We start from the raw sequence: 56,344 nt of genomic DNA on the forward strand, positions 1-56,344 counted from the left end.
GCCGTCACGGTGCGCGGCTCGATCGTCAGGGAGACATCCTCCACCGCCTTGAACTTGCCGTAGAAGACATTCAGGTCATTGACCTCGATGCGCTTGGACACGTGGGTTTCCTGTTCTGTGGATGACGGCGGCTAGCGGCCGAGCTTGGGGGAGAAGATGCGGGCGATGAGGCGCGCGATGAGGTTGAGCGCCATGACGATGAGGATGAGCGTGAGCGCGCCAGCCCACGCCCGGTCGAGGTAGGCCTGCACGTCGCTGCCGGGGTTGGCGTACTGGGTGTAGACGAAGACGGGGATCGTCATCATCCGGTCGCTGAAGAGGTCGTAGTTCATCGAGGCGGTGAAGCCGGAGATGATGAGAAGGGGCGCGGTCTCGCCGATGACGCGGGCGATGGCGAGCGTGACGCCGGTCGCGATGCCGGCGATCGAGGTGGGGATGACGACCTTGAGAATGGTGAGCCACTTCGGCACGCCGAGCGCGTAGGAGGCCTCCCGCAGCTCGTTCGGGACGATCTTGAGCATCTCCTCGGAAGACCGCACGACGACGGGGATCATGAGCAGGGAGAGGGCGACGGAGCCGCCGAAGCCGAAGCGGATGCCGGGGTCCTGGAGCACGAGGGCGAAGAACGCGAACGCGAAGAGGCCGGCGACGATCGAGGGGATGCCGGTCATGACGTCGACGAAGAACGTGATCGCCCGCGCGAGCGGACCGCGCCCGTACTCGACGAGGTAGATCGCGGTGAGCAGGCCCACGGGCACGGAGATGAGCGTCGCCATCCCGGTGATGAGCAGCGTGCCGGTAATCGCGTGCAGCGCTCCACCGCCCTCCCCGACGACGTTGCGCATCGAGCTCGTGAAGAACTGCAGGTCGAAGCGGTGGAGTCCCTCCGACAGCACGGTGAAGATGAGGGAGATGAGGGGCAGGAGCGCGATGATGAACGCGGTCGCGACGAGCGAGGTTACGAGCCGGTTCTTGGCCTGCCGGGCCCCCTCCACGAGGTAGGCGATCACGAAGATCGCCACATCGAAGAGCACGGTGCCGAGGAAGATCGCGAGCGCGATGTTGAAGTCGCCCCCGCCGCCCGCCGACATGAGGGCGAAGACGGCGCTCATGACCACCCAGCTGCCCGCGAGCAGCGCCCACGGCGCCCATTTGGGGAGGCGCCCGGTGGTGAGCGTGTTGACGATTGCCGGCTGGGTCGCGGTCATCAGTTTGCTCCGGAGAAGGCCTTGCGGCGGTTGATGACGATGCGCGCGATCGAGTTGATCACGAGCGTGATGAGGAACAGGATGAGGCCGGTCGCGATGAGCGCGTTGACGCCGACGCCGTGCGCCTCGGGGAAGTTGAGGGCGATGTTGCCGGCAATGGTCGACGGGTTCTGCGAGCCGGTCAGCACGAACGTGATGAGCGCGGCCGGCGAGAGCACCATCGCGACGACCATCGTCTCGCCGAGCGCACGGCCGAGACCGAGCATGGCTGCGGAGATGATGCCGGGGCGTCCGAACGGGATGACCGCCATCTGGATCATCTCCCAGCGGGTGGCGCCGAGGGCGAGGGCCGCCTCCTGGTGGAGCACGGGCGTCTGGAGGAAGATCTCGCGGCACAGCGCCGTGATGATGGGGATGATCATGACCGCGAGCACGATCGCGACCGTGAGGATCGTGCGGCCCGTGCCCGACACCGGCGGAGTGAAGAGCGGAATCCAGCCGAGGTTCTCGGTGAGCCAGGTGTAGAGCGGCGTGACGGCCGGCGCGAGCACCTTGATGCCCCACAACCCGAACACGACCGACGGGACGGCGGCGAGCAGGTCGATGACGTAGCCGAGGCCCTGGGCGACGCGACGCGGCGCGTAGTGGGAGATGAAGAGCGCGATGCCGAGCGAGACCGGGAGGGCCATGAGGAGCGCGAGGAATGCGGCCCAGACCGTGCCGAAGGCGAGCGGGGCGACGTAGGCCCAGAAGCTGGAGGGGGAGCCCTTGAGCTCGGCCGGGTCGACGAGGAGGGCCGGGATGCTCTGAGCGATGAGGAACACCGCGACGGCGGCGAGGGCGGCGAGGATGAGCGAGCCTGCGACGACGGTCGAGGTGGCGAAGATGCGGTCGGCGGGGCGCTGCTTGGCGCGGACCGACGGGGCTGCTGTCGTCATTCCTGTCTTCCTGCGGCGTGCGGTGGGGGTCGAGGTGGTCTGTCATGTCTGTCGGGCTGCGAACCGGGCGGGGAGCCCGGCCGCAGCCCGACAGATCACAGGGTGCTACTCGGCGACGATCGCCTCGAGCGCGGTGGCGACGCGGGCCGAGAGGTCCGCGGACAGCGGCGCAGCACCGGCAGCGGACGCCGCCTCGGCCTGGCCGGCCTCGCTCGTGATGTAGGAGATGTAGCCCTTGACGAGCGGCGCGACCTCGGCGTCCTGGAACTCGACGCACGTGACGATGTAGCTCACGAGCACGAGCGGGTAGTGCGTCGGGTCGGTCGTGGTGCGGTCGAGCTTGATCGCGAGGTCGGTCTCACCGTTGTTGGTGTCACCGGCGGGCGACTCGTCGACGACGGCCGCGGCCGCCTCCGGCGTGTACTTCACGAACTCGTCGCCGACCTTGATGGCGGCGGTACCGAGGTCTCCGGCCTTCGACGCGTCGGCGTAGCCGATCGTGTTCGTGCCGTTGGTGACCGCGTCAACGACGCCCGAGGTGCCCTGGGCGGCCTCGCCGGTCGCGTAGGGGAACGGGTCGGCCGGCTCGGCGTCCCACACCTCGGGGGCGACCTTGTAGAGGTAGTCCGCGAAGTTCTTCGTGGTGCCCGAGTCGTCCGAGCGGTGCACGGCGGTGATGGGGGCCGACGGGAGGGTCGCGTCGGGGTTGAGCGCGACGATCGCCGCGTCATCCCACGTCGTGATCTCGCCCTTGAAGATCTTGGCGAGGGTCACGGCGTCGAGGTTGAGCTCGTCGACGCCCTCGATGTTGAAGATGACCGCGATCGGGGAGATGTAGGCGGGGACCTGGATGTAGCCGGTGTCGGGAACGCACGCCGCGAAGCCGCCGTCGATCTCCTCCTGCTTGAGGGCGGAGTCGGTGCCGGCGAAGCTCACGCCGCCCGCGATGAAGGCCTCACGACCGGCGCCGGAGCCCGACGGGTCGTAGTTGATGGTCAGGTCGGGGTTCTCGGTCTGGAACGCGGCGATCCACGCCTCCTGAGCCGAACCCTGCGACGACGCGCCCGCGCCGTCGATCGTGCCGGACAGGCCGGCGGCGGGGGTCTCTCCACCCTCGTTGGCAGCGCACGAGGCGAGGAGGATGGTTCCTGCGACAGCAATGGCACCGATGGTGCCAATTCGCTTCAGGTTCACAGTTTTCCCTTCGGGGAGTTAGATACAGGACTGGGCCGGTGCGACCCACTGCCTGAACCTAAGAAGAACGGTTAACCACCGTTGTCCCGAAAGGTGAACGACGAGTAAACGCGGCACGAACAGTGCGCGCGACTCCCCGCAATCGCCTCGATCAGCCGGGGCTGTGCGACTCGACGGCGACGAGCTTGCGCTTCGCGCGAGAGACGTGGAGCACCGAGAAGTCGCCCGTCGAGGGCATCGCCGCCGTGCGCAGGGCGGCACTCGGGGCGGCCCCGGTGAGGTGGGCGATCTCGCTGACGATGTGCGGGATGACCGGGCCGTGGCTGCACAGAACGACCGAGTCCTTGCGCTTCAGCCGCTTCGCCACCACCTCCGGCACGCTCGACTGCCCGAACTCGTAGGCGTCCTGGCTGATCGCCGCGGTCTGCTTGATGGGCATCCCGGTGAGCTCGCTGAGCGGCGTCACGGTGGCGACGCAGCGCGCGGCCGAGCTCGAGATGATCTTCTCGGGGGCGAACGCGGCGATCGACGGGGCGATGGCGGCGGCCTGATCGGTGCCGCGGTGCATGAGGGGCCGCGTCGAGTCGGGCCCGTCCCACGTGCCAGGGGGCACTGCCTTGCCGTGGCGCGCGACGACGATCGCGAACGTCCGCGCCGTGCCGGCCTTGAGTCGCGCTCTCAGCGCCTCGATCATCTCGACGTCGTGCTCGTAGCTGACCTTCTTCACAGCCTTGTCGAGGGGCAGCCACTCCAGGGCGGCGATCTCGTCGTTCGCGCGGAACCTCGCCAGTTCGAGCGCGTGGTCATCCACCTCGGCCGACCAGTAGTACACGACCTTGGGCCGGCCGTTCGGCAGGGTGTAGTGCACCTCTCCGAGCGGTGCGCCGAGCGCGACGCTCAACCCGGTCTCCTCCTGCAGCTCGCGCACCGCGGTCTGCGGCAGGAGCTCGCCGGGGTCGACTTTGCCCTTGGGGAGCGAGACATCCTTGTGCTGGGTGCGGTGCACGAGCAGCACTCGGGCCTGCTTGCCGATGAGGCGCCAGCAGACCACTCCCGCCGCGACGACGGGGTCCGTCACCGCAGAGCAGCCGTCCGCTTGCGTGATGCGATTCGCGTCATGAGGACATTCTGCATGTCCTGCAGCGGTGCGCCCGACTCCGAGCGCGCGTGACGGCTCCATTCGCCGGAATCGTCCAGCCACCACGAGGAGGTCTCGTCGGACATCGCGAGGTCGAAGATCTGCTCCAACTCGGCCAAGTGGTCGGGGTCGGTGATGCGGACGAGCGCCTCGACGCGGCGGTCGAGGTTGCGGTGCATCATGTCCGAGCTGCCGATGTAGACGAGGGGGTCGCCGTCGTTGTGGAACGAGAAGATGCGGGCGTGCTCGAGGTAGCGGCCGAGGATGCTGCGCACCCGGATGTTCTCGCTGAGCCCGGGCTGCCCGGGCTTGATGCCGCAGATCCCGCGCACCACGAGGTCGACCGGCACGCCAGCACCGCTCGCGCGGTAGAGCGCGTCGATGATCGCCTCGTCGACGATCGAGTTGACCTTGATGCGGATGCCCGACGGCCGACCCGCCTTGGCGTTGTCGATCTCGCCCTGGATCGCTTTGAGAAGTCCCTTGCGCAAGTGGAGAGGGGCGACGAGGAGGCGCTTGAACTTCTTCTCGATCGCGTAGCCGGAGAGCTCGTTGAACAGTCGGGTGAGGTCCTTGCCGACGGTGTCACTCGCGGTGAGGAGACCGAGGTCCTCGTAGATGCGGCTCGTCTTCGGGTTGTAGTTGCCCGTGCCGATGTGGCTGTAGTGCCGAAGCACGCCGCCCTCCTGGCGCACGACGAGGGCGAGCTTGCAGTGCGTCTTGAGCCCGACGAGCCCGTAGACGACGTGCACTCCCGCCTTCTCGAGCTTGCGGGCCCACGAGATGTTCGCCGTCTCGTCGAAGCGCGCCTTGATCTCGACGAGCGCGAGCACGGCCTTGCCCGCCTCCGCGGCGTCGATGAGCGCCTCTACGATCGGGCTGTCGCCGCTCGTGCGGTACAGCGTCTGCTTGATGGCGAGCACGTTCGGGTCGGCGGCCGCCTGCTCGAGGAAGGCCTGCACGCTCGTCGAGAACGACTCGTACGGGTGGTGGAGCAGGATGTCCTGCTTCGCGATCGACGCGAAGATGTCGGGAGCCGAGTTGGAGTCCTTCGGCAGCAGGCTCACGGCGGTCGTCGGGATGGCCCGCGGATACTTGAGGGCGGGCCGGTCGATCCGCGTCAGCTGGAACAGGCCGCCGAGGTCGAGGGGAGCGGGGAGGCGGTAGACCTCCTGCTCAGTGATGCCCAGCTCGCGAACCAGCAGGTCGAGGGTGACCGGGTCCATGTCGTCCGTGATCTCGAGGCGGATCGGCGGGCCGAAGCGGCGGTTGAGCAGTTGCTTCTCGAGCGCCTGCAGGAGGTTCTCGTTCGGGTCCTCCTCGACCTCGACGTCTTCGTTGCGGGTCACGCGGAACTCGTGGTGAGCGATGATCTCCATGCCTGGGAAGAGCTCCTCGAGGTGGTTGGAGATGAGGTCCTCGAGCGGGATGTAGCGCATCTGGCCGCTCTCGTCGTCGGGTAGCTCCACGAATCGCGGGAGGTTCGTGGGCACCTTGAGGCGGGCGAACTCCTCCTTGCCCGTCTTCGGGTTGCGCACGCGCACGCTCAGGTTGAGCGAGAGGCCCGAGATGTAGGGGAACGGGTGCGCGGGGTCCACCGCGAGCGGCATGAGCACCGGGAAGATCTGGCTGGAGAAGATCTCGTCGATCCTCGAGCGGTCCGACTCCGCGAGATCCGCCCACGTCTCGATGTGGATGCCCGCCTCGTCGAGTGCGGGCTTGACCTGCTCGCGGTAGGCGCGCGCGTGCCGCTCCTGCAGCTCGTGGGCCTTCGCGCTCACGTCGGCGAGCACGTCAGCGGGGGCGCGCCCCGTGTTCGTCGGCACGGCGATACCCGTCTCGATGCGGCGCTTGAGGCCGGCGACGCGCACCATGAAGAACTCGTCCAGGTTGCTCGAGAAGATCGCGAGGAAGTTGGCCCGCTCGAGGAGCGGCAGCTGGTCGTCCTCGGCGAGCTCGAGCACGCGCTGGTTGAACGCGAGCCAGCTCAGCTCCCGGTCGAGGTAGCGATCGACGGGCAGCGTGCCGTCGTCGACGCTCGACGACTCGTCGAGGTCGTACTCGTCCAACGAGTCGGTCGCGGCGGTCGCGTCGCCGAGGGGGGAGCTGTCCATGCGCCCATCCTGCCACCGCCGCGTGAACTGCGGGTTAAGTGCAACCGGGACGGCTAGGGAGCGGTCTGCGCCGAACCGACGCGCTCGGCATCCTCGTCGTAGACGTTGAAGCGGTAGCCCACGTTGCGCACCGTTCCGATGAGCGACTCGAGGTCGCCGAGCTTGGCGCGCAACCGACGCACGTGCACGTCGACCGTGCGAGTACCGCCGAAGTAGTCGTAGCCCCACACCTCGCTGAGCAGCTGCTCGCGGGTGAACACGCGGGAGGGGTGGGTCGCGAGGAAGCGCAACAGCTCGAACTCCTTGAACGTGAGGTCGAGGGGGCGGCCGTGCACTTTCGCCGAGTAAGACGCCTCGTCGATGACAACCCCGGATGCCTGGATCTTGTTGCTCGACGAGTCCTGGGCCTGCCGTCCGAGCGCCAGGCGGATGCGTGCATCCGCCTCCGCCGGACCGGCCGTCGCGAGGATGACATCGTCGACGCCCCAGTCCGCCGACACGGCGGTGAGGCCGCCCTCGGTGAGGATGAGGATGAGCGGCACCGTCACGCCCGTGGTGTTGAGGATCTTGCACAGCGACTTCGCGCTCGCCAGATCCTGCCGGGCGTCCACGAAGATGAGATCGCACGTCGGCGCGGAGATGAGCGAAGCAGGGGATGCCGGAATCTGCTTCGTCGAGTGGCTGAGGAGCCCCAGTGCCGGGAAGACTTCGCTGTCCACCGCAGAGGTGAGTATCAACAGCTGCGCCAATAGTCCTCCAGAGTGCGTGGGGTTAGTCTACGTCCCCGTACAATCGCACTGTGACGTGGCAATTGCTCAGCGTGCTGCCGGTGTGGGTACTCAGCCTCGCCGCGGCGGTTCTGATCGGCGTCGCATCTGCTCCCGAGCAGCGCATCACCTGGGTGGGGATCGCCTTCGCAGCGTCGATCGTCGCGACCTTCGTCATCCAGCTGGCCATCCAGCGCAAAGAGGGCTTCGTCGTGCGCACCATGGCCGGCATCGGCGGGTCGCTCGTGATCCTGGCGGCAACAACCGCGGTTTTTACCGTCCTCCTGTAGCCGGGTGCTCGGACGGGGGAGAGTAGGCTAGAAGCATGCTTCTCGCTCTTGAGCTGTTCTTCGTCGGCCTCCTCGGCCTGGCAGTGCTCGCGATCGGCTACGTGTCGGTCGTGGTGCTGTACAACCTCTTCCGCGGCCAGCGCTGAGGCGCGGCTCGTGATCGAGCTCGGCGCCGACCTCCCGGCCGAACTGGCACCCCTCTCGTGGCTGATCGGCGTGTGGGAGGGCACGGGCGTCGTGCACTACAACCGTGGTGAGACCACAGACACCCTCGAGTTCGGCCACCGGGTGAGCTTCTCCCACGACGGGCTCCCGTACCTCAACTACACCTCTTCGACGTGGCTGCTCACCGAGGACAGCGCCCCGCACGTCTCCGAGCTCGGCTATTGGCGGTTGAGCCGGCCGCTCGGCCCCGGGGATCCGGGACCCGGGATGCTCGCGGGCGTCGGCGCCCGCCCCTTCACCTCGGCCGCCGCCGTGGAGACGCTGCGCAACGCCGAGGACGGCTTCGACCTCGAGGTCTCGATCCTGCACCCGGACGGCGTGAGCGAACTGTACCTCGGCCAGGTCAAGGGCCCGCGCATCGACCTCGCGACCGACGCCGTCGTGCGCACCGCGGGCGCCAAGGACTATGCGGCGGCCACGCGGCTGTACGGTCTCGTCGACGGGCACCTCCTGTGGGCGTGGGACATCGCCGCCCTCGGACTACCGCTCACGTCTCACGCATCGGGGAGGCTCGCCCGTGTCGACTGAGTTCGAGGCCGCGGGAGCCCACTTCGGCAACCCGCTCGTCGAGCAGCGCTCGCTCGCCGCGGGCGAGGCCGTCGTCGAGCTTCCCGACCGCTCCGTCGTCACCGTCACGGGCCCCGACCGCCTCTCGTGGCTGGACTCGCTGACGTCCCAGTCCATCGCGAGCCTTCAGCCCGGGGAGTCGGCCGAGACCCTGCTGCTCGACCCGACCGGCCGGCTCGAGCACGCGATGCGCGTCGTGGACGACGGGGAGACCACCTGGCTCCTCGTGGACGGGCCCGAGGGCGCGCCGCTCGCCGCCTGGCTCGACCGCATGCGCTTCATGCTCCGAGTCGAGGTCGCCGACCGCTCGGCGGAGTTCCTGACGGTGGGGGCCTTCGAGGGATCCGCCGCCGTTGAGCTCACGGAGCGGTTCGCCTCCGCACCGAACGGAGTGCCCCTCGTCTGGGCCGACCCGTGGCGCGAAGTCGTCGTCGGGGGCCACCAGTACTCGACGGCGACGGAGCATCCGGCCGCCGACTGGACGTACCGCGAGGTCCTCGTCGCCCGCGGCACGGATCTTTCCTCCTTGCCTCACGCCGGCACCCTCGCGCTCGAGGCGCTGCGGGTTGCGGCGTGGCGGCCGCGGCTCTCGACCGAGGTCGACGAGCGGAGCATCCCGCACGAGCTCGACTGGCTCCGCAGCGCCGTGCACCTCAGCAAGGGCTGCTACCGCGGCCAGGAGACGATCGCCAAGGTGCACAACCTCGGGCACCCGCCGCGCCGGCTCGTGCTTCTGCACCTCGACGGCTCCGAGAGCCCGGTGCCGCCGCCCGCGGGGTCGCCCGTGCTGCTCGATGGGGCCGAGGTCGGTCGCGTCACCAGCCCCGCTCTGCACGCCGAGCTCGGCCCGATCGCGCTTGCCGTGGTGAAGCGCTCGGTGGACCCCGCTGCCGCGCTCGTGGTCGGGGGAGAGGTGCCGGTCGCCGCGTCGCAGGAGGTCATCGTCCCGACCGACGCGGGTGCCGAGGCGAACGTGCCCCGCCTGCCCAAGCTCGGCCGAGTGGCCCGACCCGCGAGCTAGGCCGTGGCGGACTCCGCGCCCCTGCGCCGGCTCGCACGCCGCGTTCACGTGCGCGCCCTCGTCTCGACGGGGTGGCGCCGGATGCTGGACTCCCTGCCTGCGGCGCTGCAGATCGTTCTCGCCGCCGTCGCCGCCTACGCCATCGCCCACTGGGGGCTCGGCCATGCCGCCCCCCTCATCGCCGTGACGGTGACGATCACGACGCTCGGCCTCAACCGCGACGCGCGACCGCGCAAAGTTCTCGAGACCTCGATCGGCATCACGGTCGGCATCGCGCTCAGCGAGGTCGTCGTGCTCGTCGTGGGCAAGGGCTGGTGGCAGCTCGCCGTCGTGCTCTTCGCCACCCTCGCCGTGACGCGAGCGCTCTCCGCCAATCCCGCCTTCGCGATCGCCGCGGCGGTGCAGTCGAGCCTCGTGGTGCTCCTGCCCGATCCGGTCGGCGGCCCCTTCACCCGCTCGCTCGACGGCCTCGTGGCCGGGGCGGTCGCCCTCGCCGCGACGGCGCTCATCCCGCGGGATCCGCGCACGGCGGCGGCGCGGGATGCGCGGGTGCTGTTCTCGGTGTTCCGGGAGAGTATCGAGGGCCTGGCCGAGGGGGTGGCGAGAGCCGATCATCCCGCGACGGAGCTCGCCCTCGAGCGGCTGAGGCGCACCCAGTCGATGGTCGACGCGTGGACCTCGGCGCTCGACACCGCGCAGTCGATCGCCCGGATCTCGCCGTGGCTGCAGCGGCAACGGCCGGAGCTCGAGATGCAGGCGCGAGTCCTCCACGCCGCCGACCTCACGTCTCGGCACCTGCGCTCGATCGCCCGCCGCGTCACCGTGCTCGTCGAGGACGGGCACGAGCGCCCCGAGCTCGCCGGGCTCATCTCGGAGCTCGGCACGGGCATCCGGCTCCTCGGTCAGCAGGTGGAGGACCGCGAGCTCACCGGTGCGGCCCGCAGCGTCTTCGAGGATCTCGCGACGCGCCTCGACCCCGCCGTCATCGTTCCCGGCGGGGCGCTGCGCGAGGCGGTCGTCGTCGTGCTGATGCGGCCCCTCGTCGTCGACCTGCTCGTGGCGACCGGAATGGCCGCCGACGACGCGCGAGCGCTGCTGCCCCCGGTGGCGGACTAGGCCGCGACCGGCACCGGCGTCTCGATCCCGGACGTGTCGTCGGCGGGGCGCCGACCGCGGCGGTAGGCGAGGATGCTGCCCACCACCGTCACGACGATCGCGCCGCTCCCGATGATCGCGACAGTCAGGAACCCGGTCTCGTAGCCCTGCTCGGTGGGGATGCCCGCCGCCCCGACCGCGGACCCGGTGACGATGGCGGTCATGATCGCGACGCCGACGGAACTGCCGATCGTGCGGAGGTTCGCGTTCATGCCGCTCGCGACGCCGGTCTCGGTCGCAGGAACCGACTGCACGACGACACTCGTGATCGCGGAGTACACGATGCCGAGGCCGAAGCCGAAGACGGCGGCCTCGATCGCGACGAGCCACACCGTCGAGTGGATGAACGCGAGACCGAGGGTCGAGACGACGATGAGGCCCATCGACCATGAGATCTGGGCGCGGAAGCCGAGCACCCGGCCGATCGGCCCGACGAGGAACCCGGCGATGCCCATGGTTGCGAGCATCGGCAGCATGAGCAGTCCCGACTGCGCGACCGTGAGGCCGAGCCCGTAGCCCGACGCGGCGGGCTCCTGCACGAATCGCGGGTAGTACGCGAACACCGCGAACATGACGGCGCCGATGAGCACGGCGGCGGCGTTCATGGGCCAGATCGCGGGGCTCAGCATGGTGCGCATGTCGACGAGCGGCTCACGGGAGCGCCATTCGACGATCGCCCACGCCACGATCAGCGCCGCCGCGAGGGCGAAGAGCCCGACAACGAGCGGCGACCCCCAGCCCCACGTCGATCCTGAGCTCAACGGGAGCAGGAGCGCGACGAGCCATCCCGACAGCAGCAGGGCGGCGACGACGTTGAGGCGACCCGGCGCGCGGTCGGCCGACTCGGGGACGAGGAAGCGCACGAGGGCGGCGCCGGGGATGCTCAGGAGCAGCGGCACGACGAAGACCGCGCGCCAGCCGAACGCGGTGGAGATGGGACCGGCGAGGACGGCCCCCACTCCGCCGCCCACGGCGATGACGGCGGACATCCCGCCGATCGCCGACGGAACGCGGTCGCGGGGGAACGCCTCCCGAAGCAGCCCGAAGGCGAGCGGGAACATCGCCCCTCCGGCGCCCTGGATGACGCGCGCGACGATGAGCACCCCGAGCGTGGGGGCGAGTGCGGCGAGGATGCTGCCGACGACCACACCCGCGATCGAGAACAGGAATACCCGTCGGCGACCGACCATGTCGCCCACACGGCCGAGGAGCGGGGTCGCGACGGCGGCGGCGATGAGCCACGCGGTGACGGTCCAGGTGACGCCGGATGTGTCAGTGCCGAGATCCTCCTGGATGAGCGGGAGGGCGGGCACGACGAGGTTCTGGAGGGTGGTGAATCCGGCGACGCTCAAGGCGAGGGCCGCGAAGGTGCGACGCGGGGTCGCGGGGGCGGGGGTGACGGTCATGGGGTCCTTACCGAACGGAAGACACCTCGGGTGGAGGGTCGTATGATGGAGCAGACCCTTTCGGAGGGTCCCTCCGCTTAGTACCGTACCGGAGGGAGCCTCCGTTTCGCAACCCGCAGGACGGAGGCACCGCCGTGACGACCATCGATGACGTGGTCCGCCGCCCCCAGCGCGCCGACGCCCGCCGCAACTTCGATGCCCTGCTCGCTGCCGCGCGCGACGTGTTCGCCCAGGACGGTGCCCAGGGGTCCCTCGAGGAGATCGCCCGACGGGCGGGAGTCGGCATCGGGACCCTCTACCGCAACTTCGCCACCCGCGAGGACCTCCTCGAAGCGGTCTACGTCGGCGAGATCCAAGCGCTCGTGCGGGTGGCGGAGTCAGTGGAGTCCGCCGAACCCTGGTCGGCGCTCGAGACCTGGTTGCTGCGCTTCACCGAGTATCTGCGCACCAAGCGCGCCCTCGTCGAAGGACTCAACCGCGACTCCGAGGTGATGGCCGTCTGCCGCGCCACGATGTACTCCGCGGGCCGGCCCATCCTCGACCGGGCACAAGCTGCCGGGGTCGCGCGGGCCGACATCTCCATCGAGGACGCGGTGCGGATGCTCGCCGGGGTCTCGGGCGCGGCGTTCGACAGCCCCGAGCAGCGGGCCCGCGTCCTGAGCATCGCGATCGACGCTCTACGAGCGCGCTAGCCGCGCCTCCCCACGCCTCGGGCGGCTACGCCGGCGCGACCGAGGCCCACGCGACCGTGAGCTCGCCCAGTCGCCAGCGTGAGCGGCCGCCCGTTACGGGCCATCCCGCATCCTTCATCGACTGCGCGACCGCGACCCAGCGCTGCGCGGGGGAGTAGACGCCGAGGCCCGCGTGCGTCGCCCACTGCCGGTCGAGGTCGCGGAGGAAATCGTGGATGCGCTCGCCGGGCACATTCCGGTGGATCAGGGCCTTGGGCAGTCGCTCCGCGACAACGCTCGGCCTCTCGAGCGACGGCAGGTGCAGCGAGATGCTGAAGCTCTGGGGGCCGTCGGCCGTGACATCCACCCAGCTCGCCACCCGGCCGACCTCGTTGCACGTGCCCTCGACGAGCACGCCGCCGGGCTCCAGCCTCTCGACCATGAGCCGCCACGCTCCCGCGACCTCGCTCTCGTCGTACTGCCGCAGCACGTTGAGCGCGCGGATGACGGTGGGTCGGTCGCCCGGGACCTCGAAGCCGCCGAGCCGGAAACTGACACCCGGGCGCTCGAAGGGCTTCGCGATCGCGACGCGCGCGGGGTCGATCTCGATGCCGACGACCCGAACCTCAGGACGGACGCGACTGAGCCGTTGATGAAGTTCGAGCGTGGTCGTCGCGGACGCCCCGTACCCGAGGTCGACGACGAGCGGATGCTCGGCCCGTCGTAGCGCGGGCAGCTGCGCGATCCACCGGTCGATGCGGCGGAGCCGGTTGGTTCCGGTGGTTCCGCGGGTGACCTGGCCGATGGGCATACCACTAGTGTGCCCTGTGGACAATGCCGGGCGCCGTCCGAGCCCACCGCCTAATCTCGCCTGGTGACAGAGTTTCGACGAACCGCGGGGGTGAGGTGGGGCGCCGCCCCGCGGGTCGTCCGCGTCCGGCTGGAGGGCGCTCCCGGTGCCACCGTCTTGACCGTCGACGATCGTCCGGTTGCCGACGACTCGGCCGCAGCAGTGAACCGTCTCGCGGATCGGCGGGTGCGCACGGTCGAGCTCTCCCTCGCCAACGCTGGCTACCACGCCGATCCGGAGTCGCGCAGGCTGCTCCTCGATGCCGAGGTCTGGGACGATCTCGACACGCCGCGATCGCCGCGGACGGCCCTCGGCCTCGTCGTGGAGGCGCTCGCCGTGCGACGCGCACAGGGGCTCGAGCCCTTCGCGATCGTCTCGGGCGACGAAGCGGGCGATCTCACTCGTCGCGTCGTCGTGCAGTTCGCTGCGCTGCGCAGCCCCGAGCTGGGCGAGTGGGTCTCCGCCGCCGTCCCGTTCCCCGAGGTCTTCTGACCCGGCGGGCGGAGGCGCCCGTTCCCCGAGCGGTCGCTACGCTAGAGGCCATGACCTTCACGCTCATCCTCCTCCGTCACGGCAACTCCGACTGGAACCAGAAGAACCTCTTCACCGGCTGGGTGGATGTGCGACTGAGCGACCAGGGTGTCGCGGAGGCGAAGCGCGCCGGCGAGTTGCTCGCCGAGTCCGGTCTGAAGCCCGACGTGCTGTACACGAGCGTGTTGACCCGCGCGATCCAGACGGCGAACCTCGCGCTCGAGGTCGCCGATCGGCTGTGGATCCCGGTCAAGCGCAGCTGGCGGCTCAACGAGCGCCACTACGGTGCGCTTCAGGGTCTCGACAAGGCCGAGACGCTGGAGAAGTACGGTCCCGAGCTCTTCCAGACCTGGCGCCGCAGCTTCGACACCCCGCCGCCGCCGCTCGACGACGACGCCGAGTACTCGCAGGTGCACGACGAGCGGTACCAGGGCATCGACGGCGAGATCCCCCGCACCGAGAGCCTCAAGATCGTGATCGACCGGATGCTTCCCTACTGGTTCTCCGACATCACTGTCGACCTCGCCGCAGGCAAGACGGTGCTCGTCACGGCGCACGGCAATTCCCTCCGCGCCCTCGTCAAGCACCTCGACGGCATCTCGGACGAGGATATCGCCGAGCTCAACATCCCCACGGGCATCCCGCTCGTCTACGAGCTCGACAACAACTTCATTCCCACCGGCCCGGCTCGCTACCTCGACCCCGAGGCGGCGGCTGCGGGGGCCGCGGCCGTGGCGGCGCAGGGCAAGAAGTAGTCGAGTTCCCGCGCCGAGTGGCGAGTTCCGCCCCTTCCTGCCTTCACTGAAGGCTCGCTAAGGGGCGCAACTCGCCACTCGGCGAATCAGGGGTGTCGAGCTACCGCTCCACGTCCCCGTCGAGCTCGTCGTTCTCCAGGACCGTTTCCGCGCCGCCGAGCTCGTCGCCGCCCTGGATGAGGCTGTCGCCGGCGAGGTCGGGGGAGAGGAGGGTGTCCTCGCTGCCCTCGCCCGCCGCATCCCCGATCGCGGTGTCCGGCGGGGTGGGGTCCTCGGGTGGCGAGACGGACTCTCCGCCGCCGCCCACGGGGCTCTCCTCGTCGATCGGAAGACCGGTGTCCGGGTCGATTGGGGTGCTGTTCGTGTCGCTCATAGCCCCAGTCGACGCCGGGCGACGGGCATCCGCAAGGGGGTGGACACGCCCGCCGACCGCGCCTATCGTGGCCTGCCTGCGGAAGGAGCACGGATGACCGCGAAGCTCAACAAGGCAGCCCTCGAGCACGCCCGATCCCTCGTCAAGAAAGGCAAGGTGGTCCGTGACGAGCGCGATGACTGGAGCGAACACGCCCCTAGCGCGGACGACGAGAACAGCTTCATCGACAAGCACGGGTGGGAGGACTTCGCCGAATGGCACCTGGGCGAGGATGCCGACGCCTCCGAGGAGACGAAGGGACGTTTCAGCTTCCCCTTCGGCGACTTCACGAGGGTGCACCGGTGCGCCGTGATCTCCCTCGAGAGCCGCGCGGCCCAGTTCGACCACGACGACATCGCGAAGGCGACGAAGGAGCTCCTCGAGCTCATCGACGAGGGCTGATCAGCACTCGACGACGTTGACGGCGAGACCGCCCTCGCTCGTCTCCTTGTACTTCGTCGACATGTCGAGGCCGGTCTGCCGCATCGTCTCCACGACGGTGTCGAGCGAGACGTAGTGCGACCCGTCGCCGCGCATCGCGAGCCGGGCGGCGGTGACCGCGGTCGAGGCGGCGATCGCGTTGCGCTCGATGCACGGAATCTGCACGAGCCCGCCGACGGGGTCGCACGTGAGGCCCAGGTGGTGCTCCATCGCGATCTCGGCGGCGTTCTCCACTTGCGCGGGGGTTCCGCCCATCACCGCAGTGAGGCCGCCCGCCGCCATCGCGCACGCCGAGCCGACCTCCGCCTGGCAGCCGCCCTCCGCACCGGAGATCGAGGCGTTCGCCTTGAAGAGCGAGCCGAGGGCGGTGGCGGTGAGCAGGAATTCCCGCATCCCGGGAGCGGGGTCATCCGTGGGGCACACGAACTCCGCCCAGTAGCGGGCGACGGCCGGCAGGATGCCCGCCGCCCCATTCGTCGGAGCCGTAACCACTCGACCGCCCGACGCGTTCTCCTCGTTCACGGCGAGGGCGAACGCGGCGAGCCATTCGCCCGGGAGCACCGGTCCGCTGTGCGCGTCCGACTCGAGCTGCTCACGGATCAGCCCCGCCCGCCGCTTCACCCCCAGGATGCCCGGCAGCGTGCCCGAGGCGTGAAGGCCGGCGGTGATGCAGTCGTCCATCGCGCGCCAGATCGAGTCGAGCCCGGCATCCACCTCGGCCGGGGAGCGGCGGGACTCCTCGTTGACGCGCGCGACGGCGGCGATCGTCGTGCCCTCGAGTTCGCAGAGCGCGAGCAGGCCGTCCGCGCTCGAGAACGCCATCGGGTACGACGCCGACGGTGCCTCCGCGGCGCCCTCGCGGCGGATGAATCCACCCCCGATCGAGTAGTAGGTCTCCCGCGCGATCTCCGCGCCTGCCGCGTCGATCGCGCTAAGCGTGAGGGCGTTCGGATGCCCGGGCAGCCTGGTCCGCGGCTCGAAGCGCACATCGGCCCGCTCGAACCGCACCGGGTGCACTCCCGCGAGCATGAGCGCGTTTCCGTCCAGCCAGTCGGACCACGAGGCGCGCACCTGCTCGGGGTGCACCGTCTCCGGGGAGAAGCCCTGCAACCCGGAGACGATCGCGTCGGGCGTGCCGTGACCGAGGCCGGTGGCCCCGAGGGAGCCGAACAGGTCGCACGTGACACGGGCGGGTCGGGCATCCGCGACGCGCAGCGCGAAATCGCGGGCCGCCCGCATGGGGCCGACTGTGTGCGAGCTCGAGGGCCCCACGCCGATGGAGAACAACTCGAACGCGGAGACGTAGGCGCTCATGCATTCGAGAGTACGCGGTGCACTGCGGGAGGGCGAGTGGCCTCCCACAGGCCCGTCCACCGCACCGAGTGCGATGGACGGGCCGGTGCTAGTCGCCCTTCACGTTCACGATCTGGCGCAAGGTGTGCCGGATCGTCACGAGGTCGGCGGCGTCGGACATGATCTGGTCGATCGGCTTGTAGGCCGCCGGGATCTCGTCGATGAACGCCTCGGTGTCCCGGTACTCGATGCCGACCATGGCGGCCCTCAGGTCGTCCGCCGTGAACACCTTCCGCGCGGCCGACCGCGAGTACTCGCGCCCGGCGCCGTGCGGCGACGACATCAGGGACACCGGGTTGCCGAGCCCCTCGACGACGTAGGAGGCGGTACCCATCGAACCCGGGATGAGGCCTGCCTCGCCCACCCGCGCCGAGATGGCGCCCTTCCGGGAAACCCACACGCGCTCGCCGAAGTGCTCCTCGACCTGCGTGAAGTTATGGTGGCAGTTGATCCGCTCCTGCTCGATCACCGGCTCGTGCATCCACTCCGACACCTGCCGGACCACCCGGTCCATCATCTCCTCGCGGTTGAGGAGTGCGAACCGTTGGGCCCACCGGAGCTCGGCAATGTAGCGCTCGAACTCCTTGGTGCCCTCGACGAGGTAGGCGAGGTCGGGGTCGGGCAGCGCGATCCACCACTTCTCCATGAGGCCGCGAGCGACCCTGATGTGAGCCTGGGCGATCTTGTTGCCGACGCCCCTGGACCCCGAGTGCAAGAAGAGCCAGACGTCGTCTGACTCGTCGACCGACACCTCGATGAAGTGGTTGCCGCTGCCGAGCGTGCCGAGTTGCAGGTGCCAGTTGCCCGCGTACTGCTTCGGGTCGAAACCGCTCGCGTCCGCGAGCTCGGCGAGCTCGCGGGTGCGCGGCTCAGCCGTGGCGACGACCTTGCGGTTGTACGCGCCTGCCGAGGTGGGGATGGCCCGCTCGATCTGCTGGCGCAGCTCCGCCAGGCTGCCGGTGAGGTCGGTTCGGGTGAACTGGGTCCGCACCGCGATCATGCCGCAGCCGATGTCGACTCCCACTGCTGCGGGGATGACCGCGCGCAGTGTCGGGATGACCGACCCGACGGTAGCGCCGAGCCCGAGGTGGGCATCCGGCATGAGTGCCAGGTGCGGGTAGATGAACGGCATGGTGGAGGTGGTGCGCGCCTGAGCCTCGGCCTTCTCGTCGAGGATGGACGCCCAGCTCACCAGCCGGTTCGTGATCTTCTTCATGGTCCTTTCGATTCTGTGGGGTGGAGTGGGGTGGGGTACCCGGGCATCCGACCCTGCAGTGTCGAAGAGGATGTCCCGGGAACTCGCCCGGGACGGAGGTCCGTCAGGCGAGGCGAAGGAAGGCGCGATCGAGCCGCGCAGTGATCAGCTGCGCTTCGACGGTGTACTCGTTGCGAGTCACGACAAGCCTCCTGGGGACGTGCGCCACGGTGGCGCGGACTCACGAGCATAGCTCGGCTCGCGGGAGGGTGGGGTCTCGAGTTCATAACAGCACGACCTTGTGCACAGATGACGGTGTTCGGGTCCGTGCCTCGAGGTGGGGCGCGCACGCTGGGGCGATGACGATTCCCCACTACGACACCGTTCGCGACGAGCCCCTCCCTACCGATGACGCAGTGCTGAGCCGCCTCGATGATCTCCTCGAGGAGGGACTCGCGCTTCGCCTGTGGTTCATGTTCCTCGACGACGAGAGCTACCAGCTGCCGCTACTGCTGCCGATGGACCTCGGTGGCGCCCCCGGCAGCGACGACGTCGACGCGATCGCGCGGTTCATCGACGACCTCGCCGCGGCAGTGGATGCGGCGACCGCGATCGTCGTCGTCGAGTGGGGCGACCTCGACCACGCCGAGATCGCGGTCGAGTGGATGCGAGTCGTGGCCGCCGCGTGCTCGCAGTCGGGCGTGGACTACCGGGGTCCGTTCGAGTGCTCGCCGTTCGGGGTCCGGCCGCTCGGCTAGCGTCGCCCGAGGAACTCTCGGACCGCCGCGGCGGACTCCTCGGGGCTGTTCAGCCACGGGGCGTGACCGCCGGGCACCTCCACGAGCTCGGCGGCGGGCATCCGCGACCAGGACGCTCGGCTGCGCTCCGGCGAGCCGAAGACGTCATCGGTGCCGAGCAGCAGGAGAGTGGGCGAGCTGATGCTCGACAGCTCGAGGGGCGTGAGGGCGGCGCGGCGGCGCACGCCGAGCACCGACGCGATCGCGCGGAAGAGTCCGGGCAATGTCTCGGCGAAGACGGCGCGACGCGATGCGTACCAGCCGACCGACACGAGCTCGGGCGGCCACGGGTCGACCGCTCCGGGCCCGAGAGTGAGGGCGCTGTTAGCGCGGTACTGCTCGAGGGAGACCGGCTTCAGCAGCGCCCGCCCGAGCCCCGGGATCGCGGCCAGCCGCATCCCGATCGGAGCGATCAGGTTCTCGAACGCGGCCCCGGGCACGCCGACGAGCACGAGTCGACGGACGCGCTCCGGATGCCCGGCCGCGAAGTAGAGCGCGAACTGCCCGCCGAGCGAGTGCGCGACGATGTCGAACGACTCGATGCCTTCGGTCGCGGCCTCGATGACGTCCGTGGCGAACGAGCGCAGATCGGTGCGCGGTCCGAACCGGTAGCCGCCGGAGAGCCCGTGGCCGGGCCAGTCGACCGCGATCACCGGTGCGCCGTCGAACGCCGGGATGAGCGGGATCGCGGCCGCCGTCACCGACGCGATGCCGTGCAGCAGGAGTACGGGCGTGCGGCGCGTCGAGCCGGGGATCGACACGATGCGCACATCGGTTCCGGCGACGTGGGCGAACCGCTCCGTCGGCGCGACGCCGTACTCGGCGTACAGTCGCGCCTCATCGGCGCGGAGGGCGGAGGCGAGCTCGGACTCTGTCGTCACGAGTCCACGTTAGACGTCGGAGGGCACCCAATCGCCCGTCGCGAGGTACTGCACCTTCTTCGCGATGGACACGGCGTGGTCCGCGAAGCGCTCGTGATAGCGGGAGGCGAGGGTCGCATCGACGGTGTCGACCGCCGCACCCTTCCAGGTCTCGCCGAGCACCTTGTCGAAGACCGCGAGGTGGAGGGCGTCCACCTTGTCGTCCTCGTTGCGGATCTCCTCGGCGACCTTGAGGTCCTCGGTCTTGAGCAGCTCGACGAGCTTCTTCGCGATCTCGACGTCGAGCGCACCCATCTCCGCGAACGTCGGGCGCAGCGACTTGGGAACGACCTTGTCGGGGAACCGGTACCGCGCGAGCTGTGCGATGTGCTCGGACATGTCGCCCATGCGCTCGAGCGACGCGCTGATGCGAAGCGCGGACACGACGATGCGCAGGTCGCGGGCGACCGGCTGCTGCCGGGCGAGGATGTTGATCGCCAGCTCGTCGAGCTCGGCGGCCGCCGCGTCGATCTTGTCGTCGTCCGCGATCACGGACTCGGCGAGGGATACGTTCGACTCGTTGAACGCCCGAGTGGCGTTCTCGATCGACACCGCCACCAGGCCGGAGATCTCGACGAGCCGGTCCTGCACCTCTCGCAGTTCCTGCTGGAATACTTCGCGCACGTTAGTCCCTTCGTCACGGGCATGACGAAGCCCGCACGGTTCAGACCTACAGTGCCGTCGTCAGGTTAACGTTCGGTGCCCTAGGACTGAACATCACCCGAAGTGATCTGGAAGGTGAACAACTTGTAACCGGACCACCCGGATGCTGTAACTAATCTAGTGCCCATGGACTCCGCGTGGCTGGTGCCAGCCGCCCTGGCCTTCGGCATCGCGCTGGGGGCGGGCGTGTTCGCCATCGTCCTCATGGCCGCTCGCCGCGGCCAGCGCGCGGCCGACGTCGTGTCCACCGCCGTGCCCGACGGGGTCGACCAGGTGCTCGACGCCCTCGAGTCCGCGGGGGTGGTGCTCGACCCGTCGAACAATGTCGTGAAGGCGTCGCCGGGGGCCATGGCGTTCGGGCTCGTCTGGCACCAGGCGCTCGTGCATCCGGAGCTCGTTGCGCTCGTCGACCGGGTGCGGCGCACCGGCGAGCCCGTCACCGAGGAGTTGCACTTGAGCCGCGGTCCCTTCGGCGACGCGGCCATCTATCTCTTCGTGCGCGTCGCGCGCCTCGGTGCCCGATACATCCTCCTGCTCGCCGAGGACCGCACCGAGTCCTACCGGCTCGAGGAGGTCCGCCGCGACTTCGTGGCCAACATCAGCCACGAGCTCAAGACGCCGATCGGTGCGGTGGGCCTGCTCGCGGAAGCCCTCGTGAGCGCATCCGACGAGCCCGAGCAGGTCAAGCGGTTCGCGAAGCGGCTGACCAAGGAGTCGGAGCGGCTCGCGCGGATCACCCAGGAGATCATCGAGCTCTCCCGGCTTCAGGCGACGGATGCCCTGACCCGCGCCGACCTCGTCGACATCGACCACGTGGTCGCCGTCGCAATCGATCAGAACCGCGTCGTCGCCGACTCTCACCGCATCAACCTGGTCAGCGGAGGGGATGCCGGTGCCGAGGTCTTCGGCGACGAGACGCTGCTCGTGACCGCGCTCCACAACCTCATCGCCAACGCCATCCAGTACTCCCCGGAGGGATCGCGCATCGGTATCGGCGTCAGCCAGAGGGACGGAATCGTGGAGATCGCCGTGACCGACCAGGGCGTCGGGATTCCCGAGGATGAACTCGACCGGGTCTTCGAGCGCTTCTTCCGCAGCGATCCCGCGCGGAGCCGCAACACCGGCGGCAGCGGCCTCGGCCTGTCGATCGTCAAGCACGTCGTCCAGAACCACGGCGGAGACATCCGCGTCTGGTCTCAGCCCGGCAACGGGTCGACCTTCACCATCCGACTCCCCGAGGCGAACCGCGCCGTGGGGGCTTCACTGGGAGCACACGCATGACCCGCATCCTGATCGTCGAAGACGAGTCGTCGCTGAGCGAGCCCCTCGCATTCCTCCTCGACCGCGAGGGCTATGAGACCGTGATCGCCGCGGACGGGCTGACGGCCCTGGCCGAGTTCGACAAGAACGGCGCCGACCTGGTGCTTCTCGACCTCATGCTGCCGGGGCTGCCGGGTACCGAGGTGTGCCGCGAACTGCGCACCCGGTCGAGCGTGCCCATCATCATGCTGACCGCGAAGGACAGCGAGGTCGACATCGTCGTGGGCCTCGAACTCGGTGCGGACGACTACGTCACCAAGCCGTATTCGACCCGGGAGCTGCTCGCGCGCATCCGGGCTGTGCTGCGCCGCCGCACGGACACCGAGCTCGACGAGGACCAGATCCTCGAGGCCGGCACCGTGCGGATGGATGTCGAGCGCCACGCGGTCACCGTCGACGGCCGGGAGACGCCGATGCCCCTCAAGGAGTTCGAGCTTCTCGAACTGCTGCTGCGCAACGCGGGCCGCGTGCTCACGCGCGGCCAGCTCATCGACCGGGTGTGGGGTTCCGACTACTTCGGAGACACCAAGACGCTCGACGTGCACATCAAGCGCATCCGCTCGAAGATCGAAAAGGTGCCGTCGGAGCCGACGATGCTCGTCACGGTCCGAGGGCTCGGCTACCGCTTCGAGGCCTGAGCCTCCCCGGCAACCGAGCCCTCGCCTCTGCCTAGCAGCCCGTGAGGTCCTCGACGGCGGGGGTCAGCGAGACCGGTCCGCCGAGAAGGGTGACGCGGCTGACGTGAAGCCGCTCGAGCTCTGAGAGAACACCGGCCGGCACGCAGGTGGTAGGGACGACGTACAGCGGCGCGTCGAGCCCCGCCGCCAGTGACGAGCCGGCAAGCGCGTCCGGGAACTTGAGACCGGTCGCGAGGAACGCGTGCGACGCGACATCGAAGGCTGCAGCGTTGATCGAGATGGATGCGGCGTAGCGATCGGCGCCCGACCGGCGTTCCACCGGGTACAGTCCGCTGAGCTGCGACTCGATCTGAGGAGAGACGGATGCGGGGCCACCGGCGATCTGAATGGTCGACGGAGTGAGGCTCGCAATGAGTGCAAGAGTGACCGGGTCGACGCTCGACGCGAGCCCGTCCACGAGGAGCACGGGAGTACCGTTGCCTGCACCGGCCGCGCCCGCGCTCAGTGCGTCGGGAAAGTTGCGTCCCGTGGTGATGTAGATCGAGTCGACGTCGTCGAAACCGTAGTCAACGATGTTCCGTGAAGCCTCGTAGCGGTCGGCGCCGGAGAGCCGCTCGACGTTGCCGTCGCCGACAAGGCCGGTGAGCTGATCGAACACCGCGTCCGAGACGGATGCCGGCCCGCCGACGATGACGGCGTGCGTCGCACCGAGCCGCTGGATTTCTGCCACCACCGCGGGGGGCAGGGCATCGGTGTTCGTGAGCAGGAGCGGGGCGTCGAAGACACCGGCGGTGGGGCCGGCCGAGAGGGCGTCGGGATAGTTGAGGCCGGTGGCGATGAAGACGTTCGCCGACCCCGAGGGGAACGCGGTCTGGGAGATGTTGACGGCGACGTCGAAGCGGTCTGCGCCGGCGATGCGGTCCACCTCGATCCCGAGGTCGGTCACGGTGTCGTCGTACTGGTTGGCGACGTAGAGGTGAGCGCCGTCGGGCGACTGGGCGACGCCGAACGGACTCTCGCCGACGGGGATGGTCCCGATCACCTGTCGCGTGGCGATGGAGATCTGCTCCAGCGAGTCGGTGTCCGACGTGGTGACGTAGGCGAGGCCTCCAGCGAAGAGGATGTCGGTCGGGTACCCGCCGACCGGGATGGTGGCGACCTCGGTGTCCGTCGCGACGCTGACGACCGACACGGTGTCCGCGATGGCGTCGGAGTTGTTGGTGACCCAGATCTCGGTGCCGTCGGGCGACAGTTCCGCTTCGACGGGGAAGTCGCCGACCGGGATGCCCGACCCGATGGGCTCCATCGTCGCCGTGTCGAGCTTCAGGAGCTGGTCGGCGTTCGTGTCGGTGACGTAGAGGGCCGACTCGTCCGCGCTGAGGGCCGCGCCCTCCGGGTACCCGGTGTAGTCGTAGAAGTCGACGACGGCGCGCGTCGCCACGTCGATCTTGGCGACGACCCCGTTGAAGTAGTTGGTGACGTAGGCGATGGCGCCATCGGACGTGAAGTCGATCGCGTGGGGGCCGGAGCCGCCCGAATTGATGGTGGTGACGACCGAGTCGGTTGCCGTGTCGATGATGCTGATCGTCGTCGACCCCCAGTTGCCGACCCACACCTCGGAGCCGTCGGGAGTGGTGGAGATCCCCAGGGGCTGGTCGCCCACGGGGATGGTGCCGACGCCGGTCGCCGCGGCGACGTCGATCACGGTGACGGTGTCTGATTCGCGATTGGTGACGTACGCCGTCGAACTGTCGGAGCTGAAGGCGATGAATCGGGGCGTGTCGCCGACGGGGATCGTGTCGAGGACGCCGACTCCGGAGGCGGTGAGGGGGGATGCGACGAGCATCCCCGCGGCGAGGAGGGGAACAACCGCGACGGCAGCGGCGCGGGACAGGGTGCGAGCGGGCACGAGTACTCCAAGGGTCGGAAGTGGACGTGCCCAGGCTAGGGACGCGGCGCTACCCGGTGAGTAGGTAGTGGCTACTCAATTCCTCAGAGGAACGGGACTAGCGGAGTACGGCGGGCGGGGCGAGCTCGGAGTACTCGCCCGTCGCCTCGAGCACGGGCACGAGCAGGAGCTTGCCCTCGGCGTCGCCCTGCTGGACGTAGACGGGGAGAAGGCCGCCCGCAGCGACGTCGGGGTTGAGGACGACGATCTGCTCCGCATCGGGGGTGCTGCCGAACTCCACCGTCTCGCCCGAGCGGACCGGCTGGGTGATCGTCTGCTTCTCGCCGTCGGAGTCGACCTGGATGGTGACGTTGGTGATGCGCCCGTTGTTGTGGATCGCCGTCACGAGGCTGATGGCGTGGCCGTCCTCGTTGATGATGCCGACCATGTTGAGCACGCGGACGTCGCCGACGGTGGCGCCGACGCCATCGCTCGGGTCGTAGTAGTTGAGCGTCGCGGTGGGGGTGATGAAGACGCACCCGGTGGTGCCGACGGCGATGCTGGCGGCGAGGACGACGGTAGCCGCGGCGCGGGCGGCACGACTGCGGGTGATCACGCGACAAGTCTACCCAGTCGCGCTCGCGGCCGCCGACTTAGGCGAACCTTAGTAAAAGTTGCCTGTGATAAACTAGGCGTCTTCGAAAGGACCCCCTTCATGCTGTTTGAAGTCGGCGAGACTGTCGTTTATCCCCACCACGGTGCCGCCACCATCACCGAGGTGAAGAAGCGCATCATCAAGGGGGAAGAAAAGCTCTACCTCAAGCTCAACGTCACTCAGGGCGATCTCACCATCGAGGTCCCCGCGGAGAACGTGGACCTCGTGGGTGTGCGTGACGTCATCGGCAAGGAGGGCCTCGACAAGGTCTTCGAGGTGCTGCGCGCTCCCTTCACGGAGGAGCCGACCAACTGGAGCCGCCGCTACAAGGCGAACCTCGAGAAGCTCGCCTCCGGCGACGTCATCAAGGTCTCCGAGGTCGTCCGCGACCTGTGGCGTCGCGACCAGGACCGCGGCCTTTCCGCCGGGGAGAAGCGGATGCTCGCCAAGGCCCGCCAGATCCTGATCTCCGAGCTCGCCCTCGCCGAGAAGACCGACGAGGAGAAGGCCTCGAGCGTTCTGGACGAGGTGCTCGCCTCCTAGCATCCCGAGCCCATCTGGGTATCGTGGGAGCATGACCCCGCACGTCGCCGTCCTCATCGTCGCGGCCGGTTCGGGGACTCGGCTCGGCGCGGGGGTGCCCAAGGCATTCGCACGATTCGCCGGCGCGACCGTTCTCGAGCACGCCGTGCGCGGAGCATTCGGTGTGGGTCGGCTCGTCGTCGTCGCGCCGCCGGAGTCGATCGACGAGGCCCGGGCCATCGTCGAGCCGATCGATCCCGAGGCGGTCGTCGTCGGGGGTGGCGCGTCGCGCCAGGCGTCGGTCGCCGCAGGGCTCGCGGTGCTCGAGCCGGGCATCCGGATCGTCCTCGTCCACGACGCGGCTCGTGCACTGACTCCGCGGCAGCAGCTCGAGGCCGTGGCTTCGGCCGTCGCGGAGACCGGAGCGGGGGTCATCCCGGCGCTCCCCGTGAGCGACACCATCAAACTCGTCGACGGGCAGACCGTGCTCGACACCGTCGACCGCAGCAGGCTCGCGGCGGTCCAGACGCCGCAGGGATTCCCCCGTGAGCCGCTCGACCGGGCCTACGCGGGAGCGACCGCCGAGTACACGGACGACGCGGCGCTGTTCGCGGCCGCGGGCGGAATTGTCGTGACGGTGGAGGGGAGCCCGCTGGCGTTCAAGATCACCACCGCCGCGGACCTCGCGCGGGCCGAGCAGGAAGCGGGGGATGCCGTGGGTGCCACGATCAGGACCGGTGTCGGCATGGATGTGCACGCGTACGACGCGGCTGAGCCGCTGTGGCTGGGCGGGCTCTACTGGCCCGACGAGGTCGGCCTGTCGGGCCACTCCGACGGCGACGCGATGAGTCACGCGATTTGCGATGCGCTCCTGTCGGCTGCGGGGCTCGGCGATATCGGCGGCAAGTTCGGCACCGACGATCCGCGCTTCGCCGGGGCTCATGGCGACGTGTTCATCCGTGAGACGGTCGCCCTCGTGCAGGGCGCTGGCTTCGAGGTCGGCAATGTCGCGGTGCAGCTCATCGCCAACGGCCCGCGGCTCGGTGCCCGTCGCGTCGAGCTCGAGGCGCACCTGTCATCCCTCGTCGGGGCACCCGTGAGCGTGTCGGCGACGACGTCCGACGGGCTCGGCTTCACCGGCAAGGGCGAGGGCGTCGCGGTGATCGCGACAGCGCTCGTGACGGCGTAACGCGGCGGGCGCCCCCGGTAAACTCTCGGGATGACCGTTCGCCTGTACGACTCGCGCGCCCACGCGGTGGTCGACTTCGTTCCGCTCACCCCCGGCAAGGTCGGAATGTACGTGTGCGGTCCGACGGTGCAGTCGAGCCCCCACATCGGCCACTTGCGATCGGCGCTCGTGTACGACCTGTGGCGTCGCTGGCTCAACTACCGGGGCTTCGACGTGACCCTCGTGCGCAACGTCACCGACATCGACGACAAGGTGCTCGACAACGCCACCGAGAACGAGCTGTGGTGGGCGCTCGCGTACCGGGTCGAGCTCGAGTTCTCCGCGGGGTACTCGGCGCTCGGCATCCTGCCGCCGACCTACGAGCCGCGCGCGACGGCGAGCATCCCGCAGATGCAGGAGATCATCGGTCGCCTCATCGAGCGCGGTCACGCGTACCCGGCGCCGGATGACTCGGGCGACGTGTACTTCGACGTGCAGAGCTGGCCGGCCTACGGCGAGCTCACCCGGCAGAAGGCCGACGACATGGTCGCCGCCGCCGACGCGGATCCGCGCGCCAAGCGGGACCCGCGCGACTTCGCCCTGTGGAAGGGCTCGAAGCCGGGCGAGCCGGAGAGCGCGAGCTGGGCATCCCCGTGGGGCGCCGGCCGACCCGGTTGGCACATCGAGTGCTCGGCGATGTCGAGCCGGTACCTCGGGCCCGCCTTCGACATCCACGGCGGCGGCCTCGACCTGCGCTTCCCGCACCACGAGAACGAGCTCGCGCAGTCGACCGCCGCGGGCGACGGATTCGCGAGCTACTGGGTGCACAACGGCCTCGTCAACGTCAACGGCCAGAAGATGTCGAAGTCGCTCGGCAACTCGATCTTCGCCGCGGAGTTCCTGGCGATGGCGCCCGCGCTCGTCGTGCGCTACTTCCTCGGCGCGGCGCACTACCGCTCGACGATCGACTACCACGACGGGTCGCTCCTCGAGGCCGAGGCGGCCGTCGAGCGCATCGAGTCGTTCCTGACCCGCGCCGACCGCAGGCTCGAGGGCACCCGCTTCGCGGGCTCGGGCGTCGAGCTCGTGCCCGACGCGTTCGCGGAGGCCATGGACGACGACCTCTCGGTGCCGCAAGCGCTCGCCGTGCTGCACGAGACGGTGCGGGCGGCCAACACCGCCCTCGACGACGGCGACCTCGCGGCCGTCGCCCAGGCCCGTGGAACGGTGCTCGCGATGGTCGAGGTGCTCGGCATCAACCCCCTGTCGCCGTCGTGGCGGTCGGAGACGGATGCCCCCGCGCACCGTGCTCTCTCGAGCCTCGTCGACTCGCTCCTCGCCGACCGCTCCGCGGCGCGCGCGGGCAAGGACTTCGCCACTGCCGACCGGATCCGTGATGAACTGGCAGCAGCGGGCATCGTGATCGAGGATGGCCCGAACGGGTCGCATTGGGAGCTGCAGTGAAGAACTCCGGCAACAAGCCGCGCGCGGGAGCCGTGCGCAAGTCGCGCAAGGGACCCCAGGTGGGCTCGGGCGGCCAGGGTCGTCAGGCGCTCGAGGGCCGCGGGCCGACGCCCAAGGCGGAGGACCGCCCGTACCATCCGGCAGGCAAGCGCAAGGCCGCGAAGGAGCGGTACGAGGCATCCGTCGGCGGCCGGAAGAAGGCGACGGAGGGTGCCCGCGCCCCGCGGCCGAAGTCGAAGACCGACGAGTCGGAGATGGTCACCGGTCGCAACTCGGTGCTCGAGGCGCTCCGCGCGCGCATCCCGGCGACGACGCTCTACATCGCCTCCCGGCTCGAGTTCGACGACCGCGTCAAGGAGATCCTGCACATCGCCACCGGCCGTGGCATCCCGGTGCTCGAGGTCATGCGCCCCGAGCTGGACCGGCTCTCCGGGCCGGATTCCGTGCACCAGGGCGTCGCGCTCAAAGTGCCGCCCTACGAGTACGCCCACCCGCTCGAGCTGCTCGACACGGTCATCGGTCGCGGACAGGTTCCGCTGTTCGTCGCGCTCGACGGCATCACCGATCCGCGCAACCTGGGGGCGATCATCCGCTCGGTCGCGGCGTTCGGCGGGCAGGGCGTGATCGTGCCGTCGCGCCGCTCCGTGGGCATGACGGCGTCGGCGTGGAAGACGTCCGCGGGTGCCGCAGCGCGCACCCCGGTCGCCATGGCCGCCAACCTGACCCAGACGGTCAAGGCCTTCAAGGAGCGCGGGGTGTTCGTGCTCGGACTCGACGGCGGAGGGGATGTCTCGCTGCCCAACCTCGAGCTCGCGACCGAGCCCGTGCTCGTCGTCGTGGGCAGCGAGGGCAAGGGCCTCTCGCGGCTCGTCACGGAGAACTGCGACGCGGTCGTGTCGATCCCGATCAGCGCCGCGACGGAGTCGCTCAACGCGGGAATCGCCGCGAGCGTGACGCTCTACGAGATCTCGAAGCTGCGCGCTTCGCGGTAGTTACAGCGCCAGCAGCAACTCGAGATTCTTCGGGCTCCGCTCGAGCGTTCCCGCCTCGATCTGACGGGCGAGTGCCACGGTGTGCGCGTTGTAAGGTGCTGCCTCGCCACGGCGACCGAGCACGTCCACGACGAGTCCGTTCACCTCGGCGACCTCGCCGCGGCGGCCCTTCATCCAGTCCTGCAGCACGGTCGTGCGCGTGTCGGGCAGGGAGTACTTGTCGAGCACCTCGCCGAGGAGGTCCTGCGCGTACTGGTCGGGGCTGGTCACCTGATCGTCGGTGAGCCCGAAGATGGGCACGAGTCGCGAGCCGTCGGCGACGGCGGCTCGTGCCGCCTCCTTGCCGCACTCGATCATGAACTCGTGGACCCCCGGCATCCGCACCGCTTCGGCGAGGGGCACGTCGAGGATCGCGGACGGCACCAGCTCGCCGGCGTTGGCGACGAGCTTCATCCACTTCGAGGAGCGGATGTCGTCGGAGACCTCGACGGTGCCGGCGTGCTTCAGCACCGACTGCACGAGCTCCGCCCGATCGCGCAGCGCCGGGTCGAGGGCGCCGACGGCGAACCACGACCCCGCCACCTCGGTCTGCCTGTTGACGATGCCGGGCTCGAACATGTTCGAGGCCATCTCGATGACCGCCCCGATGGTGCGCTCCCGGCCGACGATCGATGCGACGTCGTCGATCGACATGCCGTTCTGCAGGCCCACCACAAGCCCGTCGTCGGCCAGGAGCGGCTTGATGAGCTCGACGGCCCAGCGGGAGTCGTAGGCCTTGACGAGCAGGAAGACGATGTCGAAGGGCTCGCGGAGCGTCGCCACCTCGCACAAGTGCAGGGCGCGCACCGGGGTGACTTCGGTGTGACTCGGGAACCGCACTTCGATGCCGCGCTCGCGCATCGCCTCGACGTGGGCGGGCCACTGCTCGATGAACGTGACGTCGAGCCCGGCCCGCGTCAGATCCGCTCCGATTCCCGCGCCCTGAGCGCCCGTGCCGACGAATGCGATCTTCACAGCATCACTCCCTTGTGTTCGCTGATACTGTACACGGCGTTCAGTTGAGGTCAACCTAGCGCGCGCCGCAGCGGGGTGACGAGGGAAGGCGACGGCTCGAGCTCCCCGCTCTCGATGCGGTGGGCGATGGAGACGACGGCCGCGTTCACGGGCGTCGGGATGCCCGTGCGCGCGCCCTCGGCGACGACCGTGCCATTGATGTCGTCGACCTCGCTGTGGCGCGACTTCGACCAGTCCTGCAGGACGGTCGTGGTCGCTCCCGGGAGGACGAAGCCGCGGTAGAGCGTGTCGAGGAGGGTCTCCACGACCTCCTCGGGACGCTCGACGTCTTCCGGGGTCAGCCCGAAGATCGGCAGGATCGGATGCCCGAGCGCCCGACCCACGTCGAGCGCTTCCTGCCCGGCCGCGAGCATGACCTCGCGCAGGCCGTCGAGCTCGATCGCGTCGGCCATCGGCAGGCCGACGATCGCCGTCGGCACGAGCACCGTCGAGTTGCTCACGAGCTTCATCCACTTCGTGGCCTCGATCGATTCGACGATCGAGACGGTCCCGGAGTGGCGCAGCAGCGCGGCGACCTCCTCCTCGCGGCCGACCGGGCCGCCGGGGAGGGCGCCCACGGCGAACCATGAGCGGTCGGGCCCGGAGTGACGGTGGACGACACCCGGATCGGTCATCGTCGACGAGATCTCGATCACGGTGCCCATCGTGCGCTCGACCCCGACGACGTCGGCGATCGTGCGCGTCGACATCCCGTTCTGCACGCCGGCGACGAGTCCGTCAGCAGCGAGGTAGGGCTCGATGAGCTGCGCCGCCCAACGCGAGTCGTAGGCCTTCATGAGCATGAGCACGACGTCGAAGGGCTGCTTGAGCGTCGCGACCTCGCACAGGTGCATCGTCCTCGGCTGCACGTGGAGCTCGCGGTCGGGCATGCGGATGCTGAGCCCGGAGGCGCGCATCGCCTCGACGTGGGCGGGCCACTGCTCGACGAGCGTGACATCCAGCCCCGCAGCCGTCAGATCGGCGCCGATGGACGCGCCGTTCGCGCCGGATCCGAGCACAGCGATTCGCATTCCCACTCCTTTGTCGGTGCACAGTTCTACAGCTCGATTGAACACTTTGTGCCGTAGGACTTGTCATTCTGCCAGTTGAGCGGCAGAGTGTGAATCGTCACTGAACATTCTCAACGAGGAGAACAGATGAACGCACCTGCGCCCGAGGACTTCTCGGCGGGCCGTCCCGTCGTATTCCGCAACGGCATCGTCATCACCGTCGACACCCCCGGAGTACTGCACGACGCAGACGTCCTGGTGGTCGGCGACACCATCCAGGCCGTCGGCCCGAAGCTCGCCGTGCCCGAGGGCACGCTCGAGATCGACGCGAGCGGGGGCATCCTGATGCCCGGCATGGTCGACACCCACCCCCACATGTGGCAGACGGCGCTGCGCGGCTACGGCGGCGACTGGGCCCTCAGCCAGTACTTCGTGTTCTACTACCTGCAGCACGGCGAGGTCTTCCGCCCGGAGGACATCTACGCGGGCAACCTGCTGAGCGCGCTCGAGTCCGTCGACACCGGCGTGACGACGACCCTCGACTGGTCGCACGCGCTGCGGACTCCGGAGTACGCGGATGCCGCCCTCCAGGCCTTCGACGAGATCCCGGGCCGCTTCGTGCTCGGCTACGGCAACTACCTCGGAGCCCCGTGGGAGTGGACCGCCGACCCCGCCTTCCGCTCGTGGATCGCCAACTTCAAGCACAGCGACCACCTGGGACTTCAGATCGCGTTCGACGTGCCCGACTCGGAGGACTTCCCCGAGCTCGCCGCGTTCCAGTACGCGCGGGACAACGGCATCCGGGTCACCACGCACGCCGGCGTATGGGGCGCGACGACCGACAACGGCATCTCGCACATGTACGACGCGGGGGTCATGACCGACCAGATCACCTACGTGCACGCGGCGAGCCTCAGCCCCGACAGCTACCACAAGATCGCTGCAACCGGCGGCACGGTATCCGTCGCGACCGAGAGCGAGCAGAGCGCCGGACAGGGCTACCCGTCGACGTGGGAGATCCGCAAGTACGGCATCCCCGCGTCGCTGTCGATGGACACGAGCGTGTGGTGGAGCGCCGACTACTTCTCGGCGATGCGCGCGACGCTCAGCTCCGACCGCTCCCGCGACCACCTCGAGGCCCACCGCAAGGGCGAGACGGTCAACGTCAACCGCATGCGTGCGGAGGACGCCATCTGGATGGCCACCATGGGCGGCGCGAAGTCGCTCGGCATGGAGAGCTCGATCGGCTCCATCACGCCGGGCAAGAAGGCCGACCTGCTGCTCATCAAGAACGACCAGTCGCCGGCGATGACGCCCATCCTCAACCCCACCGCGCACGTCGTCTACCAGGCCGGCACCGCAGACATCCACACCGTGGTCGTCGGCGGCCGCGTGGTCAAGTACGAGGGCACCCGCATCGGCATGGACCTCGCCCCCGTTCGCGACATCGTCGCGAAGTCGGTCGAGTACGTGCGCGGCAAGCTCGGCGAGCAGGCCTGGGAAGAGGGGATGCACCCGCCCCTGAACCCCGACGAGCCCATCGAGAACCCGTACCAGTACACCGAGGACGACTAAGAGCACATGATCCTGCACCTCGCCACCTTCCGCTGGAAGGACGACGTGACCGCGGCCGATGTGGCCGAGCTGACCGACGCGCTGCGCGACATGGCGGCGGGCATCCCGGAGCTGCGCTCCTATGTCTGCGGAGAGAGCCTGCGCTTGCGCCCCGGCGGAGCCGATTTCGGCGTCGCCGCGATCGTCGCGGACGAGGACGGCCTGAACGCCTACCTCGACTCCGCGGCGCACGCGGCGGTGTACGAGCGGCTGCTCGGCCGCATGATCGCGGAGCGGGCGGCGGTGCAGCTGCCGGTCGAGTCGAGCGCGTGGCTGTGATGCGCGCGGGAGTCCTCCACGCGGCGGGCGACCTCCGCGTGGAGGACAAGCCCGTGCCCGTGCCCGGCCCGGGCGAGGTGCTCGTGCGCGTCGCCGTGTGCGGCGTGTGCGGGTCGGATGCGACCGAGTTCGACCGCGGCCCCGTTCTCACGGAGCTCCCCGTCACGCTCGGTCACGAGTTCGCGGGGGTCGTCGAGGCGGTCGGCGAGGGCGTCACCTCGCTCGCGCCCGGTGCCGTCGTCGTCTGCGGCGCGGGCATCTCGTGCGGCGAGTGCAAGCCGTGTCGGCAGGGGCGCACCAACCTGTGCAGGTCCTACCGGACGGCGGGTCTGCAGGTGGACGGAGGGCTCGCCGGGTTCGCGGTCGTGCCGGCGGGCATCCTGCTGGATGTCACGGCCACGGGTCTGCCTCTCGACACCCTCGGCCTCGCCCAGCCCATGGCCATCGCGGTGCACGCCGTGCGCCGCTCGGGGCTGCGCGCGGGCGACGACGCGGTCATCGTCGGCGTCGGCGGGATCGGCGCGTTCGTCACCTTCGCGGCGGCCGCGACCGGGGCGCGCGTGCTCGTCGTCGACCTGAGCGGTGCACGGCTCGAGCTCGCTCAGCGCCTCGGCGCGACCGCGACGTTCCGATCGGGTGACGGCTCGCTCGCCGAGCAGCTCGAGCGGGCGGGGATGGATGCGGATGTCCTGTTCGAGGTGAGCGGCTCGGCCGCCGGGCTCGCGTCCGTGCTGGATGCCGCGAAGCCCGGCGCGACGATCGTGCCGATCGGCATCCAGAAGGCCGACGTGCCGGTTCCGCTCGGAGCCTGGACGCTCCGCGAGTACACGATCATCGGGACGGTCGCCCACGCGGTCGCCGACGACCTGCCGGAGGCTGTCAGGCTTCTCGCCCTGCGGGACGACTGGTCAGACATCGCGGGCGAGGTCGTGCCGCTCGACGACGTCGTCGAGCACGGGCTCCGCCCCCTGCTAGCAGGCGGCGCGAGCCAGATCAAGACCCTCATCGACCCCTGGACCGAGTCGGCTCGACCGGCCGAGCACGCGAGGCACGCATGAAGACCCTCATCACCGACGCCGCCGTCGTCACCATGGACCCGGAGCTCGGGGACTTCGAGCGCGCGAACATCCTCATCGAGGACGGCCGCATCGTCGCCGTCGCGCCGGGGCTCGAGGCCGACGCCGAGCGCATCGACGGGTCCACCAAGATCGCGATGCCGGGCATGGTCGATACCCACCGGCACACCTGGCAGACGGCGCTGCGCGGGATGCTCGCCGACGGCAACATCCCCGACTACCTCCGGGGCATCCGACTGCAGATGGCGCCGCGCTACCGGGCGGTCGACATGTACGCCGGCAACTACGTCGGCGCGCTCGACGCCCTCAACAGCGGAGTCACGACGCTCGTGGACTACTGCCACAACATCCTCGATCCCGAGTGCGCCGACGGCGCGGTGACGGGGCTGCGGGACGCGGGCATCCGCGCGCTCTACGGCCACGGGCTCACGCCGATCACGACGAACACGTGGAGCGAGAGCAAGGGCGGCCAGGAGGGTGCGGTCGACCCCGCGGACCTCGCCACTCGCGCGGCTCTGGCGCGGCGCATCCGCGACGAGTACTTCCCGACCGACTCGGGGCTGCTGCGCTTCGGCATCGCGCCGCAGGAGCTCGCGATCGCGCCGGCTTCGACCGTGCAGGCGGAGTTCGCCCTCGCCCGGGAGCTCGGTGCGCGCATCACCATGCACGCCAACCAGGTCATGGTCCGGCAGCTCTTCAAGGATGTCGAGGTGCTCGCCGAGCACGGACTCCTCGGCGACGACCTGCTGCTCGTGCACTGCACGTTCAACACGGCCGAGGAGTGGGAGCTGCTGCGCGACACCGGCACGATGGTGTCGGTCTGCGCGGAGACCGAGATGCAGATGGGCATGGGCTACCCGGCGATCGCGGAGGTGACCGAGTACACGCGCGGCCCCAGCCTCGGCATCGACTGCGTGAGCGGCTGCGGGGGAGACATGATCTCGCACAGCCGACTCGTGCTGCAGGCCACGCGGTACCGCGCCGACGAGCCCGGCTACCAGGAGTGGAAGGCTCCCCAGGTCATGTCATGGACGACTCGGGATGCCCTGCGCTGGCTCACCGTCAACGGCGCTGCCGCCGCCGGCATGGGCGACGAGATCGGTTCGCTCACCCCGGGCAAGCGAGCGGATCTCGTGCTCCTCGAGATGGGCGGCGTCAGCCAGGCGGGCTGGAACCGCCGCGACCCCGCCGGGGCGATCGTCGCGCAGGCGCACGCGGGCTGCGTGGACACGGTTCTCGTCGAGGGTCGCGTCGTCAAGCGCGGCGGGGAGCTCGTCCACGTGGATGTCGCCGCGGCCCTCCGCGGACTCGAGGAGTCGCACGAGTACTTGCAGCAGCAGATGGACGAGAACGGCGGGTTCATCCCTCAGCCGCCCATCGACATCCCCCTCTACCGGGAGCGCGCCTAGCGCCCTCTCCGACGAATGTTCATTGAGAGTAAACATTATGGTCACTCTCACTTGACACTCGTGCAGTGCCGCTTCTAGCATGGCGATACACACCCAACGCGTCGTGGCGGTCGGTCGACAACCACGTCGCCCACCACCTGGAGTCAACGACGACTATGAGCACTCGCACCCTGCTCCGCGGCGGGACCGTCATCACTTCGGCCTCGGCCGGCGAGGTCCTCCCGGCAACGGACATCCTCATCGGAACCGACGGCACCATCGAGGCCATCGGCCCCGACCTCTCGGCCGCGGACGCCGAGGTCATCGACGTCTCGGGACGCATCGTCCTCCCGGGCTTCGTCGACACCCACCGCCACACCTGGCAGTCGGTCGTGCGCAACGTCGCCTCCGACTGGTCGCTCACCGAGTACCTCGCGGGGCTGCACACCGGCCTCTCGAAGTACTTCCGCCCCGAGGACACCTACACCGGCAACTACCTCGGTGCCCTCGAGGCGCTCGACTCCGGGATCACGACCCTCGTCGACTGGTCGCACAACCTCGCGACCCCCGCCCACGCGGACGCCGCCATCCAGGCCCTCCAGGACACCGGGATGCGCGCCGTCTTCGCCCACGGCGGCGGCTCGAAGCAGTGGGGCGCACCGCTCCCGTCGCCGAACAACCACCCCGAGGATGCCCGTCGCATCCGCGACCAGTACTTCTCCGACAACACGGGCCTCGTCACCATGGCGCTCGCCCTGCGCGGCCCGCAGTTCACGCTCCCCGAGGTCAACAAGCACGACTTCGAACTCGCGAACGACCTCGACCTGCGCGTCACCGTCCACGTCGGCGACGGCTACTGGGGCAAGTCCGGCCCGATCCGCAAGATGAAGGACGACGGACTGCTCTCCGACCGCATCACCTACGTGCACTGCTGCACGCTCGGCGATGACGAGCTCCAGATGATCGCGGACTCGGGCGGCACGGCATCCGTCGCCCCCGACGTCGAGATGCAGATGGGTCACGGCTTCCCTGCGACCGGCCGACTGCTCAAGCACGGCATCCGCCCGACCTTCTCGATCGATGTGTGCAGCTCCAACGGCGGCGACATGTTCGGCACGATGCGCACCGCGATCGGGATGCAGCGGGCCCTCGACAACGCGCCCGCGGTCGAGACCGGCGAGACCATCGAGCGCATCGGGCTGAGCGTCAACGATGTCATCCAGTTCGCCACGATCGACGGAGCGCACGCCGCCGGGCTGGACTCGGTGACCGGCTCGCTCGTCGTCGGCAAGGCCGCCGACATCGTCGTCCTCGACGACCGCTCGCTCGCCCTCACGCCGCTCAACAACCCCATCGGCGCCGTCGTGTACAACTCCCACCCCGGGCTCGTGCGCGACGTGTTCGTCCAGGGCAAGCGGGTCAAGAAGGACGGCCAGCTCGTCGGCGTCGACTTCGCGAAGCTCAAGTCGCAGGCCGAGGCGTCGCGCGACTACATCGTCGGCGAGATGCCCGAGGCGCACCTCGACGGCTCCTGGCACCCCGACCTCGCGACCCAGTCGGCGTGACGGCGATGAGCGAGCAGACGACGACGTCGACCGCCGCACCGCGCACGGCGCCGGCCGACCGCCGCTCGGCGGTGAGCGAGGTGCTGTCCTGGCCGGGCACCCGCGCGCTCATCGCGGTCCTCGCGCTGTTCGCGGTGAGCCCGCTCATCGCGATCGGCAGCGTCAGCCCGACCGCGATCGTCTCGATGCTGCCGTTCGCGGCACTCATCGCCATCGTCGCCGTCGGCCAGACGCTCGTGATCCAGCAGGGCGGACTCGACCTCTCGATCCCGGGAGCCGTCACGCTCGGCGCGCTCATCGCCGCGAAGTTCGGCACGGAGTGGGACCTCGCGACGGCCATCGTCGTCGCGATCGTGGGGACGTCCGTGTTCGGGCTGCTCAGCGGGATCGTCATCGCCTACTTCGGCCTGCCGCCGCTCGTGGTCACCATCGCGAGCAACGCCCTCATGATCGGTGCGGTGCAGGCGATCTCGGGCGGGTTCAGCGAGCAGAGCGCGAAAGCGCTCAGCGACTTCGCACTGAGCAGGCTGTGGGGCATCCCCGTCCTGGCATTCTTCGCCGTCGGGATCGTGATCATCGTGCACATCGTGCTCAAGCTCACGCGGCTCGGCCGGCGCTTCGAGCTCGTCGGCGAGAACCCCCGCAGCGCGGCCAACATCGGCATCTCCACCCGCGGCTACGTGATCTCGTCGTACTGGCTCGCAACGATGCTCGGTGCGACGACGGGAGTGCTGCTCGCCGGCCTCCTCCGGCTGCCGACGCTCACCGCCGGCAACGACTACCTGCTGCCCTCGATCGCCGCCGTCGTGCTCGGCGGCACCGCCCTCACGGGCGGCAAGGGCAGCGTCATCGGCACGGCCCTCGGTGCGCTCTTCCTCGCGCAGCTCGGCCAGCTCGTCCAGACCTTCACGCAGGCCACGGCCGTGCAGAACATCGTCCAGGCGCTCATCATCGGCGTCGGGATCGTCGCCCAGCTCCAGCTGGGCGGCTCCTCCGCGAGGCTCAAGGGCCTCATGCGGAGATCCGCAGTACCCACCCCCAACACCAGCGACTCAATGAGGAGTGAGAAGTGATCCGAATCATGAAGCACCGCCGACTGGCCGTCGCGGCCACGGCGGTCGCCCTGGGCGCGTTCGCGCTCTCGGGCTGTTCGTCCACCAACGCCGGAGGCGGCGAGACGGGCGGCAACAACCTCGAGGCGGACATCGCCGCGGGCTCGGTCGGCACCGTCGACCAGTTCGCCGACATGGCCGACATCTGCGACACCGACGCCGAGGCCGGCAGCATCACGCTCGGCGTCGTCGACGGCGGCGGCACCAACAGCTGGTCCAAGACGGTCCTCGCCGAGATCGAGAGCGAAGCGGCCAAGTGCCCCGCGCTCTCGAAGGTCGACTACGTCGCGGGCAGCTTCGACCTCGAGACGACGACGTCGGGCATCACGAGCCTCGCGGCCAAGGGCACCGACATCATCCTCGTCATCCCCGACGCCGGCCCGGGTGAGGCGCACCTCCCGGCGATCCGCCAGGCCACCCAGGCCGGGTCGATCGTCATCAACTTCGCGTCCGACCCGCAGGGCGAGGCCGGCGTCGACTACCTCGACTACACCGACCAGTCCCCGAAGTTCGTCGGCAAGACGAAGGCCGAGTGGCTCGTCGAGCAGCTCGGCGAGGAGGGCGGCAACGTCGTCTTCTTCGGCGGCCCGGCCGGCGCGCTCGTCTCCACCCAGGAGTTCGAGGGTGTGAGCGAGGTCTTCGCCGACAACCCGCAGATCAACTTCCTGTCGAGCGAGCCGATCGCCACCAACTGGGACCCCGCGCAGGCGCAGCAGGCGATGGCCGGCCTCCTCTCGCAGGGTGAGAAGATCGACGCCGTGATCGCCGACTACGGCGCATCCGCGTCGGGCGTCATCCGCGCCTACGAGGCGGCGGGCATCTCGGTGCCGCTCATCACCACGACCGACGACAACTCGCTGAGCTGCGGCTTCGCCGACCTCAAGGCCGCGAACCCGGCCTACGAGCTCGCGACCGTCTCGAGCCGCACGTGGATCGGCCGCGTCGCCCTCCGCAAGGCCGTCGCCGCGTACCTCGGCGGATCCGACCAGGAGCCGTCGATCTACAACCTGGCCCTCTTCGAGGACTCGACCGGCTCTACCGCCGGCACGGTCACCCCGGAAGAGGCCTGCCTCCCCGACGCGCCGGCGGACGCCACGCCGTCGACGCTGCTCACCCCTGAAGAGATCACCGCTCTCTTCAGCTGATGAATGGAGACCCGACGATGATGGATGCAGCTCTCACCCTGACCGGGATCACGAAGACCTACCCGGGTGTGCGCGCCCTCGATGACGTGAGCGTCTCGGTGGAGCGTGGGAAGGTCCACGCGGTCCTCGGCGAGAACGGTGCGGGCAAGTCCACCCTCGTCGGGATCGCCGCAGGGTCGGTCGTGCCCGATTCGGGCACGATCGGCCTTGGCGGCGAGCAGTTCGCGCGCATCCAGCCGCGCGCGGCTCGCGAGCGGGGACTCGCGATCGTGTACCAGATCCCCGCCCTCGCCCCCTCGCTCACGGTGCTCGACGCCGTGCTGCTCCTCCTGCCCGAGTCGAAGCGGCCGAAGCGCCGCGGGGCGGGGGAGTGGCTCACCCGCCACTTCGAGAAGCTCGGCCTGCGCATCGACCCGGCGGCCACGATCTCGTCGCTCTCGCTGCGCGAGGCCCACCTCATCGAGATCGCGGCGGCACTCGCATCCGAGCCGTCCGTGCTCGTGCTCGACGAGCCCACCGAGGCGCTCGGCCCGGAGGAGACACGCTGGCTCTTCGACCGCATCGAGGAGCTGCTGGCCCAGGATGTCGCGATCGTGTACATCACGCACCGCATCCCCGAGGTCGTGGAGATCGCCACCGACCTCACCGTGCTCCGCGACGGCAAGGTGGTCGGTCGCGGCGTCGTCGCCGACTACACCGAGGACCAGATCGTCGAGCTCATCGTCGGCCGGTCTCTCGAGACCACGTTCCCTGACAAGGCCGCGAACGCCCCCGAGGACGAGCCGCTGCTCGAAGTGCTCGAGCTGTCCGGCCCCGGCTTCTCGAACATCTCCCTCTCGCTGCTGCCCGGCCAGATCATCGGCCTCGCGGGAGTCGAGGGCAACGGCCAGCGCGAATTCCTCCGCGCTCTCGGCGGGCACGGCTCGACCTCGGGCAGGATGCTCGTGCGCGGCGAGGAGGTCTCGCTCCGCAACCCCAGATCGACTACTCGCGCGGGCGTCGCCTTCCTTCCCGGTGACCGCATCGGCAAGGCCATGTTCGGCAAGATGTCGGTGCGCGAGAACGTCATGGCCCCGTCGATCGACGAGGCCATGCCGACCGGGTTCGCCGACCGGCGCCGCGAGTACCGGATGACCCGCGAAGCGGTCGACGGCCTCGCGGTCAAGACCCCCACCCTCGAGACCCCCGTCATGGCACTGTCCGGCGGCAGCCAGCAGAAGGTGCTGCTCGCCCGCGCCCGCCTCGGGAACCCGCGCGTGCTGCTCGTCGAGGACCCCACCCAGGGCGTCGACGCGGGAGCCCGCGTCGAGATCTACGCCTTCCTGCGCGCGCTCGCCGACTCCGGCGTAGCCGTCGTCGTGCTCTCGACCGACGCCGTCGAGCTCGAGGGGCTGTGCGACCGCGTGATCGTCTTCTCTCGCGGCCAGGTGCAGGCGACCCTCACGGGGACGGATGTCACCGAGCGCGCCATCACGGGCGCCGCCGTGCTCTCCACCACGGGCTCCGTGCGCACCGTCGACGCGGTGCCGTCGCGGAAGCGCCGCATCCCGCCCGCCCTCCGCGGGGAGGTGCAAGCCGGGGTGCTCGTGTTCCTCACGATCGCCCTCGGCATCGCGACGACGTTCGTCTCCAGCGCGTTCGTCAGCCCCCTCAACATCAGCCAGCTGCTCGCGGGCGCCTCGGTGATCATCCTCGTCGGCCTCGCCCAGCTCCTCGTCGTCATGACGGGCGGCATCGACCTGAGCGTCGGGTCGGTGATCGCGCTCTCGACGGTCGTGATCTCGTTCTTCGGCCAGGGCGGCCCGGGCTACTTCGCGCTCGGCGTCGCGCTCACGATCGCCGTCGGACTCGGCGTGGGCCTCGTCAACGGCCTGCTCGTCACGCGGCTCTCACTGCCGCCGGTCATCGCGACGCTCGTCACGTCGATCGCGATCGTGGGCGTCGCCCAGGTGCTGCGCCCGAGCCCGGGCGGGTCCGCGACCGGCGACATCATGACCGCCATCGGCACGACGATCGGCGGCGTGCCCCTCGTGCTGGTCGTCGCTGTCGTCGTGTCGGTGCTCATCTGGTTCATCATCCAGCGCACCGGCCTCGGTCGCGGCTTCCGGGCCGCCGGTTCCGACCCGGTGAAGGCGAATCGGATGGGCGTGAGCGTGCCGCGGATGCGCCTCTACGCCGCTCTCGCGGCGGGAGTGCTCGCGGCCCTCGCCGGCCTCGTGCTCTACACCCGCACCGGCATCGGCGACGCGAACACGGGCCAGGCGCTCACCCTGACGTCGGTGACGGCCATCGTCATCGCCGGCGCGAGCATCTTCGGCGGCTCGGGCTCGGCCATCGCGGTCGCTGCGGCGGGCCTCCTGCTGCAGACCATCACGAACGCCCTGTCCTACCTCGGACTGAGCCTGTCGTGGCAGTACTGGCTGCAGGGCGCGTTCGTGCTCATCGCGGCGGTCATCCCGATGATCGCGCGCTACCGGCGCCGAGCCCGGGAGATCGAGTGAGCGCCGGGCGGCGCCCCGGTCGCTCAGCCGTGCAGCTCGTCCATCGCCCGCAGCACGTCGACCGCGGACGACAGCGGCGCGCCCTTCGCGGAGTCGCCGCCGGGAGCCGTCGGCATAGCCTGGTTCTGCTGGCGGCGGCCCACCACGAACCAGATGCCGCGGGCGACGGTCGTCCCGTTGTTGGAGTACAGGTGCGGCCGCACCGAGTCGAACTGGAGCGAGTCGCCGGGGCCGAGCACGTGAGTGTCGAAGTCCAGCTGGAGGGTCAGCTCGCCCTCGAGGATGTACGCGTACTCGATGCCCGAGTGGCGCATGAGCTTTCCCTCGATGGAGCTGGATGCTCCGGGGTCGTAGCTCACGAGGAGAGCATCCGCCGGCCCGCCCTCGCCGACGGCGAGGCGCTCCCAGTGGACTCCGTTCTCCATCTCGAGCACGGGGTTCTCGCTCCCGCGCTGGACGGCAGGGAGCACAGGCCCGGTGTGACCGAACAGGGGCGCCGACTGGCCCGGCGCGGGGGTGACCCCGAGGAGCTCGTCCATGGAGACGCCGAGGTGGTTGACCATCGCGTAGAGCGTCGAGACGGAGGGCTGCGTCTTGCCGGTCTCCACTTGGGAGATGAGGCTCGCGGAGACGCCGAGGGCTTGCGCCATGCTGCGGAGGCTCAGCCCCCGCTGCATCCGCGCATCCCGCAAGCGTGCGCCGATATCCTCCGCCGTCATTCTGTCTCCCGCCATCGTGGGGTCGTCATTGACCCGACCGTTCACCAAGTATCCAGCACCGGCGCACAGATCCTCGACATTGTCGCGGTAGCCTCGGTGCGACCGTTTATCTCTACTAAACACCATTCTGTCTCACTGAACGATACGCAACGCGTATTCGGGGGAGGTCACTCATGAGGAACACCGGCACGACGGGCACCAACGGCGTCGACTGGGAGGAGCGCGTCGACTTCGAGCGTCTCCGCCGGGAGCGGCTCGCGAGACTGCGCGCCGAGCTCGAGATCTCCGAGCTCGGAGCCGTGCTCGCCTTCGACTTCTCCAACATCCGCTATATGACCGCCACCCACATCGGCACGTGGGCGATGGACAAGCTCATCCGGTTCAGCCTCCTGACCCGCCAGAGCGACCCGATCTCGTGGGACTTCGGCTCCGCAGCGAAGCACCACAAGCTCTACAACCCGTGGCTCGACGTCACGAGCATGGAGATGGACGCGGACCCGAACGCCCCCCACGAGGGCGCCCTTCGGCCCCGGCTCGAGAGCGGCGCCCGCGCCGGCATCTCCACCCTGCGCGGCGCGTTCTCGCCCGACGCCGAGATCGCCGAAGGGGTCGCCCTCAAGATCAAGCGCGAGCTCGAGAAGTTCGGCGTGGCCGACCAGCCGCTGGGCGTCGACGTGATCGAGCTGCCGATCCTGTTCGCGCTGCAGAAGCTCGGCATCCAGGTCGTCGACGGCCAGCAGCTGTTCATGGAGGCCCGGCGCATCAAGACCTACGACGAGATCCGGTTGCTGACGCAGGCGGCGTCGATGGTGGATGCCGCGTACGAGGAGCTCTACCGGTTCCTCCGCCCGGGCGTGCGCGAGAACGAGGCCGTCGGCGTCGTCGCCAAGACGCTCTACGACCTCGGCTCGGAGTACGTCGAGGGCGTCAACGCGATCTCGGGGGAGCGCTGCTCGCCGCACCCCCACGTGTTCTCCGACCGCCTCATCCGGCCCGGCGACCCCGCGTTCTTCGACATCCTGCACAGCTTCAACGGGTACCGCACGTGCTACTACCGCACCTTCGCGGTCGGCTCGGCGAGCTCCGCCCAGCGCGACGCCTACACCCGCGCCCGCGAGTACATGGACCGCGCGATCGCCCTCGTGAAGCCGGGTGCGACCACTGCGGACATCGTCAAGGTGTGGCCGACCGCGCAGGAGTTCGGTTTCGCGGATGAGGAAGCCGCCTTCGCCCTGCAGTACGGTCACGGTGTCGGACTGTCGATCTGGGAGAAGCCGATCTTCTCGAGGCTCGTCTCCCTCGACCACCCCGAGGAGCTCAAGGAGGGCATGGTGTTCGCGCTCGAGACCTATTGGCCGTCCGCGGACGGCTGGGGTGCCGCGCGCATCGAGGAGGAGGTCGTCGTGACCGCCGACGGGTGCGAGGTCATCACCAAGTTCCCCGCCGAGGAGCTCATCGTCGCCGGGCGCCGGTACTACACGATCGACGGTCCCCTCAACCTCGAGCGCGACTCCCAGTCGCACCTCAACACGACGTGGGGGCGCGGGGAGGCGTGAGCGTGATCGGATTCCTCGGACTCGGCTCGATGGGCTCGGCGATGGCCGGGCGCCTTGTCGAGACCGGGCACGACGTGCTCGCGTGGAACCGCAGTGCCGGGCCCGCCGAGGCGATCGCCGGGGCATCCGTCGCCGCGACCGCCGCCGAGGCGCTCGCCCAACCGGTCTCGTTCTCGATGCTCGCCAACGACGAGGCCGCGGATGCCGTGCTCTCCGTCGAGGCGATCGGCGACGCACCGGGGCGCATCCACGTCAACACGGCGTCGATCAGCATGCGGCTCGCGGGAGTGCTCCAGGAGCGCTTCGAGTCGGCGGGAGTGCGCTACGTCGCCGCCCCCGTGCTCGGGCGCCCGCCGGTCGCGGCGGCGGGTCGGCTGAACATCCTCGCCGCCGGCAAGCCCGACGACGTGGATGCCGTGCTCCCGCACCTCGAGGCGCTCAGCGCCCGGGTCTGGAGGCTCGGCGAGAAGCCGCCGATGGCGAACGCCGTCAAGATCGCGGTGAACTACAACATCATCCACGCGCTCGAGGCGATCGGGGAGTCCGTCGCCCTCGTCGAGCGGCAGGGTATCGACGCCGCCGAGTTCACGGACTTGCTGTCGAGCACGCTCTTCGGCGGTGTCGTGTACGAGGGCTACGGGCGCATCATCGCCGAAGAGAAGTACGTGCCGCCGGGCTTCACCGTCACCCTCGGCCTCAAGGACCTCTCGCTCGCCGAGGAGATCGCCGAGGCGGGCGGCGTCACGCTGCCCACGGCCCCCGCGCTGCGCTCGGTGTTCGAGCGGACCCTCGCCGAGCCATCCCTCGCCGACGCCGACTGGGCCGCGATCGCCGAAGTCGCCCGGCGCGACCTGAGCTGAACCAACCACCCACCTGCAAGGAGGCAGCAGTGACTGACCGCACCATCCTCGTCGTCGGCGGCACCTCGGGCATCGGCCTCGAGATCGCCCGCGACACCATCGCCCGCGGCGACTCCGTCGTGCTCACCGGTCGCGACCAGGCCCACGCCGACGAGGTCGCGGCGTCGCTCGGCGACCGCGCCACGGGAGTGGCGCTCGACATCTCCGAGCCGGAGGCGATCGCCGGCCACCTCGCCGGGGTCGGCCGCATCCACGGCTTGGTGCTCGCCGCAATCGAGCGCGACGCGAACAGCGTGCGCGAGTACAGCATCGAGCGCGCACGGCGGCTCGTGACCCTCAAGCTCGTGGGCTACACGGAGGTCATCCACACGATGCTCGACCGCCTCGACCCGACCGTCGACACCGGCATCGTGCTCTTCGGCGGCCGCGCGAAGGACCTGCCCTACCCGGGTTCGACGACGGTCTCCACCATCAACGGCGGAGTCGAGGGCCTCACGATGACGCTCGCGCTCGAACTCGCCCCCATCCGCGTCAACGCCCTGCACCCCGGCATCATCGGCGACAGCCCGTTCTGGGCGAGCAAGCCCGAGGGAGTGCTCGACGGCTACAAGTCACGTACGCCGGGCGGCGAGCTCGCGACGATGGCGGACGTCGTGGATGCCACGCAGTTCCTGCTCCGCAACCGCGGCATCTCCGGCACGAGCATCGCGATCGACCGCGGGTGGCGCATCACCTGATCGCGTTCGCTCGCGAGTTGCGAGTTCCGCACCTTCGTGGGGCCGGGGTCCCGCGCGGAAGCTGCGTAACCCGCAACTCAGTGCACGGCCACAGTCTTCCAGGGTCGAGTTGCGAGTTCCGCACCTTCGTGGCGCCCGGATCCCGGGCGGAAGCTGCGGAACTCGCAACTCGCGGACGCGTCAGGCTTTCCAGACCGACTTCGCGTTGGTGAACTCGCGGATGCCCTCCACCGAGAGCTCGCGACCGAGGCCCGAGTCCTTCGTGCCACCGAAGGGCACCTGCGGGTACGAGATCGACATACCGTTGACGAACACCGCCCCCGCGTCGAGGCCCGCGATCGCGCGGCGCTCCTCGTCGGCATCCTGCGTCCACACCGCCGAGCTCAGCCCGAACGTCGTGTCGTTCGCGATCTCGAGCGCCTCCTCGAGGGATGACGCGCGGAACACCGTCGCCACCGGGCCGAACGCCTCCTCGGCGTAGAGCCGCATCGCCTTCGTCACCCCCGTGACCACCGTCGGCGGGTAGAACCAGCCGGGTCCCTCGGGCACGGTGCCGCCCGTCGTCGCGACGGCGCCCTGAGCGAGCGCGTCGGACACGAGCTCGGCGACCTCGTCGCGGCCCGAGCTCGTCGCGAGCGGGCCGACGTCGGTCGCGTCATCCCGGGGGTCCCCGACGACGAGCGCGGCCATCGCGGCGGTGAAGCGCTCTACGAACGCGTCGTAGACGTCCTCGTGCACGATGAAGCGCTTGGCGTTGATGCACGCCTGGCCGTTGTTGCTCGTGCGGGCCGTCACGGCGGTCGCGACCGCGGCATCCAGGTCCGCGCTGGGGAGGACGAGGAAGGGGTCCGACCCGCCGAGCTCGAGCACGACGTGCTTCACCTCGGAGCCGGCGATGGATGCCACGGACCGCCCCGCAGGCTCGGAGCCGGTGAGCGTCGCCGCCACCACGCGGCGGTCGCGCAGCACGCCCTCGACCTCGCGCGCCCCGATGAGCAGAGTGTTGAACGACCCCGCCGGGAACCCGCCGCGCTCGAAGATCGCGTCGAGGTAGAGCGCGGCCTGCGGCACGTTCGAGGCGTGCTTGAGCAGCACCGTATTGCCCGCCATGAGCGCGGGAGCGGCGAAGCGGATGACCTGCCACAGCGGGTAGTTCCACGGCATGACGGCGAGCACGACGCCGATCGGCTCGTAGACCGTGTACGCGCGAGAGGCGTTCACCGCCGCGGCATCCAGCTCGCGGCCGGTGAGGAACTCTTCGGCGTGCTCGGCGTAGTAGCGCAGGTTGGTGGCCGACTTGCGGACCTCGGCGCGCGATTGCGCGAGGGTCTTGCCCATCTCGAGGGTCAGCATCGCGGCCGTCTCCTCGACCTCGGCGTCCATGAGGTCGGCGGCGGCGCGCATCCACGCGGCGCGCTCCGCGAAGGTCGTCGAGCGCAGGGCGCGGTACGCCTCGTGCGACTGCGCGATGCGCCGCTCGATCTCGTCGGCGTCGTGCGGCTCGAACTCGGCGACGGTCTCGCCCGTGGTCGGGTCGATCGTGGCGATGGGCATGGTGTTCCTTGTCTCGAAGCGGGGCTAGTCGGAGAAGACTTCGGGGTGGCGAGCGAGCTCCAGTCGGGTGCGACGGATGTGGCCGGTCAACACGCGCTCGGCATCCTCGGCGTCGCGGCGGCGCAGCGCCGACACGAGCAGGTGGTGCTCGAAGTGCACGCTGCGGTCGTCGGAGCCGCGCACGCGCATGAACGCGCGGCGGTAGTGCTGGGTGCGGTTCCACAGCTGCAGCACGGTGTCGCCGAGCACGCTCGTCTCCGCGACCGCGTAGCTCGACAGGTGGAACTCGCGGTCGAGTCCGATGAACTCCTCGAGGTCGTCGGTGGCCTCCATCGCGGCGGCGAGCCGGTCGAGCTCGTCGATCTGGCCCTCGCTCAGCAGCGGCACGTTGTAGCGCAGCAGCAGCGGCTCGATCCGCTCGCGGATCTGGTACATCTCCTCGCACTCCGCGAGGCTCAGCCGCGACACCCACGCGCCCGTGTTGGCGACGAGCGTGACGAGGCCCTCGCCCTCGAGCATCCGCAGCGCCTCGCGCACGGGCAGACGACTGGCGCCGTGGCGGTCGGCGAGGTCCTCCTGACGGATGCGCGCTCCCGGCTCGAACTCGCCGGCGAGGATGGACCGGCGCAGGTCGTCGGCGATGCGGGTACCGGCGGCGCCGTGCGGCGCGGGCGTGGCGGTCATGGTCACTATTGTGCGGCCCCGCCCTCGGCCGGGGGCACCGGCTCGGCCGGGTGCGCCGGGTGCCAGAGCTTCACCGGCGCATCGGCCTCGTACGCCTTGCCGCCGGGGAAGCTCACGAGCTCGAACTGCATGCCCCACGGGCTCCGGAAGTACACCCAGCGCTGGCCGAGCGCGGGGCCCGCGCTCGCGGTGGGGGCACCCATGATCTCGACACCGTGCGCGCGGAGGTGCTCGAGTGCGGCATCCATGTCGTCCACGTAGAGCGCGAGGTGGTGCCCGCCGATGTCGCTGTTGCGCGGCTGGGGCGCCTGCCCGTCGGCCGAGTCGTACTTGAAGGTCTCGATGTTGCTGCCGTTGCCGAGGCGGTAGAAGCGGATCTCGCGGATGACCGTGCGCGGGTGGACGCCGAGGTGGATGCTCATCCACTCGTCATCGGACTGCTTCGGGCCGAGCGTGTAGATGTGCTGCGCCCCGAGCACCTCGATGAGGAACGCCTCCGCCTCGTCGAGGTCGGGGACCGTGATGCCGATGTGGTCGATGCCTCGCATTCCGGGGATGGCCATGGCGACTCCTTCGTCTATTGGATACAGTCTCTCCCAAAAGTCGGGCAAAAGCCAGGACACCGCCCCGCCCAAGGATTGTATTGGAAACAATCTGGGGGTATCGTGCTCGACATGGCACGACAACGACGTCTCAGCACCGGTGTGGACTGGATCGAGCTCACCACCACGCCCGCCGACTGGAAGGCCGCCGATCCGGCGCTCCTCGGCACGATGCTCACGCAGCTCCACCTCATCCGTGCCTTCGAGGAGACCGTGCTCGAGCTCGCCGGGGAGGGCCTCGTCCACGGACCCGCCCACTCGAGCATCGGGCAGGAGGGCGGCGCGGTCGGATCGATCGTCGGGTTGCGGTCGACGGATGCCGTCAACGGTTCCCACCGCGGACACCACCAGTTCCTCGCCAAGGCCATCACCCACGTCTCCGGCGGCGCTCTCGACCCTTCCGCGCCGTTCGACGCGCGCGTTCAGGAAGTGCTGCAGCGCAGCCTCGCCGAGATCCTCGGCCTCGCCCAGGGGTACTGCCGGGGTCGCGGCGGCTCGATGCACCTGCAGTGGTTCGAGGCGGGAGCGCTGGGCACCAACGCGATCGTCGGCGGCGGCGCCCCCGCCGCGACCGGCAACGCGTGGGCGCAGAAGCACTCCGGCACGACCGACCTCACCATCAACTACTTCGGCGACGGCGCGAGCCAGATCGGCTCCGTGCTGGAGTCGATGAACCTCGCGGCGACGTGGCAGCTGCCGGTGTGCTTCTTCATCGAGAACAACCTCTACGCCGTGGCCACCAACGCGTCGGAGATCAGCGCGGACGGCCGCTTCTCCGTGCGCGGGCAGGGCTTCAGCATCCCTGCGTGGCGCGTCGACGGCATGAACCCCCTCGCCGTGCACCTCGCCATGGAGCAGGCGGCCGAACGGATGCGCGCCGGCGACGGCCCCACCATCATCGAAGCCGAGGTCTACCGCTTCTTCCACCAGAACGGCCCCTACCCGGGCAGCGCATTCGGCTACCGCACCAAGGAGGAGGAGGCCGCGTGGCGTGCCCGCGACCCCCTCGACCGGCAGGCGAAGGAGATGATCGCCCTCGGACTCATCAGTGAGGAGCAGGTCGCCGATCTCCGCGCCCGCGCCCAGGCGGCGATGACCGCGGCAGCGGGGGAGCTGCTCGAGGCCGACCCCGAGGCCGAGGGGAAGCGCCGCATCCGCCCCGACCTCTGGCCCGACCCGGGATTCGTCAACGTCGGGGTGCGCGGGGATGCGAGCGAGCTCGAGTCCCTCACCGTGGCCGACCCGGTGGAGTACACGGGCGCCTGGCGCGACACGAAGTTCGTCGAGGCCGTCTCGGGCGTCATGGACCGCCGCATGGCCCAGGACGATCGCATCGTCGTGCTCGGTGAGGACGTGCACCGCCTCGGCGGCGGCACGAACGGCGCCACGAAGGGACTCGCCGCGAAGTACGGGCCCGGGCGCATCCTCGGCACTCCGATCAGCGAGAACGCGTTCACCGGGCTCGCGGAGGGACTCGCCCTCGACGGGCGCTACCGTCCCGTCGTCGAGTTCATGTACCCGGACTTCATGTGGGTCGCTGCCGACCAGGTCTTCAACCAGATCGGCAAGGCGCGGCACATGTTCGGCGGCGACAACCCCGTGCCGCTCGTGCTGCGCACCAAGGTCGCGATGGGCTCGGGCTACGGCTCGCAGCACCTCATGGACCCCGCAGGCATCTTCGCCACGAGTCCGGGCTGGCGCATCGTCGCCCCCTCGACGGCCGCCGACTACGTGGGCCTCATGAACGCGGCCCTCGCCCTGCAGGACCCGGTGCTCGTCATCGAGCACGTCGACCTGTACGGCACCGCCGACCGCGTGCCCGAGGGCGACCTCGACTACATCCTGCCGCCGGGCCGCGCGGCCGTGCGGCGGAGCGGGTCGGATGTCACGGTCATCTCCTACCTCTCGATGGTCCGCCACGCGGCAGAGGCCATCGAGCAGACCGGCATCGACGCGGAGCTCATCGACCTGCGGTGGCTCGACCGGGCCTCGATCGACTGGGAGACCATCGGCGAGAGCATCCGCAAGACCAACGCCGTGCTGATCGTCGAGCAGGGCGCGCAGGGCACCTCATACGGGGCGTGGCTCTCCGACGAGATCCAGCGCCGGTTCTTCGACTGGCTTGACCAGCCGATCGAGCGCGTCACGGGAGCGGAGGCGAGCCCGAGCATCTCGAAGGTGCTCGAGCGCGCGGCGATCGCGCGGACCGAGGAGGTCGTCGCCGGGCTCGAGCGCGTGCGCGCCGGGATGGGAGCGCGCTGATGGCCACCGTCATCCGGATGCCCGAGGTGCTCGCCGGGGCCTCGGAGGCCGCGATCCAGTCGTGGCTCGTCGAGCCCGGGCAGGACCTCTCCGTCGGCACGCCGCTCGCCGAGATCGAGACCGAGAAGGCCGTCGTCGAGTACGCCGCCGAGACCGGTGGCACCGTTCTCAAGCTCCTCCTCGAGGAGGGGGTCTCCGCGAAGGTGGGCGACCCGATCGCGGTCGTCGGGGCGCCCGGCGAGTCCGCGGATGACGCGGCGCCTGCAGCCCCCGCCGCGGTGCCCGCCGCCCCGGAGCCCGCCGCGGCACCCGCATCCCCATCTATTTCCGCTTCTCCGGAGCCGGCGGCCGCACCCGCCCCGGCCCCGGAGACCTCTGCCCCGGTCTCGGTTTCTCCCGAGCCCGGCGATCACGCGCGCCGCTTCGCAAGCCCGCTCGTGCGCCGTTTGGCTCGCGAGCGCGGGCTCGACCTCGCGCGCATCACGGGCACCGGCCCGGGCGGGCGGATCGTGCGGCGGGACCTCGACGGAGTGGACGCTGCCGCCGCATCCACCGCTCCGGAGCCCACCCCCGGAGAAACGACCACGCCGGCGGTCGCCTCGGGCGAAACGCAGCTCGTGCCGCACACCGCCATGCGGCGGGCCATCGCGCGGCGGCTCACCGAGAGCAAGTCGACGGTGCCGCACTTCTACCTCGTCGCCGACTGCCGCGTCGACCGTCTCCTCGCGCTGCGAGCAGAGATCAACGAGAGCGCCCCGACGAAGATCTCCGTCAACGACTTCGTGCTCAAGGCGGCGGCCGCGGCGTTCCTCGCGGTTCCCGAGGCGAACGCCACGTGGGGTGAGCAGGCCGTGACCCGCTACTCGACGGTCGACATGTCGGTCGCCGTCGCCATCGAGGGCGGTCTCGTCACCCCGGTGCTGCGCTCGGTCGAGTCGCTCACGCTCGGCGAGATCGCGCGCTCCGTCGCCGACCTGGCTGAGCGGTCGCGCGCCGGCAAGCTGCGGCAGCACGAGCTCGAGGGCGGCAGCTTCGCCGTCTCGAATCTTGGCATGTACGGCATCACCGAGTTCTCGGCGATCATCAACCCGCCGCAGTCGGCGATCCTCGCGGTGGGCCGCGCTCGGCCCGAGGCGGTCGTGGTCGACGGCGCGATCGAGGTCGCGACGGTCATGACGGTCACCCTCTCGGCCGACCACCGCGTGCTCGACGGTGCCCTCGCCGCCCAGTGGTTGGCCGCGTTCGTGAAGAACATCGAGAACCCGCTCGGGATGCTCGTCTGAAGCCCGGCGGGCCCGGCTGGTCCGTTGCCGGGCTCGTCGTCAGACCGGGTCCTGACGCGACTCAGACCTTCGAGCGCCAGTCGTCCTCGTCGTCGAGGACGTCCACCGGCGCCGTGAAGGTGCCCGTCGGCGGGTTGATGATGGTCGCCTCGTCGCGACGGTGGCGCAGCACCGTGTCGATGTAGCTCGTCATCGCCTCCGCAAGGGGGACGTCGCGGCCGGAGTCCTGGGAGAGGTACCACCGGTGCTCGAGAAGCTGGTGGAAGATCTCCGCCGGCTCGAGCTTGCCGCGCAGCTCCTTCGGGATGGCGCGGATGACCGGCTCGAATACCCGAGCGGTCCACTCGTGCGCCACGACCTCCTCGTCGACGTCCTGCTTGTCGAAGGCGAGGCGGTAGGCGTCCAGGTCGTTGAGGAGGCGGCGGGCCTGGTTCTCCTGGGCGTCCAGGCCGGTGAGCCGCAGCAGTCGCCGCGAGTGGTGCCCGGCATCCACCACCTTTGGCTGGATGCGCACCTGGGTGCCGGTCTCGTCGGTGCGGATCGCGAGCTCCTCGATGTCGAAGCCGAGCTCGTTGAGGCGCTCGACCCTCTGGTTGATGCGCCAGCGCTCCGACGAGTCGAAGACCTCGGTTCCCGTGAGCTCCTTCCAGAGGCTGCGGTACTTCTCGACGATCCCGTCGCTGATCGCGACCGGGTCGATGTCCTCGTCGAGGCGACCGCCAGCCTGGAGGTCGAGCAGCTCGCCGGCGATGTTGACGCGAGCGATCTCGAGGTCGTTCTCGCGCTGCCCGTTCGAGAGCCCGTCGTAGAGCTGGCCGGTCTCGGCATCGACGAGGTAGGCGGCGAAGGCGCCGGCGTCGCGGCGGAAGAGGGTGTTGGAGAGCGAGACATCCCCCCAGAAGAAGCCGACCACGTGAAGGCGCACGAGGAGCACGGCGAGGGCGTCGACGAGTCGGGTCGCCGTCTCCGGCCGAAGCGACTGGGAGTAGATCGCCCGATAGGGCAGCGAGAAGCGCAAATGCCGCGTGACGAGCACCGACTCGAGCGGCTCACCCGTCGCGGACGTGCGGTTGGTGATGACGGCGACCGGGTCGACGCAGGGGATGTCGAGCCGTTGGAGCGTGCGGAGCATGTCGTACTCGCGCTTGGCGAGCTCCGCGGATGTCTCCTTGATGGCCACCACGTAGCCGCTGAGGTTCACGAACCGCACCACATGGCGCGAGATGCCCTTGGGGAGGGCGGCGATCGTCTCCTCCGGCCACAGCTCGAGGGGGAGCGCCCACGGCAGGTCCAGCAGCCCCGGGTCGACGGTCGCGGCGGTGATGTTGAGTGATCCGCTCATGGTTCTCCTGACAAAACGATCGGGCCTGCCGAGACTACTCGACAGGCCCGATCAGGCGTTGATGCAGCGACTAGCTGGCGACGACGGCCTTCTTGTTGAGGCGCTCGCCCGACTCGGAGTCGAACGCGTGGATGTGGTTCGGCTCCGGCGTGATGACGACCTTGTCGCCCGCGTTCGGGTGGTTGCGGCCGTCGACGCGCGCGACGATGTCGACGCGGTTGCCGTCGATCTCGGTGTGCCCGTACAGGTAGCCGTCGGCGCCGAGCTCCTCGACGACGTCGACCTCGACCGGGAGGCCCTGGCCGGAGGTCGCGACCTTGACGTCCTCGGGACGCACGCCGATGGTGACCTTCTTGGCGCTCGTCGCGCCGAGGGTGTCGCGGTCGACCTTCGCGGTCGCGGTGCCGAACTTGAGCCCGCCGTCGACGATGTCGGCGTCGAACAGGTTCATGGCGGGGCTGCCGATGAAGCCGGCGACGAAGACGTTCTTCGGGGCCTCGTACAGGTCGCGCGGGGTGCCGACCTGCTGGAGCACGCCGTCCTTGAGGACCGCGATGCGGTCGCCCATGGTGAGCGCCTCGGTCTGGTCGTGCGTGACGTAGACGGTGGTGACGCCGAGGCGGCGCTGGAGCGACGCGATCTGCGTACGGGTCTGGACGCGGAGCTTGGCGTCAAGGTTCGACAGCGGCTCGTCCATGAGGAACACCTGCGGCTGGCGCACGATGGCGCGGCCCATGGCGACGCGCTGGCGCTGACCGCCCGAGAGGGCCTTCGGCTTGCGGCTGAGGTAGGGCTCGAGGTCGAGGAGCTTCGCAGCCTCGAGAACGCGAGCAGCGCGCTCCTCCTTGTTGACACCGGCGATCTTGAGCGCGAAGCCCATGTTCTCGGCGACGGTCATGTGCGGGTACAGCGCGTAGTTCTGGAACACCATCGCGATGTCGCGGTCCTTCGGCGGCACGTCGGTGACGTCGCGGTCGCCGATGAGGATGCGGCCGTCGTTGACCTCTTCGAGGCCGGCGAGCATGCGCAGGGTGGTCGACTTGCCACAACCCGACGGGCCGACGAGGACGAGGAACTCGCCGTCGGCGACCTCCAGGTCGATCTGGTCGACGGCGGCTCGGGTGGAACCCGGGTAGAGACGGGTTGCCTTGTCGAAAGTGACAGATGCCATGGTTGTACTAACTCCTTCACCGGCAGGTACGTGCCGGACGATCCGTAGTGAATGGATGCGGTGACAGAAGCCACCACGCACCAGTATGTCACTTCCCGCGAGCCCGTGGCGGTTGGTCAATTCCCAGCCACCTCTCCTAGAATTTCTCAGGCATGCGCCCCGCCGGCGCCCACGAATCATCAGGCACAGCCGCCACCATCCCGAATGAGGTCCGAGTGAGCTACTCGAACGAGTCCCGGCTCAGCAAGAACGAGAAGCGCGAAGCGGCGCGAGAGAAGGCCCGCCTCCTGCGCGAGGAGCAGAAGAAGAAGGACAAGCGCACCCGCCTGCTTCTCCAGGGCGGGATCATCCTCGCCTCGCTCGCCATCATCGCCGTCGTGGCTCTCGTCATCGTCAACTCGATCAGGCCGGCCGGCCCGGGCCCGCTCAATATGGCGAGCGACGGCATCCAGATCGGCGAAGGCTTCGTGGCGACCGAGACGCCCGCACTGCAGCCGGGCGAGGACCCGATCCCGAACGAGCGCGCCGACGGCGAGCTCAACATCACGATGTTCGTCGACTACCTGTGCCCGATCTGCGGCCAGTTCGAGGCGACCAACGGCGACTACATCTCGAGCCTCCTCGAGAACGGCGGCACGACGGTCGACATCCACCCGATCTCGATCCTCGACCGGCTCTCGCAGGGCACCAAGTACTCGACTCGCTCGGCCAACGCCGCCGCGTGCGTCGCGAACTACTCGCCCAACCAGTTCTACGACTTCCACAACCTGCTGTTCGCGAACCAGCCCGCCGAGAACTCCACCGGTCTCACCGATGAGGAGCTCATCGGGTTCACCGAGCAGGCCGGTGTGGAGTCCGCTGACAAGATCGCGTCGTGCATCAAGGGTCAGGATTTCAAGGCGTTCGTCACGAACGCATCGGCGCGAGCCCTCAACGGACCCATCCCGAACTCCAATGTCGACCAGGTCACCGGCACCCCGACCGTCATCGTCAACGGCCTCAAGTACGAGGGCCCCATCAACGACCTCGCGTCGTTCCAGGCCTTCGTCATCCAGGCAGCGGGCGAGGCGTTCACGGAGTCCTCGACGTCGACCCCGACGCCCACTCCCGCTCCTTAAGCGTCAGACCTGGCCCGCGGCGACGAGCCGCGACGCCTCCTGCTCGCGAGCCCGCTCGCCGGCGGCGACGATAGCGGGCGTCGGCTTGCCGATAGTGGGCAGCCACACGATGAGCTTGCGGTGGTGGCCGGAGAGCTCCTGATACTCGGTGATGAGGCTCATGCGCGGGAAGGTGTTCACCAGTACGGCATCGGGCACCAGGCGATCGACGAGACGGCGCCATCCGGAGTCGGGGAGCGTGGCATCCGCGCCGTCTCGCTTCGCCAGCAAGTAAGCGTTCTTCTCCCGCGTACGCCGGTAGGCGAGGAGCGTGAGGATGATCGAGGCGATCGTCGCGAGGACGAGCAGCGAGAGCACCGGCAGGCCGATGGCGACCGGGATCATCGCGAGGACGTGGATGTTGAGCGTGTCGAGCACGTACATCAGCACGAGCGACAAACCGCCCCACATGAGCG

The 56,344-nt window shown here is 69.6% G+C and carries 53 protein-coding genes and 1 pseudogene (1 of these 54 cut by a window edge); 29 read left to right on the forward strand and 25 right to left on the reverse strand.

Features of this window, described 5'->3' with window-relative positions:
- The 7 genes and pseudogenes from Q5716_RS14005 to Q5716_RS14035 all read right to left on the reverse strand — a co-directional run.
- Positions 1-101 (reverse strand): annotated as a pseudogene (locus Q5716_RS14005) (phosphate ABC transporter ATP-binding protein); the annotation flags it as partial.
- A gap of 30 nt (positions 102-131) precedes the next feature.
- A complete protein-coding gene (gene pstA, locus Q5716_RS14010) occupies positions 132-1,208 on the reverse strand; it encodes a phosphate ABC transporter permease PstA (protein WP_305003773.1) in 1,077 nt (358 codons plus the stop codon).
- The gene (gene pstC / locus Q5716_RS14015; protein ID WP_305003774.1) at positions 1,208-2,146 is read right to left on the reverse strand and encodes a phosphate ABC transporter permease subunit PstC; all 939 of its coding nucleotides are present in this window, start codon (positions 2,144-2,146) and stop codon (positions 1,208-1,210) included. The genes pstA and pstC overlap by 1 nt, the downstream gene beginning before the upstream one ends.
- 105 nt (positions 2,147-2,251) lie before the next feature.
- Positions 2,252-3,340: a phosphate ABC transporter substrate-binding protein PstS gene (locus tag Q5716_RS14020; RefSeq protein WP_305003775.1), complete on the reverse strand. Its 1,089-nt coding sequence runs from the start codon at positions 3,338-3,340 to the stop codon at positions 2,252-2,254.
- Positions 3,341-3,491: 151 nt separating this feature from the next.
- The gene (locus Q5716_RS14025; protein WP_305003776.1) at positions 3,492-4,418 is read right to left on the reverse strand and encodes an NUDIX hydrolase; all 927 of its coding nucleotides are present in this window, start codon (positions 4,416-4,418) and stop codon (positions 3,492-3,494) included.
- On the reverse strand, positions 4,415-6,592 hold the full coding sequence (locus Q5716_RS14030) for an RNA degradosome polyphosphate kinase (RefSeq protein WP_305003777.1): 2,178 nt from the start codon (positions 6,590-6,592) through the stop codon (positions 4,415-4,417). The genes Q5716_RS14025 and Q5716_RS14030 overlap by 4 nt, the downstream gene beginning before the upstream one ends.
- A 53-nt stretch (positions 6,593-6,645) precedes the next feature.
- Entirely contained in the window at positions 6,646-7,341 is a 696-nt protein-coding gene (locus Q5716_RS14035; protein ID WP_305003778.1) for a response regulator transcription factor, read from the reverse strand.
- A gap of 50 nt (positions 7,342-7,391) precedes the next feature.
- Between Q5716_RS14035 and Q5716_RS14040 the strand changes: the two genes are divergently transcribed.
- From Q5716_RS14040 to Q5716_RS14055, 4 genes are all read left to right on the forward strand, one after another.
- Positions 7,392-7,649, forward strand: coding sequence for a hypothetical protein (locus Q5716_RS14040; RefSeq protein ID WP_305003779.1), 258 nt, complete (start codon positions 7,392-7,394; stop codon positions 7,647-7,649).
- A 156-nt stretch (positions 7,650-7,805) separates the two neighbouring features.
- Entirely contained in the window at positions 7,806-8,402 is a 597-nt protein-coding gene (locus Q5716_RS14045; protein WP_305003780.1) for a heme-binding beta-barrel domain-containing protein, read from the forward strand.
- Positions 8,392-9,462 carry a CAF17-like 4Fe-4S cluster assembly/insertion protein YgfZ gene (gene ygfZ, locus Q5716_RS14050; RefSeq protein ID WP_305003781.1) on the forward strand — a complete coding sequence of 357 codons (1,071 nt, stop codon included), beginning with the start codon at positions 8,392-8,394 and terminating at the stop codon, positions 9,460-9,462. The genes Q5716_RS14045 and ygfZ overlap by 11 nt, the downstream gene beginning before the upstream one ends.
- A gap of 3 nt (positions 9,463-9,465) precedes the next feature.
- Entirely contained in the window at positions 9,466-10,578 is a 1,113-nt protein-coding gene (locus Q5716_RS14055) for an FUSC family protein (protein WP_305003782.1), read from the forward strand.
- On the opposite strand, the gene Q5716_RS14060 is transcribed toward Q5716_RS14055, so the two are convergent.
- Positions 10,575-12,023: an MFS transporter gene (locus tag Q5716_RS14060; RefSeq protein WP_305003783.1), complete on the reverse strand. Its 1,449-nt coding sequence runs from the start codon at positions 12,021-12,023 to the stop codon at positions 10,575-10,577. The two genes, Q5716_RS14055 and Q5716_RS14060, sit on opposite strands and share 4 nt — an antisense overlap.
- Before the next feature lie 134 nt (positions 12,024-12,157).
- Between Q5716_RS14060 and Q5716_RS14065 the strand changes: the two genes are divergently transcribed.
- Positions 12,158-12,715, forward strand: coding sequence for a TetR/AcrR family transcriptional regulator (locus Q5716_RS14065; RefSeq protein ID WP_305003784.1), 558 nt, complete (start codon positions 12,158-12,160; stop codon positions 12,713-12,715).
- 25 nt (positions 12,716-12,740) lie between these two features.
- On the opposite strand, the gene Q5716_RS14070 is transcribed toward Q5716_RS14065, so the two are convergent.
- Entirely contained in the window at positions 12,741-13,505 is a 765-nt protein-coding gene (locus Q5716_RS14070; RefSeq protein WP_305003785.1) for a methyltransferase domain-containing protein, read from the reverse strand.
- A gap of 63 nt (positions 13,506-13,568) precedes the next feature.
- On the opposite strand from Q5716_RS14070, the gene Q5716_RS14075 reads away from it, so the two are divergent.
- A complete protein-coding gene (locus Q5716_RS14075; RefSeq protein WP_305003786.1) occupies positions 13,569-14,036 on the forward strand; it encodes a mannitol dehydrogenase family protein in 468 nt (155 codons plus the stop codon).
- Positions 14,037-14,086: 50 nt separating this feature from the next.
- On the forward strand, positions 14,087-14,830 hold the full coding sequence (locus Q5716_RS14080; protein WP_305003787.1) for a phosphoglyceromutase: 744 nt from the start codon (positions 14,087-14,089) through the stop codon (positions 14,828-14,830).
- Between the two features lie 100 nt (positions 14,831-14,930).
- Here Q5716_RS14080 and Q5716_RS14085 read toward each other — a convergent pair whose 3' ends face one another.
- On the reverse strand, positions 14,931-15,203 hold the full coding sequence (locus tag Q5716_RS14085; RefSeq protein ID WP_305003788.1) for a hypothetical protein: 273 nt from the start codon (positions 15,201-15,203) through the stop codon (positions 14,931-14,933).
- A 93-nt stretch (positions 15,204-15,296) separates the two neighbouring features.
- Between Q5716_RS14085 and Q5716_RS14090 the strand changes: the two genes are divergently transcribed.
- Positions 15,297-15,644 carry a hypothetical protein gene (locus Q5716_RS14090; RefSeq protein ID WP_305003789.1) on the forward strand — a complete coding sequence of 116 codons (348 nt, stop codon included), beginning with the start codon at positions 15,297-15,299 and terminating at the stop codon, positions 15,642-15,644.
- Here Q5716_RS14090 and Q5716_RS14095 read toward each other — a convergent pair whose 3' ends face one another.
- The gene (locus Q5716_RS14095) at positions 15,645-16,997 is read right to left on the reverse strand and encodes an L-serine ammonia-lyase (protein WP_305003790.1); all 1,353 of its coding nucleotides are present in this window, start codon (positions 16,995-16,997) and stop codon (positions 15,645-15,647) included.
- An 88-nt stretch (positions 16,998-17,085) separates the two neighbouring features.
- Positions 17,086-18,252 carry an RtcB family protein gene (locus Q5716_RS14100; RefSeq protein WP_305003791.1) on the reverse strand — a complete coding sequence of 389 codons (1,167 nt, stop codon included), beginning with the start codon at positions 18,250-18,252 and terminating at the stop codon, positions 17,086-17,088.
- 338 nt (positions 18,253-18,590) lie between these two features.
- Here Q5716_RS14100 and Q5716_RS14105 point away from each other — a divergent pair, with 338 nt between their 5' ends.
- Positions 18,591-18,989: a hypothetical protein gene (locus Q5716_RS14105; RefSeq protein WP_305003792.1), complete on the forward strand. Its 399-nt coding sequence runs from the start codon at positions 18,591-18,593 to the stop codon at positions 18,987-18,989.
- Here the strand turns inward: Q5716_RS14105 and Q5716_RS14110 are convergent.
- Complete coding sequence (locus tag Q5716_RS14110) at positions 18,986-19,909, reverse strand: alpha/beta fold hydrolase (RefSeq protein WP_305003793.1); 924 nt, start codon at positions 19,907-19,909, stop codon at positions 18,986-18,988. The two genes, Q5716_RS14105 and Q5716_RS14110, sit on opposite strands and share 4 nt — an antisense overlap.
- A gap of 9 nt (positions 19,910-19,918) precedes the next feature.
- Entirely contained in the window at positions 19,919-20,572 is a 654-nt protein-coding gene (phoU, locus tag Q5716_RS14115) for a phosphate signaling complex protein PhoU (protein ID WP_305003794.1), read from the reverse strand.
- Between the two features lie 165 nt (positions 20,573-20,737).
- Between phoU and Q5716_RS14120 the strand changes: the two genes are divergently transcribed.
- Positions 20,738-21,892 (forward strand): sensor histidine kinase, encoded by a 1,155-nt coding sequence (locus Q5716_RS14120; protein ID WP_305003795.1) that lies wholly within the window; start codon positions 20,738-20,740, stop codon positions 21,890-21,892.
- Entirely contained in the window at positions 21,889-22,569 is a 681-nt protein-coding gene (locus Q5716_RS14125; RefSeq protein ID WP_305003796.1) for a response regulator transcription factor, read from the forward strand. The genes Q5716_RS14120 and Q5716_RS14125 overlap by 4 nt, the downstream gene beginning before the upstream one ends.
- A gap of 31 nt (positions 22,570-22,600) precedes the next feature.
- Here Q5716_RS14125 and Q5716_RS14130 read toward each other — a convergent pair whose 3' ends face one another.
- Together Q5716_RS14130 and Q5716_RS14135 are read right to left on the reverse strand one after the other, a co-directional pair.
- Positions 22,601-24,478 carry a cell wall-binding repeat-containing protein gene (locus Q5716_RS14130; RefSeq protein ID WP_305003797.1) on the reverse strand — a complete coding sequence of 626 codons (1,878 nt, stop codon included), beginning with the start codon at positions 24,476-24,478 and terminating at the stop codon, positions 22,601-22,603.
- Between the two features lie 97 nt (positions 24,479-24,575).
- Entirely contained in the window at positions 24,576-25,073 is a 498-nt protein-coding gene (locus Q5716_RS14135) for a hypothetical protein (RefSeq protein WP_305003798.1), read from the reverse strand.
- Between the two features lie 99 nt (positions 25,074-25,172).
- On the opposite strand from Q5716_RS14135, the gene Q5716_RS14140 reads away from it, so the two are divergent.
- From Q5716_RS14140 to rlmB, 4 genes are read left to right on the forward strand one after another with little or no spacing between them, the layout of a single operon-like run.
- Complete coding sequence (locus Q5716_RS14140) at positions 25,173-25,655, forward strand: CarD family transcriptional regulator (protein ID WP_123045321.1); 483 nt, start codon at positions 25,173-25,175, stop codon at positions 25,653-25,655.
- A 31-nt stretch (positions 25,656-25,686) separates the two neighbouring features.
- The gene (ispD, locus tag Q5716_RS14145) at positions 25,687-26,823 is read left to right on the forward strand and encodes a 2-C-methyl-D-erythritol 4-phosphate cytidylyltransferase (RefSeq protein WP_305003799.1); all 1,137 of its coding nucleotides are present in this window, start codon (positions 25,687-25,689) and stop codon (positions 26,821-26,823) included.
- 30 nt (positions 26,824-26,853) lie between these two features.
- Positions 26,854-28,266 (forward strand): cysteine--tRNA ligase, encoded by a 1,413-nt coding sequence (gene cysS, locus Q5716_RS14150; RefSeq protein ID WP_305003800.1) that lies wholly within the window; start codon positions 26,854-26,856, stop codon positions 28,264-28,266.
- On the forward strand, positions 28,263-29,258 hold the full coding sequence (gene rlmB, locus Q5716_RS14155; RefSeq protein WP_305003801.1) for a 23S rRNA (guanosine(2251)-2'-O)-methyltransferase RlmB: 996 nt from the start codon (positions 28,263-28,265) through the stop codon (positions 29,256-29,258). The genes cysS and rlmB overlap by 4 nt, the downstream gene beginning before the upstream one ends.
- Here the strand turns inward: rlmB and Q5716_RS14160 are convergent, their stop codons facing one another.
- Complete coding sequence (locus tag Q5716_RS14160) at positions 29,259-30,272, reverse strand: ketopantoate reductase family protein (protein WP_305003802.1); 1,014 nt, start codon at positions 30,270-30,272, stop codon at positions 29,259-29,261. It lies immediately after the preceding gene.
- Positions 30,273-30,322: 50 nt separating this feature from the next.
- Entirely contained in the window at positions 30,323-31,342 is a 1,020-nt protein-coding gene (locus tag Q5716_RS14165; protein ID WP_305003803.1) for a ketopantoate reductase family protein, read from the reverse strand.
- Positions 31,343-31,468: 126 nt separating this feature from the next.
- Between Q5716_RS14165 and Q5716_RS14170 the strand changes: the two genes are divergently transcribed.
- The 8 genes from Q5716_RS14170 (at position 31,469) to Q5716_RS14205 (ending at position 42,001) form a co-directional block, all read left to right on the forward strand.
- On the forward strand, positions 31,469-32,896 hold the full coding sequence (locus tag Q5716_RS14170) for an amidohydrolase family protein (RefSeq protein ID WP_305003804.1): 1,428 nt from the start codon (positions 31,469-31,471) through the stop codon (positions 32,894-32,896).
- Between the two features lie 6 nt (positions 32,897-32,902).
- Positions 32,903-33,214, forward strand: a complete 312-nt coding sequence (locus Q5716_RS14175; RefSeq protein ID WP_305003805.1) for a Dabb family protein — start codon at positions 32,903-32,905, stop codon at positions 33,212-33,214.
- The gene (locus tag Q5716_RS14180; protein ID WP_305003915.1) at positions 33,214-34,272 is read left to right on the forward strand and encodes a zinc-dependent alcohol dehydrogenase; all 1,059 of its coding nucleotides are present in this window, start codon (positions 33,214-33,216) and stop codon (positions 34,270-34,272) included. The genes Q5716_RS14175 and Q5716_RS14180 overlap by 1 nt, the downstream gene beginning before the upstream one ends.
- Positions 34,269-35,699 (forward strand): amidohydrolase family protein, encoded by a 1,431-nt coding sequence (locus tag Q5716_RS14185; protein ID WP_305003806.1) that lies wholly within the window; start codon positions 34,269-34,271, stop codon positions 35,697-35,699. The genes Q5716_RS14180 and Q5716_RS14185 overlap by 4 nt, the downstream gene beginning before the upstream one ends.
- A gap of 155 nt (positions 35,700-35,854) precedes the next feature.
- Positions 35,855-37,243 carry an amidohydrolase family protein gene (locus tag Q5716_RS14190; RefSeq protein WP_305003807.1) on the forward strand — a complete coding sequence of 463 codons (1,389 nt, stop codon included), beginning with the start codon at positions 35,855-35,857 and terminating at the stop codon, positions 37,241-37,243.
- Between the two features lie 5 nt (positions 37,244-37,248).
- Complete coding sequence (locus tag Q5716_RS14195; protein WP_305003808.1) at positions 37,249-38,316, forward strand: ABC transporter permease; 1,068 nt, start codon at positions 37,249-37,251, stop codon at positions 38,314-38,316.
- A complete protein-coding gene (locus Q5716_RS14200) occupies positions 38,313-39,500 on the forward strand; it encodes a substrate-binding domain-containing protein (protein WP_305003809.1) in 1,188 nt (395 codons plus the stop codon). Before Q5716_RS14195 ends, Q5716_RS14200 begins: the two co-directional genes overlap by 4 nt.
- Before the next feature lie 17 nt (positions 39,501-39,517).
- Positions 39,518-42,001, forward strand: a complete 2,484-nt coding sequence (locus Q5716_RS14205; RefSeq protein WP_305003810.1) for an ATP-binding cassette domain-containing protein — start codon at positions 39,518-39,520, stop codon at positions 41,999-42,001.
- 23 nt (positions 42,002-42,024) lie between these two features.
- Here Q5716_RS14205 and Q5716_RS14210 read toward each other — a convergent pair whose 3' ends face one another.
- Positions 42,025-42,720 carry a helix-turn-helix domain-containing protein gene (locus tag Q5716_RS14210; protein WP_305003811.1) on the reverse strand — a complete coding sequence of 232 codons (696 nt, stop codon included), beginning with the start codon at positions 42,718-42,720 and terminating at the stop codon, positions 42,025-42,027.
- Between the two features lie 173 nt (positions 42,721-42,893).
- On the opposite strand from Q5716_RS14210, the gene Q5716_RS14215 reads away from it, so the two are divergent.
- Genes Q5716_RS14215 through Q5716_RS14225 form a run of 3 tightly spaced genes read left to right on the forward strand, consistent with a single transcriptional unit; the run spans position 42,894 to position 45,873 of the window.
- A complete protein-coding gene (locus Q5716_RS14215) occupies positions 42,894-44,276 on the forward strand; it encodes a M24 family metallopeptidase (protein WP_305003812.1) in 1,383 nt (460 codons plus the stop codon).
- Positions 44,277-44,278: 2 nt separating this feature from the next.
- Complete coding sequence (locus Q5716_RS14220; protein ID WP_305003813.1) at positions 44,279-45,136, forward strand: NAD(P)-dependent oxidoreductase; 858 nt, start codon at positions 44,279-44,281, stop codon at positions 45,134-45,136.
- Between the two features lie 29 nt (positions 45,137-45,165).
- Complete coding sequence (locus Q5716_RS14225; protein ID WP_305003814.1) at positions 45,166-45,873, forward strand: SDR family NAD(P)-dependent oxidoreductase; 708 nt, start codon at positions 45,166-45,168, stop codon at positions 45,871-45,873.
- 180 nt (positions 45,874-46,053) lie between these two features.
- Here Q5716_RS14225 and Q5716_RS14230 read toward each other — a convergent pair whose 3' ends face one another.
- Genes Q5716_RS14230 through Q5716_RS14240 form a run of 3 tightly spaced genes read right to left on the reverse strand, consistent with a single transcriptional unit; the run spans position 46,054 to position 48,674 of the window.
- A complete protein-coding gene (locus tag Q5716_RS14230; protein WP_305003815.1) occupies positions 46,054-47,427 on the reverse strand; it encodes an NADP-dependent succinic semialdehyde dehydrogenase in 1,374 nt (457 codons plus the stop codon).
- Positions 47,428-47,451: 24 nt separating this feature from the next.
- Complete coding sequence (locus tag Q5716_RS14235) at positions 47,452-48,111, reverse strand: GntR family transcriptional regulator (protein ID WP_305003816.1); 660 nt, start codon at positions 48,109-48,111, stop codon at positions 47,452-47,454.
- A 5-nt stretch (positions 48,112-48,116) separates the two neighbouring features.
- Positions 48,117-48,674, reverse strand: a complete 558-nt coding sequence (locus Q5716_RS14240) for a VOC family protein (RefSeq protein WP_305003817.1) — start codon at positions 48,672-48,674, stop codon at positions 48,117-48,119.
- Positions 48,675-48,785: 111 nt separating this feature from the next.
- Between Q5716_RS14240 and Q5716_RS14245 the strand changes: the two genes are divergently transcribed.
- Both Q5716_RS14245 and Q5716_RS14250 read left to right on the forward strand, forming a co-directional pair.
- The gene (locus Q5716_RS14245) at positions 48,786-50,975 is read left to right on the forward strand and encodes an alpha-ketoacid dehydrogenase subunit alpha/beta (protein ID WP_305003818.1); all 2,190 of its coding nucleotides are present in this window, start codon (positions 48,786-48,788) and stop codon (positions 50,973-50,975) included.
- Positions 50,975-52,258 (forward strand): dihydrolipoamide acetyltransferase family protein, encoded by a 1,284-nt coding sequence (locus Q5716_RS14250; protein WP_305003819.1) that lies wholly within the window; start codon positions 50,975-50,977, stop codon positions 52,256-52,258. The genes Q5716_RS14245 and Q5716_RS14250 overlap by 1 nt, the downstream gene beginning before the upstream one ends.
- Before the next feature lie 61 nt (positions 52,259-52,319).
- On the opposite strand, the gene Q5716_RS14255 is transcribed toward Q5716_RS14250, so the two are convergent.
- Together Q5716_RS14255 and Q5716_RS14260 are read right to left on the reverse strand one after the other, a co-directional pair.
- Positions 52,320-53,600: a DUF4032 domain-containing protein gene (locus tag Q5716_RS14255; protein ID WP_305003820.1), complete on the reverse strand. Its 1,281-nt coding sequence runs from the start codon at positions 53,598-53,600 to the stop codon at positions 52,320-52,322.
- 70 nt (positions 53,601-53,670) lie between these two features.
- Positions 53,671-54,771: an ABC transporter ATP-binding protein gene (locus Q5716_RS14260; RefSeq protein ID WP_305003821.1), complete on the reverse strand. Its 1,101-nt coding sequence runs from the start codon at positions 54,769-54,771 to the stop codon at positions 53,671-53,673.
- Between the two features lie 215 nt (positions 54,772-54,986).
- Between Q5716_RS14260 and Q5716_RS14265 the strand changes: the two genes are divergently transcribed.
- Positions 54,987-55,889 carry a DsbA family protein gene (locus Q5716_RS14265; protein WP_305003822.1) on the forward strand — a complete coding sequence of 301 codons (903 nt, stop codon included), beginning with the start codon at positions 54,987-54,989 and terminating at the stop codon, positions 55,887-55,889.
- 3 nt (positions 55,890-55,892) lie between these two features.
- On the opposite strand, the gene Q5716_RS14270 is transcribed toward Q5716_RS14265, so the two are convergent.
- Positions 55,893-56,344 carry the 3' portion of a putative ABC transporter permease gene (locus Q5716_RS14270; RefSeq protein ID WP_305003823.1) on the reverse strand. The gene runs 367 nt beyond the window's last position, so 452 of the gene's 819 nt are visible here — the last part of the coding sequence; the start codon falls outside the window, past its right edge — the gene reads right to left on this strand; it ends in the stop codon at positions 55,893-55,895.

It is taken from the genome of Antiquaquibacter soli (genome assembly GCF_030580675.1).
Classification (GTDB): Bacteria; Actinomycetota; Actinomycetes; order Actinomycetales; family Microbacteriaceae; genus Rhodoglobus; species Rhodoglobus soli.

Bases quoted from the DNA above. Each gene is read 5' to 3' on its own strand.
- pstA (WP_305003773.1), bottom strand. From the start codon at position 1,208: ATGACCGCGACCCAGCCGGCAATCGTCAACACGCTCACCACCGGGCGC.
- pstC (WP_305003774.1), bottom strand. From the start codon at position 2,146: ATGACGACAGCAGCCCCGTCGGTCCGCGCCAAGCAGCGCCCCGCCGAC.
- Q5716_RS14030 (WP_305003777.1), bottom strand. From the start codon at position 6,592: ATGGACAGCTCCCCCCTCGGCGACGCGACCGCCGCGACCGACTCGTTG.
- Q5716_RS14060 (WP_305003783.1), bottom strand. From the start codon at position 12,023: ATGACCGTCACCCCCGCCCCCGCGACCCCGCGTCGCACCTTCGCGGCC.
- Q5716_RS14070 (WP_305003785.1), bottom strand. From the start codon at position 13,505: ATGCCCATCGGCCAGGTCACCCGCGGAACCACCGGAACCAACCGGCTC.
- Q5716_RS14080 (WP_305003787.1), top strand. From the start codon at position 14,087: ATGACCTTCACGCTCATCCTCCTCCGTCACGGCAACTCCGACTGGAAC.
- Q5716_RS14085 (WP_305003788.1), bottom strand. From the start codon at position 15,203: ATGAGCGACACGAACAGCACCCCAATCGACCCGGACACCGGTCTTCCG.
- Q5716_RS14090 (WP_305003789.1), top strand. From the start codon at position 15,297: ATGACCGCGAAGCTCAACAAGGCAGCCCTCGAGCACGCCCGATCCCTC.
- Q5716_RS14095 (WP_305003790.1), bottom strand. From the start codon at position 16,997: ATGAGCGCCTACGTCTCCGCGTTCGAGTTGTTCTCCATCGGCGTGGGG.
- Q5716_RS14100 (WP_305003791.1), bottom strand. From the start codon at position 18,252: ATGAAGAAGATCACGAACCGGCTGGTGAGCTGGGCGTCCATCCTCGAC.
- Q5716_RS14105 (WP_305003792.1), top strand. From the start codon at position 18,591: ATGACGATTCCCCACTACGACACCGTTCGCGACGAGCCCCTCCCTACC.
- Q5716_RS14120 (WP_305003795.1), top strand. From the start codon at position 20,738: ATGGACTCCGCGTGGCTGGTGCCAGCCGCCCTGGCCTTCGGCATCGCG.
- Q5716_RS14125 (WP_305003796.1), top strand. From the start codon at position 21,889: ATGACCCGCATCCTGATCGTCGAAGACGAGTCGTCGCTGAGCGAGCCC.
- Q5716_RS14140 (WP_123045321.1), top strand. From the start codon at position 25,173: ATGCTGTTTGAAGTCGGCGAGACTGTCGTTTATCCCCACCACGGTGCC.
- ispD (WP_305003799.1), top strand. From the start codon at position 25,687: ATGACCCCGCACGTCGCCGTCCTCATCGTCGCGGCCGGTTCGGGGACT.
- cysS (WP_305003800.1), top strand. From the start codon at position 26,854: ATGACCGTTCGCCTGTACGACTCGCGCGCCCACGCGGTGGTCGACTTC.
- Q5716_RS14165 (WP_305003803.1), bottom strand. From the start codon at position 31,342: ATGCGAATCGCTGTGCTCGGATCCGGCGCGAACGGCGCGTCCATCGGC.
- Q5716_RS14170 (WP_305003804.1), top strand. From the start codon at position 31,469: ATGAACGCACCTGCGCCCGAGGACTTCTCGGCGGGCCGTCCCGTCGTA.
- Q5716_RS14175 (WP_305003805.1), top strand. From the start codon at position 32,903: ATGATCCTGCACCTCGCCACCTTCCGCTGGAAGGACGACGTGACCGCG.
- Q5716_RS14180 (WP_305003915.1), top strand. From the start codon at position 33,214: ATGCGCGCGGGAGTCCTCCACGCGGCGGGCGACCTCCGCGTGGAGGAC.
- Q5716_RS14185 (WP_305003806.1), top strand. From the start codon at position 34,269: ATGAAGACCCTCATCACCGACGCCGCCGTCGTCACCATGGACCCGGAG.
- Q5716_RS14190 (WP_305003807.1), top strand. From the start codon at position 35,855: ATGAGCACTCGCACCCTGCTCCGCGGCGGGACCGTCATCACTTCGGCC.
- Q5716_RS14195 (WP_305003808.1), top strand. From the start codon at position 37,249: ATGAGCGAGCAGACGACGACGTCGACCGCCGCACCGCGCACGGCGCCG.
- Q5716_RS14205 (WP_305003810.1), top strand. From the start codon at position 39,518: ATGATGGATGCAGCTCTCACCCTGACCGGGATCACGAAGACCTACCCG.
- Q5716_RS14210 (WP_305003811.1), bottom strand. From the start codon at position 42,720: ATGACGGCGGAGGATATCGGCGCACGCTTGCGGGATGCGCGGATGCAG.
- Q5716_RS14215 (WP_305003812.1), top strand. From the start codon at position 42,894: ATGAGGAACACCGGCACGACGGGCACCAACGGCGTCGACTGGGAGGAG.
- Q5716_RS14230 (WP_305003815.1), bottom strand. From the start codon at position 47,427: ATGCCCATCGCCACGATCGACCCGACCACGGGCGAGACCGTCGCCGAG.
- Q5716_RS14235 (WP_305003816.1), bottom strand. From the start codon at position 48,111: ATGACCGCCACGCCCGCGCCGCACGGCGCCGCCGGTACCCGCATCGCC.
- Q5716_RS14240 (WP_305003817.1), bottom strand. From the start codon at position 48,674: ATGGCCATCCCCGGAATGCGAGGCATCGACCACATCGGCATCACGGTC.
- Q5716_RS14245 (WP_305003818.1), top strand. From the start codon at position 48,786: ATGGCACGACAACGACGTCTCAGCACCGGTGTGGACTGGATCGAGCTC.
- Q5716_RS14250 (WP_305003819.1), top strand. From the start codon at position 50,975: ATGGCCACCGTCATCCGGATGCCCGAGGTGCTCGCCGGGGCCTCGGAG.
- Q5716_RS14255 (WP_305003820.1), bottom strand. From the start codon at position 53,600: ATGAGCGGATCACTCAACATCACCGCCGCGACCGTCGACCCGGGGCTG.
- Q5716_RS14260 (WP_305003821.1), bottom strand. From the start codon at position 54,771: ATGGCATCTGTCACTTTCGACAAGGCAACCCGTCTCTACCCGGGTTCC.